This window comes from Pantoea sp. CCBC3-3-1 (genome assembly GCF_007981265.1).
Taxonomy (GTDB): Bacteria; Pseudomonadota; Gammaproteobacteria; order Enterobacterales; family Enterobacteriaceae; genus Erwinia.
In genome coordinates this window covers 920,558-978,228 of record NZ_CP034363.1, presented here as the reverse complement: position 1 = coordinate 978,228, position 57,671 = coordinate 920,558, and the positions used below count along the sequence as shown (strand labels likewise).

At 53.2% G+C, this 57,671-nt stretch carries 50 protein-coding genes, 4 tRNA genes and 4 rRNA genes (2 of these 58 running past the window's edge); 19 read left to right on the top strand and 39 right to left on the bottom strand.

The genetic code is table 11. The features are described 5' to 3' along the window. Both mltD and EHV07_RS04400 read left to right on the top strand, forming a co-directional pair. On the top strand, positions 1 to 431 hold the 3' end of the coding sequence (gene mltD, locus EHV07_RS04405) for a murein transglycosylase D (RefSeq protein ID WP_147195466.1). The gene continues 931 nt to the left of window position 1, outside the view; the window shows 431 of its 1,362 coding nt (coding positions 932-1,362); its start codon lies off the left edge, out of view; it ends in the stop codon at positions 429 to 431. A gap of 207 nt (positions 432 to 638) precedes the next feature. Further along, positions 639 to 1,340, top strand: a complete 702-nt coding sequence (locus EHV07_RS04400; RefSeq protein ID WP_147195464.1) for a cyclase family protein — start codon at positions 639 to 641, stop codon at positions 1,338 to 1,340. On the opposite strand, the gene EHV07_RS04395 is transcribed toward EHV07_RS04400, so the two are convergent. After that, positions 1,337 to 2,134 carry an endonuclease/exonuclease/phosphatase family protein gene (locus tag EHV07_RS04395; RefSeq protein WP_147195462.1) on the bottom strand — a complete coding sequence of 266 codons (798 nt, stop codon included), beginning with the start codon at positions 2,132 to 2,134 and terminating at the stop codon, positions 1,337 to 1,339. The two genes, EHV07_RS04400 and EHV07_RS04395, sit on opposite strands and share 4 nt — an antisense overlap. 210 nt (positions 2,135 to 2,344) lie before the next feature. Here EHV07_RS04395 and yafC point away from each other — a divergent pair, with 210 nt between their 5' ends. Continuing rightward, complete coding sequence (gene yafC / locus EHV07_RS04390) at positions 2,345 to 3,265, top strand: DNA-binding transcriptional regulator YafC (RefSeq protein WP_147195459.1); 921 nt, start codon at positions 2,345 to 2,347, stop codon at positions 3,263 to 3,265. Positions 3,266 to 3,435: 170 nt separating this feature from the next. On the opposite strand, the gene EHV07_RS04385 is transcribed toward yafC, so the two are convergent. The 9 genes from EHV07_RS04385 to gmhB all read right to left on the bottom strand — a co-directional run bounded on the left by EHV07_RS04385 (position 3,436) and on the right by gmhB (position 10,261). Continuing rightward, positions 3,436 to 3,512, bottom strand: a tRNA-Asp gene (locus EHV07_RS04385). A gap of 118 nt (positions 3,513 to 3,630) precedes the next feature. After that, a 5S ribosomal RNA gene (gene rrf, locus EHV07_RS04380) occupies positions 3,631 to 3,746 on the bottom strand. Between the two features lie 31 nt (positions 3,747 to 3,777). Next, positions 3,778 to 3,853 (bottom strand) — tRNA-Thr (locus tag EHV07_RS04375). 52 nt (positions 3,854 to 3,905) lie between these two features. Next, a 5S ribosomal RNA gene (rrf, locus tag EHV07_RS04370) occupies positions 3,906 to 4,021 on the bottom strand. 223 nt (positions 4,022 to 4,244) lie between these two features. Next, positions 4,245 to 7,151, bottom strand: a 23S ribosomal RNA gene (locus EHV07_RS04365). A gap of 205 nt (positions 7,152 to 7,356) precedes the next feature. Then, a tRNA-Ala gene (locus tag EHV07_RS04360) sits at positions 7,357 to 7,432 on the bottom strand. Between the two features lie 151 nt (positions 7,433 to 7,583). Further along, positions 7,584 to 7,660, bottom strand: a tRNA-Ile gene (locus tag EHV07_RS04355). Positions 7,661 to 7,734: 74 nt separating this feature from the next. After that, a 16S ribosomal RNA gene (locus EHV07_RS04350) occupies positions 7,735 to 9,277 on the bottom strand. Together the 16S, 23S and 5S rRNA genes with 4 tRNA genes alongside form the textbook arrangement of a ribosomal RNA operon. A 423-nt stretch (positions 9,278 to 9,700) precedes the next feature. Further along, positions 9,701 to 10,261 carry a D-glycero-beta-D-manno-heptose 1,7-bisphosphate 7-phosphatase gene (gmhB, locus tag EHV07_RS04345; RefSeq protein WP_147195457.1) on the bottom strand — a complete coding sequence of 187 codons (561 nt, stop codon included), beginning with the start codon at positions 10,259 to 10,261 and terminating at the stop codon, positions 9,701 to 9,703. 181 nt (positions 10,262 to 10,442) lie between these two features. On the opposite strand from gmhB, the gene metN reads away from it, so the two are divergent. From metN to proS, 6 genes are all read left to right on the top strand, one after another. Beyond that, entirely contained in the window at positions 10,443 to 11,474 is a 1,032-nt protein-coding gene (gene metN, locus EHV07_RS04340) for a methionine ABC transporter ATP-binding protein MetN (protein ID WP_147195455.1), read from the top strand. Beyond that, positions 11,467 to 12,120 (top strand): methionine ABC transporter permease MetI, encoded by a 654-nt coding sequence (locus EHV07_RS04335; RefSeq protein WP_147195452.1) that lies wholly within the window; start codon positions 11,467 to 11,469, stop codon positions 12,118 to 12,120. The genes metN and EHV07_RS04335 overlap by 8 nt, the downstream gene beginning before the upstream one ends. 30 nt (positions 12,121 to 12,150) lie before the next feature. After that, positions 12,151 to 12,966 carry a MetQ/NlpA family lipoprotein gene (locus EHV07_RS04330; RefSeq protein ID WP_147195450.1) on the top strand — a complete coding sequence of 272 codons (816 nt, stop codon included), beginning with the start codon at positions 12,151 to 12,153 and terminating at the stop codon, positions 12,964 to 12,966. A gap of 151 nt (positions 12,967 to 13,117) precedes the next feature. Continuing rightward, complete coding sequence (gene rcsF / locus EHV07_RS04325) at positions 13,118 to 13,522, top strand: Rcs stress response system protein RcsF (protein ID WP_147195448.1); 405 nt, start codon at positions 13,118 to 13,120, stop codon at positions 13,520 to 13,522. Then, positions 13,519 to 14,226 carry a tRNA (N6-threonylcarbamoyladenosine(37)-N6)-methyltransferase TrmO gene (gene tsaA / locus EHV07_RS04320; RefSeq protein WP_147195447.1) on the top strand — a complete coding sequence of 236 codons (708 nt, stop codon included), beginning with the start codon at positions 13,519 to 13,521 and terminating at the stop codon, positions 14,224 to 14,226. The genes rcsF and tsaA overlap by 4 nt, the downstream gene beginning before the upstream one ends. A 107-nt stretch (positions 14,227 to 14,333) precedes the next feature. Continuing rightward, on the top strand, positions 14,334 to 16,052 hold the full coding sequence (gene proS, locus EHV07_RS04315; RefSeq protein WP_147195445.1) for a proline--tRNA ligase: 1,719 nt from the start codon (positions 14,334 to 14,336) through the stop codon (positions 16,050 to 16,052). 121 nt (positions 16,053 to 16,173) lie between these two features. Here proS and arfB read toward each other — a convergent pair whose 3' ends face one another. Together arfB and EHV07_RS04305 are read right to left on the bottom strand one after the other, a co-directional pair. Next, the gene (gene arfB, locus EHV07_RS04310; protein WP_147195443.1) at positions 16,174 to 16,596 is read right to left on the bottom strand and encodes an alternative ribosome rescue aminoacyl-tRNA hydrolase ArfB; all 423 of its coding nucleotides are present in this window, start codon (positions 16,594 to 16,596) and stop codon (positions 16,174 to 16,176) included. Further along, entirely contained in the window at positions 16,593 to 17,147 is a 555-nt protein-coding gene (locus EHV07_RS04305; RefSeq protein ID WP_147195441.1) for a YaeQ family protein, read from the bottom strand. The genes arfB and EHV07_RS04305 overlap by 4 nt, the downstream gene beginning before the upstream one ends. Before the next feature lie 129 nt (positions 17,148 to 17,276). Here EHV07_RS04305 and EHV07_RS04300 point away from each other — a divergent pair, with 129 nt between their 5' ends. Continuing rightward, positions 17,277 to 17,474, top strand: coding sequence for a YaeP family protein (locus tag EHV07_RS04300; protein WP_147195439.1), 198 nt, complete (start codon positions 17,277 to 17,279; stop codon positions 17,472 to 17,474). Then, positions 17,461 to 17,724, top strand: a complete 264-nt coding sequence (rof, locus tag EHV07_RS04295; protein WP_147195438.1) for a Rho-binding antiterminator — start codon at positions 17,461 to 17,463, stop codon at positions 17,722 to 17,724. Before EHV07_RS04300 ends, rof begins: the two co-directional genes overlap by 14 nt. 33 nt (positions 17,725 to 17,757) lie before the next feature. Here rof and EHV07_RS04290 read toward each other — a convergent pair whose 3' ends face one another. From EHV07_RS04290 to rpsB, 22 genes are all read right to left on the bottom strand, one after another. Then, complete coding sequence (locus EHV07_RS04290) at positions 17,758 to 18,069, bottom strand: cytochrome c (protein ID WP_147195436.1); 312 nt, start codon at positions 18,067 to 18,069, stop codon at positions 17,758 to 17,760. Further along, on the bottom strand, positions 18,066 to 19,421 hold the full coding sequence (tilS, locus tag EHV07_RS04285) for a tRNA lysidine(34) synthetase TilS (RefSeq protein ID WP_147195434.1): 1,356 nt from the start codon (positions 19,419 to 19,421) through the stop codon (positions 18,066 to 18,068). The genes EHV07_RS04290 and tilS overlap by 4 nt, the downstream gene beginning before the upstream one ends. A 55-nt stretch (positions 19,422 to 19,476) precedes the next feature. Continuing rightward, positions 19,477 to 19,866 (bottom strand): VOC family protein, encoded by a 390-nt coding sequence (locus EHV07_RS04280; protein ID WP_147195432.1) that lies wholly within the window; start codon positions 19,864 to 19,866, stop codon positions 19,477 to 19,479. A gap of 72 nt (positions 19,867 to 19,938) precedes the next feature. After that, on the bottom strand, positions 19,939 to 22,074 hold the full coding sequence (locus tag EHV07_RS04275; RefSeq protein ID WP_147195430.1) for a lysine decarboxylase LdcC: 2,136 nt from the start codon (positions 22,072 to 22,074) through the stop codon (positions 19,939 to 19,941). Between the two features lie 198 nt (positions 22,075 to 22,272). Continuing rightward, positions 22,273 to 22,458 (bottom strand): YegP family protein, encoded by a 186-nt coding sequence (locus EHV07_RS04270; protein ID WP_147195428.1) that lies wholly within the window; start codon positions 22,456 to 22,458, stop codon positions 22,273 to 22,275. A gap of 220 nt (positions 22,459 to 22,678) precedes the next feature. Then, the gene (accA, locus tag EHV07_RS04265) at positions 22,679 to 23,638 is read right to left on the bottom strand and encodes an acetyl-CoA carboxylase carboxyl transferase subunit alpha (protein ID WP_147195426.1); all 960 of its coding nucleotides are present in this window, start codon (positions 23,636 to 23,638) and stop codon (positions 22,679 to 22,681) included. A 12-nt stretch (positions 23,639 to 23,650) separates the two neighbouring features. Then, a complete protein-coding gene (gene dnaE, locus EHV07_RS04260; protein ID WP_147195424.1) occupies positions 23,651 to 27,133 on the bottom strand; it encodes a DNA polymerase III subunit alpha in 3,483 nt (1,160 codons plus the stop codon). Positions 27,134 to 27,165: 32 nt separating this feature from the next. Next, positions 27,166 to 27,786, bottom strand: a complete 621-nt coding sequence (gene rnhB / locus EHV07_RS04255; protein WP_147195422.1) for a ribonuclease HII — start codon at positions 27,784 to 27,786, stop codon at positions 27,166 to 27,168. Then, on the bottom strand, positions 27,783 to 28,925 hold the full coding sequence (lpxB, locus tag EHV07_RS04250; protein WP_147195420.1) for a lipid-A-disaccharide synthase: 1,143 nt from the start codon (positions 28,923 to 28,925) through the stop codon (positions 27,783 to 27,785). Before lpxB ends, rnhB begins: the two co-directional genes overlap by 4 nt. A 3-nt stretch (positions 28,926 to 28,928) precedes the next feature. Further along, on the bottom strand, positions 28,929 to 29,717 hold the full coding sequence (gene lpxA / locus EHV07_RS04245) for an acyl-ACP--UDP-N-acetylglucosamine O-acyltransferase (RefSeq protein ID WP_147195418.1): 789 nt from the start codon (positions 29,715 to 29,717) through the stop codon (positions 28,929 to 28,931). A gap of 3 nt (positions 29,718 to 29,720) precedes the next feature. Then, the gene (fabZ, locus tag EHV07_RS04240; RefSeq protein ID WP_024965665.1) at positions 29,721 to 30,176 is read right to left on the bottom strand and encodes a 3-hydroxyacyl-ACP dehydratase FabZ; all 456 of its coding nucleotides are present in this window, start codon (positions 30,174 to 30,176) and stop codon (positions 29,721 to 29,723) included. Between the two features lie 203 nt (positions 30,177 to 30,379). Further along, the gene (lpxD, locus tag EHV07_RS04235; protein ID WP_147195416.1) at positions 30,380 to 31,402 is read right to left on the bottom strand and encodes a UDP-3-O-(3-hydroxymyristoyl)glucosamine N-acyltransferase; all 1,023 of its coding nucleotides are present in this window, start codon (positions 31,400 to 31,402) and stop codon (positions 30,380 to 30,382) included. 3 nt (positions 31,403 to 31,405) lie between these two features. Continuing rightward, positions 31,406 to 31,903 (bottom strand): molecular chaperone Skp, encoded by a 498-nt coding sequence (gene skp / locus EHV07_RS04230; protein ID WP_147195414.1) that lies wholly within the window; start codon positions 31,901 to 31,903, stop codon positions 31,406 to 31,408. 160 nt (positions 31,904 to 32,063) lie between these two features. Further along, entirely contained in the window at positions 32,064 to 34,466 is a 2,403-nt protein-coding gene (gene bamA, locus EHV07_RS04225; RefSeq protein ID WP_147195411.1) for an outer membrane protein assembly factor BamA, read from the bottom strand. A gap of 168 nt (positions 34,467 to 34,634) precedes the next feature. Further along, positions 34,635 to 35,984: a sigma E protease regulator RseP gene (gene rseP / locus EHV07_RS04220; protein WP_147195409.1), complete on the bottom strand. Its 1,350-nt coding sequence runs from the start codon at positions 35,982 to 35,984 to the stop codon at positions 34,635 to 34,637. Between the two features lie 8 nt (positions 35,985 to 35,992). Further along, entirely contained in the window at positions 35,993 to 36,850 is an 858-nt protein-coding gene (gene cdsA, locus EHV07_RS04215; RefSeq protein ID WP_147195407.1) for a phosphatidate cytidylyltransferase, read from the bottom strand. An 18-nt stretch (positions 36,851 to 36,868) separates the two neighbouring features. Beyond that, positions 36,869 to 37,621: a (2E,6E)-farnesyl-diphosphate-specific ditrans,polycis-undecaprenyl-diphosphate synthase gene (gene ispU, locus EHV07_RS04210; RefSeq protein WP_147195404.1), complete on the bottom strand. Its 753-nt coding sequence runs from the start codon at positions 37,619 to 37,621 to the stop codon at positions 36,869 to 36,871. Between the two features lie 185 nt (positions 37,622 to 37,806). Beyond that, on the bottom strand, positions 37,807 to 39,009 hold the full coding sequence (gene ispC, locus EHV07_RS04205) for a 1-deoxy-D-xylulose-5-phosphate reductoisomerase (protein ID WP_147195402.1): 1,203 nt from the start codon (positions 39,007 to 39,009) through the stop codon (positions 37,807 to 37,809). A 131-nt stretch (positions 39,010 to 39,140) separates the two neighbouring features. Continuing rightward, positions 39,141 to 39,698: a ribosome recycling factor gene (gene frr, locus EHV07_RS04200; protein WP_147195400.1), complete on the bottom strand. Its 558-nt coding sequence runs from the start codon at positions 39,696 to 39,698 to the stop codon at positions 39,141 to 39,143. Positions 39,699 to 39,833: 135 nt separating this feature from the next. Beyond that, the gene (gene pyrH, locus EHV07_RS04195; RefSeq protein WP_147195398.1) at positions 39,834 to 40,559 is read right to left on the bottom strand and encodes a UMP kinase; all 726 of its coding nucleotides are present in this window, start codon (positions 40,557 to 40,559) and stop codon (positions 39,834 to 39,836) included. A gap of 157 nt (positions 40,560 to 40,716) precedes the next feature. Beyond that, positions 40,717 to 41,568: a translation elongation factor Ts gene (tsf, locus tag EHV07_RS04190; RefSeq protein WP_147195394.1), complete on the bottom strand. Its 852-nt coding sequence runs from the start codon at positions 41,566 to 41,568 to the stop codon at positions 40,717 to 40,719. Positions 41,569 to 41,761: 193 nt separating this feature from the next. Continuing rightward, entirely contained in the window at positions 41,762 to 42,487 is a 726-nt protein-coding gene (rpsB, locus tag EHV07_RS04185) for a 30S ribosomal protein S2 (RefSeq protein WP_147195392.1), read from the bottom strand. A gap of 329 nt (positions 42,488 to 42,816) precedes the next feature. Between rpsB and map the strand changes: the two genes are divergently transcribed. The 4 genes from map (at position 42,817) to EHV07_RS04165 (ending at position 48,222) form a co-directional block, all read left to right on the top strand. Continuing rightward, the gene (gene map, locus EHV07_RS04180) at positions 42,817 to 43,611 is read left to right on the top strand and encodes a type I methionyl aminopeptidase (protein ID WP_147195390.1); all 795 of its coding nucleotides are present in this window, start codon (positions 42,817 to 42,819) and stop codon (positions 43,609 to 43,611) included. A gap of 295 nt (positions 43,612 to 43,906) precedes the next feature. Beyond that, positions 43,907 to 46,552, top strand: coding sequence for a bifunctional uridylyltransferase/uridylyl-removing protein GlnD (glnD, locus tag EHV07_RS04175; protein ID WP_371419662.1), 2,646 nt, complete (start codon positions 43,907 to 43,909; stop codon positions 46,550 to 46,552). Positions 46,553 to 46,666: 114 nt separating this feature from the next. Continuing rightward, entirely contained in the window at positions 46,667 to 47,491 is an 825-nt protein-coding gene (dapD, locus tag EHV07_RS04170) for a 2,3,4,5-tetrahydropyridine-2,6-dicarboxylate N-succinyltransferase (protein ID WP_147195386.1), read from the top strand. A gap of 338 nt (positions 47,492 to 47,829) precedes the next feature. Beyond that, positions 47,830 to 48,222: a DUF3461 family protein gene (locus tag EHV07_RS04165; protein WP_147195384.1), complete on the top strand. Its 393-nt coding sequence runs from the start codon at positions 47,830 to 47,832 to the stop codon at positions 48,220 to 48,222. Between the two features lie 106 nt (positions 48,223 to 48,328). Here the strand turns inward: EHV07_RS04165 and EHV07_RS04160 are convergent, their stop codons facing one another. The 3 genes from EHV07_RS04160 to dgt form a co-directional block, all read right to left on the bottom strand. Further along, complete coding sequence (locus tag EHV07_RS04160) at positions 48,329 to 49,486, bottom strand: CdaR family transcriptional regulator (protein ID WP_147195383.1); 1,158 nt, start codon at positions 49,484 to 49,486, stop codon at positions 48,329 to 48,331. 170 nt (positions 49,487 to 49,656) lie between these two features. Next, positions 49,657 to 51,093, bottom strand: a complete 1,437-nt coding sequence (degP, locus tag EHV07_RS04155; protein WP_147195381.1) for a serine endoprotease DegP — start codon at positions 51,091 to 51,093, stop codon at positions 49,657 to 49,659. Between the two features lie 147 nt (positions 51,094 to 51,240). Beyond that, positions 51,241 to 52,755: a dGTPase gene (dgt, locus tag EHV07_RS04150; protein ID WP_147195378.1), complete on the bottom strand. Its 1,515-nt coding sequence runs from the start codon at positions 52,753 to 52,755 to the stop codon at positions 51,241 to 51,243. Between the two features lie 100 nt (positions 52,756 to 52,855). Between dgt and mtnN the strand changes: the two genes are divergently transcribed. The 3 genes from mtnN (at position 52,856) to EHV07_RS04135 (ending at position 54,738) form a co-directional block, all read left to right on the top strand. After that, entirely contained in the window at positions 52,856 to 53,554 is a 699-nt protein-coding gene (gene mtnN / locus EHV07_RS04145; protein ID WP_147195375.1) for a 5'-methylthioadenosine/S-adenosylhomocysteine nucleosidase, read from the top strand. Then, entirely contained in the window at positions 53,547 to 54,347 is an 801-nt protein-coding gene (gene btuF / locus EHV07_RS04140) for a vitamin B12 ABC transporter substrate-binding protein BtuF (protein ID WP_147195373.1), read from the top strand. The genes mtnN and btuF overlap by 8 nt, the downstream gene beginning before the upstream one ends. Positions 54,348 to 54,483: 136 nt before the next feature. Continuing rightward, the gene (locus EHV07_RS04135; protein WP_147195370.1) at positions 54,484 to 54,738 is read left to right on the top strand and encodes a hypothetical protein; all 255 of its coding nucleotides are present in this window, start codon (positions 54,484 to 54,486) and stop codon (positions 54,736 to 54,738) included. Between the two features lie 37 nt (positions 54,739 to 54,775). Here EHV07_RS04135 and erpA read toward each other — a convergent pair whose 3' ends face one another. Both erpA and clcA read right to left on the bottom strand, forming a co-directional pair. After that, positions 54,776 to 55,120 (bottom strand): iron-sulfur cluster insertion protein ErpA, encoded by a 345-nt coding sequence (erpA, locus tag EHV07_RS04130; protein WP_147195368.1) that lies wholly within the window; start codon positions 55,118 to 55,120, stop codon positions 54,776 to 54,778. A gap of 81 nt (positions 55,121 to 55,201) precedes the next feature. Further along, on the bottom strand, positions 55,202 to 56,632 hold the full coding sequence (gene clcA, locus EHV07_RS04125; RefSeq protein ID WP_147195366.1) for a H(+)/Cl(-) exchange transporter ClcA: 1,431 nt from the start codon (positions 56,630 to 56,632) through the stop codon (positions 55,202 to 55,204). Between the two features lie 169 nt (positions 56,633 to 56,801). Between clcA and hemL the strand changes: the two genes are divergently transcribed. Then, positions 56,802 to 57,671 carry the 5' portion of a glutamate-1-semialdehyde 2,1-aminomutase gene (hemL, locus tag EHV07_RS04120; RefSeq protein ID WP_147195364.1) on the top strand. It continues 414 nt past the right edge of the window, so only the first 870 of its 1,284 coding nucleotides appear in the window; it begins with the start codon at positions 56,802 to 56,804; the stop codon falls past the right edge of the window.

Below are 57,671 nucleotides of genomic sequence, written 5' to 3'. Positions count from 1 at the left end.
CCAAGTCGAACGTAGCAAAACTGCGTAACTCGCTGGCCACTGGTGATATAGCCGCAGTACAGCCAACGGCGCTGGCCAGTACTACGACCAGTGCTTACAAGGTACGTAACGGCGATACGCTTTCAGGGATCGCAAAACGCCTGAACGTTTCGGTAAAAGAGCTGCAGCGCGCAAATAACCTGCGTGGTGCAAATATCAAACCGGGGCAGACGTTAAGCCTGGGCGGCAGCGATAGCGCTACCAAACTGGCCGATAATGGCAACAGCATCACCTATCAGGTTCGTAAAGGTGATTCTCTGGCCAGCATCGCAAAACGTCATGGCGTGAACATGAAGGACGTCCAGCGCTGGAACAACGGCGGTCTGGCAAATATACAGCCAGGCGATAAGCTGACCCTGTTTGTCACTAATCGTGTTACGCCCGACAGCTAGCCTGTTGTACTTTAAAACCAGCCGCAGTTAAGCGCTCTTTGTTTGAGATGCTTAACGGGCTGGTTTTTTATATCTGCTTTATTTTCTGTTCAACGTTCGTTTCGTCTTCTTTCCTATTCTCCCAGTCAGGCACCCCGGTTTTTCCTTTCCTGACAACGACCCGTTATGCTTTACTGCTTCTCTTCTCCGATGAATGATAAAAAGCTTATGAATAACGATCTTGTCAATCTGTTAAGCCAGCATCGTCTAATCGAGCTGAATCACCTGTATGAAGAGCAGATGCCAGTCTGGCCTGGCGACGGGCGTTTTTTTATGAGTAAAGCCGAAGATTTTAGTACGGGTGATGGTAACTACAATTGCCAGCTTAGCCTTGGCGACCACTGTGGTACGCACATTGATGCGCCTGTGCATTTCATTGAACAGGGTAAAAGCATCGACCAAACCGATGTACGCCAGCTGATGGGGCGCGGACGCTGCATGGATATGTCGCATCTGCCCGCAAACAGCGAAATAAGCCAGGCACAGCTGGAAGAATGGGAGTCATGCCATGGTGAGATTGTTGCGCACGATATTGTACTGATTCGTACCGGATACGATCGTAAATGGCAGCGTCGTCCACATCATGCAGAGTTTATGGAAAACTGGGCGGGCTTGTCTGGTGAAGGCGCTGCGTATTTACTGCGAAAGGGCGTGACGGTGTTTGGCACCGACTCCATGTCTTTGGATGCTTTTACCAGTGAAAATTATGCCGCTCACCGGGCTGTTTTAAGCGCCGGCGGGATGATTATTGAAAGCCTGGCCAATCTTTACCGCCTTCCTGCTGAATTCACTTTCATTGCCCTGCCCCTGCGCATTAAAGGCGCGTCAGCTTCTCCTGTCAGGGCAGTTGCGCTGGTGAAAGATAACTAGCGTGGGGGCGCGGGCTGAAACTCGACCAGCAACGGATTATGGTCGGAGGCTCGGGTAACCAGCACAGAAGCTTCCGCAACCTTCATACCGCGATAGAACACAAAGTCCAGCGGGCGACCAAAAGCCTTACGGCGGTGATCGTCAGTAAAACTCACCTCTGTGAGTCCCATATCCTGAGCAAAAGTGTATAAAGCATTGATGCGCTGGCGGCTCCAGGCATTAAAATCACCGGCCATAATAACCGGCCCACGATGATGAATGATTTGTTCACCGATCGGCCCCAGCTGTTTACTGTAGACGTCAATGCCCAGGCTGAAATTAACGGCATGGATATTCACCACCATCAGCATCTGGTTATCTGGGAGCGGATAAGCCGTTACCAACGCTGACTTGGCAAGACGCAGCAGGGGTTCCCGCTCCCTTAAGGGGTAGCAGTAGACCGGATGAGCTGACGCCAGCGTCATTACGCCTGAAGGATGCTGCGGCAATACGAAAGCAGGAACCTGATCGGCAGCCAGATAGTTAGTCGTCGCAAACTTCACCAGTTCAGGCGTTGTTTGCGCTTCCTGGAGCAGTACCAAATGCGCATCTTTGCCAAAATTCTGCAAAACGGACAGCCATTCTGCACGTTGCTGCTTGAAAATATTCCAGACCAGCACGCGCAATGAAGATTCAGCCGTGAGTGGCGCGCCTGGCGGTAATGCTTTCCCGACATGCAGCATCGCACCAGGCGGAAAAATCCGTTCCGCTGGCTGCCCTGCAACATATCTCATGGCATAAGTCTTTTTCCGCACGTTATCGCCTGACCTTATTAGCTGAAAATGTGTATAGCTTCCTTCAGTTATAGGGACTTTAGCGTCGGGTTTCAATCAGAGCCTGCTAATAACTGTCAGAAGCTAAGTAAAGATTTATGTTAATACGACATAGCTGGCGCTGAAGATCGGCGCATGCTTAAATAACAAAAAGAGCCACAGTGACAACACAATTTTGTCCAGGGAGCAATAATGAAAGCCCATTCAGAAGAACTGGCAATTTTTGTAGCCGTTGTTGAAGGTGGAAGCTTTAGCCGAGCAGCAGAACGGCTGAGCATGGCTAATTCTGCGGTTAGTCGGGCTGTTAAAAAGCTTGAAAATAAGCTTGGTGTTGAACTACTAACCCGAACGACCCGACAAATTAAACTGACACAAGAAGGCGAAGCTTACTTTCGTCGGGTACAGTCGATCCTGCAGGAAATGGCGGCGGCCGAAAATGAGCTGATAGAGAGCAAAAATATGCCACAAGGCTCGCTGCGAATCGATGCGGCAACGCCTGTTGTTCTGCATTTGCTAATGCCAATGATTAAACCCTTTCGTAAACGCTTTCCTGAAGTAACGCTTTCACTGGTTTCGTCAGAGACCTTTATCAATTTAATTGAGCGAAAAGTAGATATTGCTATTCGAGCTGGAAATTTATCCGATTCAAGCTTACGTGCCCGTCCGCTTTTCATCAGCCGCAGAAAAATTGTCGCCAGCCCGGCATATCTTAGTGAGTATGGCGTCCCTGAACGCGTAGAAGATCTTACTCATCATCCTTGCCTGGGATTTGTTGAACCACTTAGTCTGAATCGCTGGCCCGTTGCAAAAGCAGACGGTCAGCTGTACGACATTACTCCCGAGTGCACGTCAAATAGTGGTGAAACAATCAGGCAGCTTTGTCTGACGGGTAATGGCATTGCCTGCCTGTCCGATTTTATGATCGATAAAGACCTTGCTGAAGGGAAGCTTGTTGAGCTGATGGCGGATAAACTGTTGCCGGTTGAGATGCCTTTCAACGCGGTTTATTACAGCGACCGTGCGGTTAGCACGCGTATCCGCTCGTTTATCGATTTTATCGGAGAATGGCTTGCAGGGCAGTCACAAGGCAAAGCAATCGGCCAGGGAAAGTAAACCAGAGCCCTAACCTGCCCTGTTCCTTTAGGGCATCGCTTTATTGCAATTCAGCTCGCTGTTGATCATTGAAGCCTGCATGAAACACGAAGTCTTGCATAGTGCCCTGGGCGCCGTTGGGCTATAAACAAAAAAGCCCTGAGTCAGATGACTCAGGGCCTTATGTAAAGTGGCGGAACGGACGGGGCTCGAACCCGCGACCCCCTGCGTGACAGGCAGGTATTCTAACCAACTGAACTACCGCTCCACCGATTCTGTACTGAACTCAGAATGTTGCTTCTGATATCAGGTGTTTCGCCCTTTCCGTGTCAAGGGAGAGGTCTGAGCGCAAACGGTTAACTCACGTTTACTGCTACTTAATTGATGCCTGGCAGTTCCCTACTCTCGCATGGGGAGACCCCACACTACCATCGGCGCTACGGCGTTTCACTTCTGAGTTCGGCATGGGGTCAGGTGGGACCACCGCGCTAAAGCCGCCAGGCAAATTCTTTTCCGAACTCATGCCATATTACTGGTGCTGATACCCAGAGTCGAACTGGGGACCTCACCCTTACCAAGGGTGCGCTCTACCAACTGAGCCATATCAGCACGCTTATTACTTACAGTAAGCGGAAAACACACGCTTAATGCTTAATTTGATGCCTGGCAGTTCCCTACTCTCGCATGGGGAGACCCCACACTACCATCGGCGCTACGGCGTTTCACTTCTGAGTTCGGCATGGGGTCAGGTGGGACCACCGCGCTAAAGCCGCCAGGCAAATTCTGTGCTCTGTCCTGTGTCTTCCGCTCCGTGGCCGCGTTGGCTGCGCTTGTAAAGTCAGTCACATACTTCAGTATGCTCCTTCCTTCACGGCTCTTGCCGCCTTGCCACAAAGCAAAATCCCACGGACCGTGGTCCGCAGAACAGATAAATCTTTATCCGGTTAACAAGCTGAAAATCTTTGCGTCTCTCAACGCTACAGAACGCTTCTGGCGTTGTAAGGTTAAGCCTCACGGGTCATTAGTACCGGTTAGCTCAACGCATCGCTGCGCTTACACACCCGGCCTATCAACGTCGTAGTCTTCAACGTCCCTTCAGGTGGCTTAAAGCCACAGGGAGAACTCATCTCGAGGCAAGTTTCGCGCTTAGATGCTTTCAGCGCTTATCTTTTCCGCACTTAGCTACCGGGCAGTGCCATTGGCATGACAACCCGAACACCAGCGGTGCGTTCACTCCGGTCCTCTCGTACTAGGAGCAACCCCTCTCAATTCTCCAGCGCCCACGGCAGATAGGGACCGAACTGTCTCACGACGTTCTAAACCCAGCTCGCGTACCACTTTAAACGGCGAACAGCCGTACCCTTGGGACCTACTTCAGCCCCAGGATGTGATGAGCCGACATCGAGGTGCCAAACACCGCCGTCGATATGAACTCTTGGGCGGTATCAGCCTGTTATCCCCGGAGTACCTTTTATCCGTTGAGCGATGGCCCTTCCATTCAGAACCACCGGATCACTATGACCTGCTTTCGCACCTGCTCGAGCCGTCACTCTCGCAGTCAAGCCAGCTTATGCCATTGCACTAACCTCACGATGTCCGACCGTGATTAGCTGACCTTCGTGCTCCTCCGTTACTCTTTGGGAGGAGACCGCCCCAGTCAAACTACCCACCAGACACTGTCCCCACGCCAGATTATGGCGCCAGGTTAGAACATCAAACGTTAAAGGGTGGTATTTCAAGGTTGGCTCCACGCAGACTGGCGTCCACGCTTCAAAGCCTCCCACCTATCCTACACATCAAGGCTCAATGTTCAGTGTCAAGCTGTAGTAAAGGTTCACGGGGTCTTTCCGTCTTGCCGCGGGTACACTGCATCTTCACAGCGAGTTCAATTTCACTGAGTCTCGGGTGGAGACAGCCTGGCCATCATTACGCCATTCGTGCAGGTCGGAACTTACCCGACAAGGAATTTCGCTACCTTAGGACCGTTATAGTTACGGCCGCCGTTTACCGGGGCTTCGATCAAGAGCTTCTCCTTGCGGATAACCCCATCAATTAACCTTCCGGCACCGGGCAGGCGTCACACCGTATACGTCCACTTTCGTGTTTGCACAGTGCTGTGTTTTTAATAAACAGTTGCAGCCAGCTGGTATCTTCGACTGGCTTCAGCTCCGGGAGCAAGTCCCTTCACCTACGCGCCAGCGTGCCTTCTCCCGAAGTTACGGCACCATTTTGCCTAGTTCCTTCACCCGAGTTCTCTCAAGCGCCTTGGTATTCTCTACCTGACCACCTGTGTCGGTTTGGGGTACGATTCTGTGTTACCTGATGCTTAGAGGCTTTTCCTGGAAGCAGGGCATTTGTTACTTCAGCACCGTAGTGCCTCGTCATCACGCCTCAGCCTTAAAGAGTTCCGGATTTGCCTGGAACTCAAGCCTACACGCTTAAACCGGGACAACCGTCGCCCGGCCAACATAGCCTTCTCCGTCCCCCCTTCGCAGTAACACCGAGTACAGGAATATTAACCTGTTTCCCATCGACTACGCCTTTCGGCCTCGCCTTAGGGGTCGACTCACCCTGCCCCGATTAACGTTGGACAGGAACCCTTGGTCTTCCGGCGAGCGGGCTTTTCACCCGCTTTATCGTTACTTATGTCAGCATTCGCACTTCTGATACCTCCAGCAGACCTCACAGTCCACCTTCGACGGCTTACAGAACGCTCCCCTACCCAACAACGCATAAGCGTCGCTGCCGCAGCTTCGGTGCATGGTTTAGCCCCGTTACATCTTCCGCGCAGGCCGACTCGACCAGTGAGCTATTACGCTTTCTTTAAATGATGGCTGCTTCTAAGCCAACATCCTGGCTGTCTGTGCCTTCCCACATCGTTTCCCACTTAACCATGACTTTGGGACCTTAGCTGGCGGTCTGGGTTGTTTCCCTCTTCACGACGGACGTTAGCACCCGCCGTGTGTCTCCCGTGATAACATTCTTCGGTATTCGCAGTTTGCATCGGGTTGGTAAGCCGGGATGGCCCCCTAGCCGAAACAGTGCTCTACCCCCGAAGATGAGTTCACGAGGCGCTACCTAAATAGCTTTCGGGGAGAACCAGCTATCTCCCGGTTTGATTGGCCTTTCACCCCCAGCCACAAGTCATCCGCTAATTTTTCAACATTAGTCGGTTCGGTCCTCCAGTTAGTGTTACCCAACCTTCAACCTGCCCATGGCTAGATCACCGGGTTTCGGGTCTATACCCTGCAACTTAACGCCCAGTTAAGACTCGGTTTCCCTGCGGCTCCCCTATACGGTTAACCTTGCTACAGAATATAAGTCGCTGACCCATTATACAAAAGGTACGCAGTCACCCAACAAGTAGGCTCCCACTGCTTGTACGTACACGGTTTCAGGTTCTGTTTCACTCCCCTCGCCGGGGTTCTTTTCGCCTTTCCCTCACGGTACTGGTTCACTATCGGTCAGTCAGGAGTATTTAGCCTTGGAGGATGGTCCCCCCATATTCAGACAGGATATCACGTGTCCCGCCCTACTCATCGAACTCACAGTAAGTGCATTTTTGTGTACGGGAGTATCACCCTGTACCCTGCGACTTTCCAGACGCTTCCACTAATGCACAAACTGATTCAGGTTCTGGGCTGTTCCCCGTTCGCTCGCCGCTACTGGGGGAATCTCGGTTGATTTCTTTTCCTCTGGGTACTTAGATGTTTCAGTTCCCCAGGTTCGCCTCGCAACACTATGTATTCATGTTGCGATGATGCACCGTAGTGCACCGGGTTTCCCCATTCGGGTATCGTCGGTTGTTGCGGTTCATATCACCTTACCGACGCTTATCGCAGATTAGCACGCCCTTCATCGCCTCTGACTGCCAGGGCATCCACCGTGTACGCTTAGTCACTTAACCTCACAACCCACAAGCGTCCCGAAAGACACTGCTGTTGTAAGCATTTGAGAGACTCGAACACATCGTTTTGTTTATCCTTATTACGGAGGATAAACACGACGTGTCGTTTCAATTTTCAGCTTGTTCCGGATTGTTAAAGAGCAAATATCTCAAACGTGACTCACCTTACGGTAAAATCAGTTTTGAGATAGTTCAGTAAACTGCATGGTGGAGCTAAGCGGGATCGAACCGCTGACCTCCTGCGTGCAAGGCAGGCGCTCTCCCAGCTGAGCTATAGCCCCATACAGTTACTGCAGAGACCATCTACTACCACTCACCAGGAGTCACATTTCCACTTTCGTGAACATGTTAATTTCTTCTCAGGCAAGGCATGTGAGAGGGAAGTTTATGCTTATAAACGACCGAACACATAACGCAGCATGAGATGAAATTTGGTAGGCCTGAGTGGACTTGAACCACCGACCTCACCCTTATCAGGGGTGCGCTCTAACCACCTGAGCTACAAGCCTGTAGAGGTTTTTTCTGCTCGTTACTTTTCTATCAGACAATCTGTGTGAGCACTACGCGGGAAAGTATCTTCAGGTAAGGAGGTGATCCAACCGCAGGTTCCCCTACGGTTACCTTGTTACGACTTCACCCCAGTCATGAATCACAAAGTGGTAAGCGCCCTCCCGAAGGTTAAGCTACCTACTTCTTTTGCAACCCACTCCCATGGTGTGACGGGCGGTGTGTACAAGGCCCGGGAACGTATTCACCGTGGCATTCTGATCCACGATTACTAGCGATTCCGACTTCACGGAGTCGAGTTGCAGACTCCGATCCGGACTACGACGCACTTTATGAGGTCCGCTTGCTCTCGCGAGGTCGCTTCTCTTTGTATGCGCCATTGTAGCACGTGTGTAGCCCTACTCGTAAGGGCCATGATGACTTGACGTCATCCCCACCTTCCTCCGGTTTATCACCGGCAGTCTCCTTTGAGTTCCCACCATTACGTGCTGGCAACAAAGGATAAGGGTTGCGCTCGTTGCGGGACTTAACCCAACATTTCACAACACGAGCTGACGACAGCCATGCAGCACCTGTCTCACGGTTCCCGAAGGCACTAAGGCATCTCTGCCAAATTCCGTGGATGTCAAGAGTAGGTAAGGTTCTTCGCGTTGCATCGAATTAAACCACATGCTCCACCGCTTGTGCGGGCCCCCGTCAATTCATTTGAGTTTTAACCTTGCGGCCGTACTCCCCAGGCGGTCGACTTAACGCGTTAGCTCCGGAAGCCACTCCTCAAGGGAACAACCTCCAAGTCGACATCGTTTACGGCGTGGACTACCAGGGTATCTAATCCTGTTTGCTCCCCACGCTTTCGCACCTGAGCGTCAGTCTTTGTCCAGGGGGCCGCCTTCGCCACCGGTATTCCTCCAGATCTCTACGCATTTCACCGCTACACCTGGAATTCTACCCCCCTCTACAAGACTCTAGCCTGCCAGTTTCAAATGCAGTTCCCAGGTTAAGCCCGGGGATTTCACATCTGACTTGACAGACCGCCTGCGTGCGCTTTACGCCCAGTAATTCCGATTAACGCTTGCACCCTCCGTATTACCGCGGCTGCTGGCACGGAGTTAGCCGGTGCTTCTTCTGCGGGTAACGTCAATTGCTGAGGTTATTAACCTCAACACCTTCCTCCCCGCTGAAAGTACTTTACAACCCGAAGGCCTTCTTCATACACGCGGCATGGCTGCATCAGGCTTGCGCCCATTGTGCAATATTCCCCACTGCTGCCTCCCGTAGGAGTCTGGACCGTGTCTCAGTTCCAGTGTGGCTGGTCATCCTCTCAGACCAGCTAGGGATCGTCGCCTAGGTGAGCCATTACCCCACCTACTAGCTAATCCCATCTGGGTTCATCTGACAGCGAGAGGCCCGAAGGTCCCCCTCTTTGCTCTTGCGAGGTTATGCGGTATTAGCTACCGTTTCCAGTAGTTATCCCCCTCTGTCAGGCAGATCCCCAGACATTACTCACCCGTCCGCCACTCGTCACCCAAGGAGCAAGCTCCTCTGTGCTACCGTTCGACTTGCATGTGTTAGGCCTGCCGCCAGCGTTCAATCTGAGCCATGATCAAACTCTTCAATTAAAAGTTCGATTTGCTGCAACAAGTGCAGCGATGCTCAAGTGTAAAACGTCATAATGAATTTTCATTATGTGTTCACTCTTAAGACTTGATATTTTTTGACACCCGAAGGTGTCTTGATATCAATCCTGCGAGTGCCCACACAGATTGTCTGATAAATTGTTAAAGAGCGTTGCGAACAGTGCCTTAGCTTCCTGTCGCGAGGTGGCGTATATTACGCTTTCCTCCTTCAGAGTCAACTTCTTTTTGAGAAGCTTTTCTCCGGCGATTCAGCTTCCTGAACCTCCTGAACCGGCGGGCTGTAAGCCGTTGTGCCGTCTCAGTGGTTGCGCATTATAGGGAGTTCTCGCCGGCTGACAACCCCTAATTTGCACAAAAGTGAACTTTTCTTCTCGTTCGCTTTAAAAATGCACGCAACGCTGCTTTTTAGCGCTGTTTAATACGTGAAGGCAGGTCAGCAAGGCTATCTATCACCCAATCTGCTGCATTTTCACCCTCTTCCGTTACCGGCTTACCGCTACGTACTAATACCTTTATACCTACACCAGCCGCTTTACCTGCCAGCATGTCATCAATTTTGTCGCCTACCATATAAGAAGCCGCCATATCGATGTTCAGTTCTTTCTGCGCCGACAGTAACATGCCAGGCTGAGGCTTACGGCAATCACACTCCTGTCGATACTCTTCTACTATTGCTTCTGGATGATGCGGACAGTAATAGATGCCGTCCAGATCGATCTCCCGATCGGCCAGCGACCAGTCCATCCACTCGGTAAGGTGCATAAAGGTATCCTCAGTAAAGATACCGCGAGCAATGCCGGACTGGTTGGTGACCATCACTAATGCATAGCCCATCTTCTTCAGTTCGCGCATTGCGTCGATGACGCCATCGATAAACTGAAAGTTGTCGCTCTCATGCACATAGCCATGATCAACGTTAATCGTGCCATCACGATCGAGAAATATTGCTGGGATTTTGTCTGTCACGTAGAAACTCCTGCTACTCATGTTGCTTCAGAGTATCGCATGATTGCGCCATGAGAGAGAATGGCAGATTGAACGTCTTTGATTGATTCAGACGTCTGGATGCCTTACCATCCACTCGCATCCGGCCCGGGTCGGGATGCACTAAAATTTACGCCACGGATAACCCCATCACGATAATAAAATGATAAAACTTACAAACATCACCAAAGTGTTCCAGCAGGGCACTCGCACTATTACAGCGCTGTCAGACGTCAGCCTGCATGTGCCAGCCGGACAAATTTATGGCGTCATCGGTTCATCGGGTGCGGGTAAAAGTACGCTTATCCGCTGCGTTAACCTTCTTGAGCGCCCGACTTCCGGCAGCGTGCTGGTTGATAATCAGGATTTGACCACGCTTTCTGAGAGCGAGCTCACTCAGGCTCGCCGCCAAATCGGCATGATTTTCCAACATTTTAACTTGTTAAATTCCCGTACCGTTGCGGGCAACGTCGCCCTGCCTCTTGAGCTGGGCAAGCTGTCGCGCGCTGAGATCAATACGCGCGTAAACGAGCTGTTGGAACTGGTTGGGCTGGCTGATAAGCACGACGCCTGGCCTGCCAACCTTTCTGGCGGTCAAAAACAGCGTGTGGCTATCGCCCGTGCGCTTGCAACCAACCCTAAAGTGCTGCTTTGTGATGAAGCCACCAGCGCGCTCGATCCTGCGACTACCCGGGCTATCCTTGAGCTGTTGAAAGATATCAACCGTCGCCTGGGCATTACTATTCTGCTTATCACCCATGAGATGGATGTGGTGAAACGCATCTGCGATCAGGTCGCGGTAATCAGCAATGGTCAGTTAATAGAGAAGGATACGGTGAGTGAAGTCTTCTCCCACCCTAAAACCCCTCTGGCTCAGCAGTTTATTCAGTCCACTCTGCATCTGGATATTCCCGATGACTATGCTGAACGTTTGTCGGCGGTGGCCAAAGCGGATAGCGTTCCTTTATTAAGGCTGGAATTTACCGGGCAGTCGGTAGACGCGCCGCTTCTCTCTGAAGCAGCCCGTCGTTTCGACGTGAATAACAATATTATCAGCGCTCAGATGGATTATGCCGGTGGCGTGAAGTTCGGCATTATGCTGACTGAGATGCACGGCGCAGACGCGGATACACAAGCAGCAATCGATTTTCTGCAAGAGCATCATGTAAAGGTAGAGGTGTTAGGTTATGTCTGAGGCAATGATTCTTCTACTCTGCCGTGGCGTATGGGAAACGCTGGTGATGACGTTCGTCTCTGGCTTTTTCGGTTTTGTTATTGGCCTGCCCCTTGGCGTCCTTTTATATGTCACCCGCCCGGGGCAGATCATTGAAAACCGTGCGCTGTATCGCTTTTTATCGGCCGTCGTCAATATCTTCCGCGCCATTCCGTTTATCATTTTACTGGTGTGGATGATTCCATTCACCCGCATGATTGTAGGAACGTCAATTGGCTTGCAGGCCGCTATCGTGCCGCTGACCATCGGAGCCGCGCCCTTTATTGCCCGTATGGTAGAAAACACGCTGCTGGAACTGCCCGCAGGATTGATTGAAGCTTCACGAGCAATGGGCGCGACGCCTTTGCAGATCGTTAAGAAAGTGCTGCTGCCTGAAGCGCTTCCTGGCCTGATTAACGCAGCGACGATTACGCTCATCACGCTGGTCGGCTATTCAGCAATGGGCGGCGCCGTCGGTGCTGGCGGTCTGGGTCAGATTGGTATTCAGTATGGCTACATTGGTTATAACGCAACGGTCATGAATACGGTGTTGGTCCTGTTAGTCGTTTTAGTCTATTTGATTCAGTTCTGTGGCGACCGCATTGTCCGTGCGGTCACACATAAATAAACGTTCGTTCGAACAGATTAAGGAAGGGATATGTCTTTTAATTTTAAAACGTTTGCCGCTGTGGGCGCGCTGATTGGTACTTTGGCGCTGGTTGGTTGCGATCAAAAAGCGAAAGATCCAAACCATATTAAAGTGGGCGTCATTGTCGGTGCCGAGCAGCAGGTTGCTGAAGTGGCTAAGCAAGTTGCTAAAGACAAATACGGTCTGGACGTTGAGCTGGTAACCTTTAACGATTACGTGCTGCCTAACGAAGCGTTAAGCAAGGGCGATATTGATGTTAACGCTTTCCAGCACAAGCCTTACCTGGATCAACAGATCAAGGATCGCGGTTACAAACTGGTTTCCGTAGGCAATACCTTTGTCTATCCGATTGCCGGTTATTCAAAGAAAATCAAATCACTGGATGAGTTACAAAACGGTGCTCAGGTCGCGATTCCAAACGACCCAACCAACCTGGGGCGCTCACTGCTGCTGCTGCAAAAAGTCGGTCTGATCAAGCTGAAAGATGGCGTTGGTCTGCTGCCAACCTCGCTGGATGTGGTAGAGAATCCGAAAAACATCAAGCTGGTTGAGCTGGAAGCACCACAGCTGCCACGTTCTCTGGACGATGAAAAAATTGCGCTGGCGGTGATCAACACCACCTATGCGAGCCAGATCAACCTGACGCCAGCGAAAGATGGCATCTTTGTGGAAGATAAAGATTCACCTTACGTGAATATGCTTGTGGCGCGTGAAGACAACAAAGATGCTGAAAACGTGAAGAAATTCGTTCAGGCGTATCAGTCCGATGAAGTCAGTAATGCCGCAAACAAGATTTTCAACGGCGGTGCAGTTAAGGGGTGGTAATCCACCTGCGGTAGCGCCTTATCGGCCGATACCGTTGCTAACTTCCTCAACAAAGCAGGCATTTGCCTGCTTTGTTCATTTCTAAGCGCTTGTTATTTATCCCCGGGCTTGCTTCAATAACGCCACTTTTACCGATCATAAGGACGTTCCCATGCGTGTTGTACCGCTCTGTTTGTTAGCCCTTTCGCTGACAGGGTGTTCGTTGCTGCATAAACCGTATAAGCCCGTTGAGCCTTTCAAGCCGGCAGCGCAAACTGAACCCGTGCGAGCCAAGCCTGCACCACGCCCTGCTCCGGTAAAACTTTATACTGATACCAACGATCTGCTAAGCAAACCCTTCCGCGATCTTGGCGAAGTGTATGGCGAAGATTGCCAGGTGGGCAGACAAAGCTCACCGCCAAATATCAATACTGCGCGCAAGAGAATGCAGATCCGTGCCGCAAATATGAAGGCTAACGCGGTGTTACTGCATCAGTGCGAAATTGTCAGTAACTCGCAGGGCTGTTATCGCCAGGCCGTCTGTCAGGGTTCCGCGCTGAAAGTGACCGGCCAATGAGTTCCTTTTCCTTCCAGCAAATCGGCACTATCCGTTCCCCCTGGAAGGAGAAGTTTGCCGTTCCACGCCAGCCAGGCCTGATTCAGGATGGCGGCGGCGAACTGCATCTTCAGCCTCCTTATAATCAACCGGAAGCCGTTCGGGGCCTGGAAGCGTTCAGCCATTTATGGCTGATGTTTGTCTTTCATCAAACGATGGACGGCGGCTGGCGTCCAACCGTGCGGCCCCCGCGACTCGGCGGCAACACGCGCATGGGTGTTTTCGCAACCCGGTCGACCTTCCGCCCGAACCCTGTCGGCATGTCCCTGGTTGAGCTGACCGGCATCCGCACTGAAAAAGGGGGCGTTATACTGGAGCTGGGGAGTCTGGATCTGGTTGATGGCACGCCCGTTATCGATATTAAACCCTATCTGCCCTTTGCCGAAGCCATACCGGATGCGCGAGCAGGCTTTGCTCAGCAGGCTCCCGACGCGCTGATGCCGGTCACTTTTTCGCCGCTGGCACTGCAGCAGATGGCGCAGCATCAACAGCAGTATCCGCATCTGGCCCGGTTTATTACTCAGGTTCTTGCGCAGGATCCGCGTCCGGCCTACCGCAAAGGCGAAGAACCCGAGCGTGAATATGCTGCCTGGCTACTGGATTTCAACGTGCGCTGGTGCGTGAATGCCAGCGGAACGCTGGTGACGGCAATCGACAATCGTTAATTTCTGTCCCGGCATCTTTTGAGACTCTGAACACGCTGGTACACTAGCCGCCAGCAATTTTTTGCCTGGCTTAATGTAAGCGTTTTGCTTAACTGGAATCGTAACTCATGCGTACTACTCAATATCTGCTCTCCACTCAGAAGGAGACGCCTGCCGACGCCGAAGTCATCAGCCACCAGCTGATGCTGCGCGCCGGGATGATCCGTAAACTGGCCTCCGGTCTGTACACCTGGCTACCCACTGGCCTGCGCGTACTGAAAAAAGTTGAAAACATCGTGCGTGAAGAGATGACCAACGCCGGTGCTATCGAGATTTCCATGCCGGTAGTGCAGCCTGCCGATCTGTGGCAGGAAAGCGGACGCTGGGAGCAGTATGGCCCTGAACTGCTGCGTATTACCGATCGCGGCGACCGTCCTTTTGTGTTAGGTCCCACGCACGAAGAAGTGGTCACCGACCTGATCCGTAACGAGCTGAGTTCTTACAAGCAGCTGCCGCTGAACGTTTTCCAGATCCAGACGAAATTCCGTGACGAAGTTCGCCCTCGCTTTGGCGTTATGCGTTCACGTGAGTTCATCATGAAGGACGCCTACTCGTTCCATACCTCGCAGGAATCTCTGCAGGCGACTTATGATGATATGTACCGCGCCTACAGCCAGTGCTTTAACCGTATGGGCCTGGATTTCCGTGCTGTTCAGGCCGATACCGGCTCAATCGGCGGCAGCGCATCTCATGAGTTCCAGGTGCTGGCACAGAGCGGTGAAGATGACATCATCTTCTCTACCGAATCTGACTACGCGGCCAATATGGAGCTGGCAGAAGCGGTTGCACCAGCGGGCGTGCGTGCCGATGCGACTCAGCCAATGAGCGAAATCGATACGCCGAACGCCAAAACCATCGCGGCGCTGGTCGAGCAGTTCAAACTGCCGATTGAAAAAACCGTTAAAACGCTGCTGGTTAAAGCGACCGAAGAGAGCGGCCATTCACTGGTTGCCCTGGTGGTTCGTGGCGATCACGCGTTGAACGAAGTGAAAGCTGAAAAAATCGATATCGTTGCTGCGCCACTGACTTTTGCGACCGAAGAAGAGATCCGTGCCGCACTGGGCGCGGGTCCTGGCTCTCTGGGCCCGGTTGGTCTGACGCTGCCCGTGGTGGTTGATCGTACCGTTGCCGCCATGAGCGATTTCTGCGCGGGCGCGAACAAAGACGACAAGCATCTCATCAACATCAACTGGCAGCGCGATCTGCCGCTACCGCGCGTGGCCGATATTCGCAACGTTGTGGAAGGCGACGCCAGCCCGGATGGTAAAGGTACGCTGCTGATCAAACGCGGTATCGAAGTGGGACATATCTTCCAGCTCGGCACCAAGTATTCCGAAGCGATGAAAGCCTCGGTTCAGGGTGAAGATGGCCGCAATCAGACGCTGACGATGGGCTGCTACGGAATTGGTATCACCCGTATCGTGGCCGCAGCAATCGAGCAGAACCATGACGACCGCGGTATTATCTGGCCTGACGCGCTGGCACCGTTCCAGGTTGCCATCCTGCCGATGAATATGCACAAATCTTTCCGCGTGAAAGAGCTGGCAGAAGCGCTGTATGAACAGCTCCGTGCTAAAGGGATTGAGGTCATTCTGGACGATCGTAAAGAGCGCCCAGGCGTGATGTTTGCCGATATGGAATTGATTGGCGTGCCGCACACCATCGTAATCGGCGATCGTAACCTCGACAGCGAAGAGATTGAGTACAAATCTCGTCGCGCAGGTGAAAAACGCATGATTAAAACCGGTGAAATCCTCGATTTCCTGGTAAGCGAAATCAAAGGTTAACGCCAGGGCGGCGGACGAAGTCCGCCGCTGCTTTAACGTTCTGATGTGGCGAGTCACATCCGCTGGTTCAGCATGAGCCTTCCCTGCCTGTTTCCTTACACCCGAACCGACCGCCAGCAGATTAGTCCTGCACGCCCCGCATTTTCCCCCGCATCGCCTTGGTCGATGCCTTGCGCGCTTTCCCTTCCAGACGCCGTTTTTTCGAGGCCAGCGTTGGCCGTGTGGCCCGTCGGGTTTTCTCCACCACCGTCAGTTCCTGAATCAGATTTTCCAGCCGCTTTAGCGCCGCTTCGCGATTCATTTCCTGACTACGGTATTCCTGCGCTTTGATAATCACTATCCCTTCCGGGGTGATTAAATGATGGCTGGCGGCGAGCAAACGCTCTTTGTAAAATTCCGGCAGGCTTGAGGCACGGATATCAAACCTGAGATGGATCGCCGTAGAGCTTTTGTTAACGTTTTGACCGCCATTTCCCTGCGCTCTGATCGCCGTAATGTCCAGCTCGCTGTCCTGAATGGTGGCATTGCGTGACAGCACAATCATGCCAGCTTGCCGTTAATCAGCCAGTCGGTAAAGCGCAGCTCAATATGGTTCTGCTCATCAGAGAGCCAGAGCGTACCGTCCTGCATGGTTGCCTGTAGATTCATCGAGCGCGAAGCCAGCTGCGTCAATGCTTTCAGCTGCTCGTCATCAATGAAACGTACGGTCAGGTTATCCTGCTGGGCCAGTTTATTTTGATTCTGCTGCCACCAGATTTGCGCGGCACGCGCGTTATAACAGTAGAGATAAACGCTGGCGGAGCGGTTACAGGCTTTTTTGACCCGACGTTCGTCCGGCAGGCCAAGCTCCACCCAGACTTCAATACCGTTATGGTCGTTCATCAGCCAGATTTCCGGCTCGTCTTCCGCGCTTAAGCCACGAGTGAAGACCAGACGTTCATGCGCATTAACCAGCCACGCCACCAGCCGCAGCATCAGCCGCTCTTCCGTTTCGGAAGGATGACGAGCCAGCGTCAGATTGCTGTCGATAAACACATTTCTGTCCATATCGGCAACGTTCACCGTTGCTTTATAGATGGTCGCTTTGAGTGCCATAGAGATCCTTAAAATTATCGGCGGTCATTGTAACCTGTTGACACAGCAAATCACCCTTCGACAAGCTGATTTCACGCAAAATCCTGTGTTATAGTCGTTAAATCGCCAAAGAAAACGCTTGAGGTGCATGTGGATTACTGTGAATTAGTTCGCCGCAAGTATGCCGAAATCGGCAGCGGTGACCTGGGATACGTGCCGGACGCAATAGCCTGCGTTTTGAAAGTATTGAACGAGGTAGCCGCAAATCCTGAGCTACACTCTTCAATCAGGGAACAGGCAGCTTACGCTGCTGCAAACTTATTGGTGAGCGATTATGTTGACGAATGAAGCCTACAAACCGATCAACTGCGATGATTACGACAACCTGGAACTCGCCTGTCAAAAACAGTGGACGCTGGCGCTGGCACTGAAAAACGGCGAGCAGCTGAAAGCACGGGCGCTGGATATGGTGTCACGCAAAAACGTGGAGTATCTGGCTGTCGATCTGTCCGGTGAAACGCGCGAACTCCGCCTGGACCATATAGCCAGCTTCACCCATCCTGAGTTGGGTACTGTCGTTGTCAGCGAATCTGATTAACCGTCATGGGCGGAAGCAATTCCGCCCCTTATCTCACTTCAGGCTGGCATAGTAAGCCGACAAATCCGCCATATCTTCATCGCTTAATCCTGCTACAAAGGCATTCATTACGGCCGCCTGACCCGCGCTGCGCTCCCCTTTTTTATAAGCATGTAATGCCTGTTCCAGATAGGCAGCATTCTGCCCGGCCAGATTGGGATAAAGGCCAACCGATGCTTTACCCTCCTTACCATGACATCCCTGACAGCTTGCGGCTTTCTGTTGGCCAGCCTGCACATTGCCCTCTGCCAGTACCGGCAGACTTATTACCGCCAGCAGTAGCAGCGGCCCTGTTATATATTTCATGACGCTTGCTCGTTATGTTGCCAGCAAACTTGCCAGCAAGGTTGTTCAGAAGGATCGCCTTCACGGGTAACGAAGACGCCCAGTGCGGCGATCAGGCGATCGCCATAAAAAATAAGTGGCGTACGCTCACGCAGCCATGGCGGAACACCCAGTTCCTGCCAGAGTTTTTTGAGCGGCCGGCTGCCGACACGGCCAACAATATGCAATTTTCCCTGCGCCTGAAAGCGGATACTGACGGTTTCTCCGGCAACAGGTGCTCGAATCGTATCTGTACAGACAGGCTCATTACGCGTTGTTGTCCGATCGCCAGCGCTTTTATCCCAACGAACCAGCTTGCCCATCTGCGCAGGCAACGCCAGCGAGGTTTCCGACAAAGGCCAGTCGATGATTTTATCGCGCACCGGCTCGGTTATTGCCAGCCAGTAGAGCCGCTGGCGAAAACGACGCACCTCAACGTTGCCAAGCTGCAAACGCGGCTCCGCATCTTCACGGCTACAGGCAACTTCCCGCCATATCCGCGAGAGCGCATCTTTTGCTGGCATCAGCCCCTGATGGTGCCTGACCCAGCGGCGCAGCAGTGCGCCTCGCCTCGCTTCACTCATCTTTTCCAGCGGCGCAATGGCCAGCGCGCCCCGATCGTCCAGCAGCTCGGCCAGCGACTCGGCCAGCAGCTCATCCAGCAGTTGCTCCTGCTCGCCACACAGCGCGGCGCTACGGGAAACCGCCTGGGAGAAGTGCGGCCAGCGCAGGCTCAGCTGTGGAATAATTGTCTGGCGCAGGAAATTACGGTCGTAACGCGTGTCCTGATTGCTGTCGTCCTCGATCCACCGCAAAGCGTATTCCGCGGCCCAGCTTTCCAGCTGGTGCCGGGTTTGCGAAAGCAAGGGCCGCAGATGCTGATATGTTCCCGACCGGGCGACCGACGGCATGCCCGCCAGGCCCGCCGGACCGCTTCCCCTTTTTAACGCCAGCAGCAGAGTTTCGCACTGATCGTCCAGATGCTGGGCAGTCACCAGGCTTTCGCCATCCTGCAAATGGCAGCGAAATGCCTGGTAGCGAGCCTCTCTGGCTGCCGCTTCGATACCTTTTTTGCGTCCGTCCACGCTGACTCTGAGCACGGTAAGAGGAACCTGCCATTCGGCGCACTGTTGCTGACAGTGGGCAACCCAACTCTCCGCCAGCGGATTCAGGCCATGGTGGATATGAATTGCCCGCAGATGCAGGCGCGGATCGGACTGGCGCAAGCAGACCAGCTGATGCAGCAATACGCTGGAGTCCAGCCCGCCGCTGTAGGCTACCAGCAGGCGTTTCTGCCCGACAAGATGCTGTTGAAGATGAAGCAGTGACATGATCGTTCCGCGGCTGAGGCGATCCGGCCATCATCGGCCGGATCGATAAGGCGCTATTTTACGCCTGATAGAGCTCCAGCGGCAAACCATCCGGATCAAAGAAGAAGGTAAAGCGCTTGTCCGTTACCGGATCGACGCGAATGGCTTCGCAAACCACACCTTTCTCTTCCAGATGCGCTTTAGCGGCATCAATATCGGCGACGCTAAACGCCAGATGACGCAGGCCACAGGCTTCAGGATTGTTTGTCCGGGCGGGCGGAAACGGAAAGGAAAACAGCTCAATGGTGTACTGGCCGTTCAGTGCCAGATCGCCTTTCCATGAATCCCGCTGTTCCCGATACACTTCGCCCATCAGCGTAAAGCCCAGAACGTCGCAGTAAAACGCCTTACTGGTCTCATAGCGGCTGGCAATAATAGCGATGTGGTGAACCTGCTTAATACCTAACATGGTGATTCCTCAATGATTGCTTCCCTGCGCTACCTTACGCAGAGTCGCCGTCGCCGACAATAGCAGAAGGAACTACGCTTTTAGAACGCGCACCAGATATTGCCCTTCTTCGGTCAGTTTCGCGCCGTGGATATCGGTTTCAAAGCCGGGATAATGTCGGCCAATGGTGCAGAGCATCAGCAGGAAATCCAATACCGCGCGGCTCTCTTCGGTAATCATCTCACCAGGCATGACCACCGGAACACCCGGCGGATAAGGCAGGATCATATTGGCTGAAACCCGCCCAACCAGCTCGCTGATATCGACCGTTTCCACATTGCCTTTCACCTGCTGCTGGAACATCTGGTGCGGCGTCATTTTCATTTCAGGCAGGGTGTCGAAAGCCTGTAACATCAGTCGTGGCAGATCGTGTTGACGGATCAGCGTATGAATCCCCTGCGCCAGCGTCTGAATACGCATGTTGCGATAAAAATCGGGATCTTCCGCGTAGAGATCCGGCAGCATGTTTTTTACCCGCAGATTCAGATCGTAAGAACGCTTAAACTCAGTCAGCCCGCGCAGCACGCTCATTGCTTTCGTTTTATCGATGCCGATACTAAACAGAAAAAGCAGGTTATAAGGCCCGGTCTTTTCGACCACGATGCCGCGTTCATCCAGATATTTCGCCACCAGCGCAGCCGGAATTCCCTCTTCGCTCATCATCCCCTGCTCGCTCATACCCGGCGTCAGAATGGTGACTTTAATGGGATCCAGATACATATGATCGGCATCGGCATCGGCGAACCCATGCCACTCCTCGCCAGGCTGGATCGGCCAGCATTCAGGATCTTCAACACCTTCCGGCTGCCAGATATCAAAGAACCACCCTTCCGACTCTTCCCGCAGACGCTGAACTTCCCGGCGGAAATGCAGTGCGCGTTCTACAGAACGATTTATCAGGCGTTTGCCCGGATTCCCCCGCAGCATCGCCGCCGCCGTTTCAATCGACGCCACGATGGAGTAGTTGGGCGAAGTTGTCGTATGCATCATGTAGGCCTCATTAAAGGTTTGCTCGTCATAATCGCCTTTAATGTGGATCAGTGAAGCCTGGGAGAAGGCAGCCAAAAGTTTGTGCGTTGACTGCGTTTCGTAGATGACTTTACCCGGCGTGCGCTCACCGCTCATGCCGCTGAGGCCGTTATAAATTGGGTGAAAATTGGTATACGGCACCCAGGCTGAATCAAAATGGATTGAGGGAACGGGCAGCGTCTCTTTGATGTACTGCGTGTTATAGAGCAAGCCATCGTAAGTCGAGTTGGTGATCACCGCATGCACCGGCCAGCTGGCGCGTTCGGTTTGGGCAACCTTGAGCGAGATACTCTCTTCTGTGAATTCCCGCTTCGGGATACCACCGAGTATGCCAAGCGCGTTACGGGTCGGCTTAAGCCAAATCGGGATGATATCGCTCATCATCAGTAAGTGCGTGAGTGACTTATGACAGTTGCGGTCGATCAGTACCGTGCTTCCCGCCGCTGCGGCATACATTCCCACAATTTTATTCGAAGTGGACGTGCCGTTTGTGACCATGTAGCTCTGTTCCGCGCCAAAGGTGCGCGCCACATACTCTTCAGCTTCAAGATGCGGGCCGGTGTGATCCAGTAGCGAACCCAGCTCCGTTACGGAGATGGAAACGTCTGCTTTAAGCGTATTCGCCCCATAAAAGTCGTAAAACAGGCTGCCCACCGGGCTTTTCTGAAAGGCGGTGCCGGCCATATGTCCTGGCGTACAGAAGGTGTATTTACCCTCTTTGACATAGCTGAACAACGCTTTAGTCAGCGGCGGCGTAATGGTATCGATGTATTCATCGGTGTACTGACGGATGCGCTGGGCGATATCATCGGCGGCCGCCAGAGCATATTCAAAGAACCAGATTGCCATGCGCATCTCGTTGATGCTGACATCCATGGTGGAATGGGTGTTAATAAAGGCGTAGAGCGGCAGGTACTCGTTCAGCTGATTAATTTCGCTGCACAGATCCAGGCTGTATTCATCCCAGTCAAAAACGACGCCGCAAATGCGAGGGTTATGCTCAATTAACTTCAGCAGATCGTTGGCATCTTTTGGGTAGATGGTCTGGAATCCCTGGCTGCGGAGCGCGCCATCCAGTTCACGGATGGGTTCATCCTTATAGAAAGCGTTCTGCGGCCCCATGATCGCGATAATATTCAATACTGACTCCTGGTAAAATTACGGCAAGGAGTAAGCATAGCGAATAATGCCGCTTCGCCGGGAAAAATTCGGGATCGGTGGCTGTACGGCCAGGTCAAAACCTGCCCTGAAGGTCGTCACCGGTAAAGTGGATCTCATTCGGAGCGCCGTGGATCCTTACCGGGGAGCAAGAGGCGGAGGTACCCCGCCTCGCTTTACTTAGGTCTTATCTCTTACGTCTTGTGAAGGCGCATTGGAACGAACCGATTTTATTCCGTTCTCCGCGCCTTGTTTGCTGGCATACATCTCGCTGGTGGCGATGATTTCGTGATTACTCGCTACCAGCACAAAATACCAGGGCTGATCCGTTAGCTTCGTTGATTTCCGTATTTCGTAATGTCCCATACCTGTTCCTTTTAACAAAAGCGTACCCCATCCGGGCACGCTGTTATCAAAAACGGCATCGGCATGTTGAGCAAGAAAAAATATCCGAAAATTTGATCTGCCTGGCTTTTTACAGATCGACAGGCAATAAAAAAGGCGGATTTCGCCAGGTCATTCACCAGTGGACTTACATCCTGTAGCGAAACACCCAACAAAATCCGCCTTACGGCGTACGAGAAACTTAAGCGTAGCCGTAGCTCATCAGACGCTGATAACGACGATCCAGCAGCTCTTCTTTGGTCAGCACATCCAGCTCGGCCAGATCGGCCAGCAGCTGCGCTTTCATCGATTCACCAATTGCCAGCGGGTTGCGATGCGCGCCGCCCAGTGGCTCAGGGATCACCGTATCGATCAGTTTCAGCTCTTTCAGACGAGGAGCAATGATGCCCATTGCTTCGGCAGCCAGCGGTGCTTTATCAGCGCTTTTCCACAGAATCGACGCACAGCCTTCCGGTGAAATCACCGAGTAGGTGCTGTACTGCAGCATGTTCACTTTATCGCCCACGCCGATAGCCAGCGCGCCGCCGGAGCCGCCTTCACCGATAACGGTACAGATGACCGGCACGGTCAGGCCAGACATCTCACGCAGATTGCGTGCGATAGCCTCGCTTTGTCCGCGCTCTTCCGCGCCCACGCCTGGATAAGCACCCGGCGTATCGATAAAGGTGATGATTGGCATGTTAAAACGCTCGGCCATTTCCATCAGACGCAGTGCCTTACGGTAGCCTTCTGGTGCTGGCATACCGAAGTTACGACGAATTTTTTCTTTGGTTTCGCGACCCTTCTGATGACCAATGATCATCACCGGGCGACCTTCCAGACGAGCGATACCGCCAACAATGGCTTTATCATCTGCATAGGCGCGATCGCCTGCCAGCTCGTCAAAATCGGTAAACACGTTGCGGACATAGTCCAGCGTATAGGGACGCAAAGGATGACGCGCCAGCTGGGCGATCTGCCATGCACCTAAATCGGCGAAGATCTTCCGCGTCAGCTCTACGCTTTTTTCGCGCAGACGCTGAATCTCTTCATCCAGATTAATATCCAGTTTTTCATCCTGACGGCCAACCGACTTCAGCGAATCAATTTTCGCTTCAAGTTCTGCGATTGGCTGTTCGAAATCCAGGTAATTAAGACTCATAATATTCCTGTTTTAGTCAAACTCCAGTTCCACCTGCTCCGACCCTATCAGCGATCGCAATTCATTTAATAAACGATCGCTGGGTGATACGCGCCACGCTGCACCGAAGCGCAACTTCGCCCGCGCATCTTCTCTCTGATAATAGAGATGTACCGGAATAGTCCCCGAACGATAAGGTTCCAGGGATTGACGGAGACGGTTTAAAAGCTGGTCATCAATTTGCCTGTCCGTCAGCGAGATAGCAAGCCCGCGTGCATATTTTTCGCGAGCTTCATCAATGTCCATCACATCGCGAGCGGTCATTTTAAGGCCGCCGCTGAAGTCATCGAAGCTGACCTGTCCGCTGACGATCAGGATACGGTCTTTTTCCAGCAAATGCTGGAACTTGTCTAATGCATCTGTGAATAACATGACTTCCAGACGACCGGAACGGTCGTCCAGCGTACAGATACCAATCCGGTTACCGCGTTTTGTTACCATCACGCGGGCCGCCACCACCAGACCAACAGCCATGGTCATTTTGCCACGTTCGGTCGGGTGCATGTCTTTCAGGCGCATTCCTCCAACATAGCGCTCGATCTCTTTCAGATACTGATTGATCGGGTGCCCGGTTAAGTAAAGCCCTAATGTTTCTCTTTCGCCATCAAGCTGGATTTGTTCCGGCCAGCGGGGTACGTCAGCGTAAGATTGTTCAATCTGCTCAGGCGCTTCCGCCAGCACGCCGAACATATCGGCCTGCCCGATCGCTTCCGCTTTGGCATGCTGATCGGCCGCTTTCAACGCATCGTTTAGCGCACTCATTAACGCAGCGCGATGAGGCCCCAGCCGGTCAAAGGCGCCCGACATAATCAGCTTTTCCAGCACGCGACGGTTAAGCTTTTTGGTCTCGGTGCGGGCACAGAGATCGAACAGCTCGCGGAAATAGCCGTCTTTATTACGTGCCTCCAGGATGGCCTCGATCGGACCTTCGCCCACGCCTTTGATTGCGCCAATACCGTAAACGATTTCGCCATCATCATTGACGTGGAACGGATAAAGGCCCGAGTTAATATCTGGCGGCAGTACTTTCAGTCCCATCCGCCAGCATTCATCAACCAGCCCCACCACTTTTTCGGTGTTATCCATATCGGCCGTCATTACTGCCGCCATGAATTCGGCCGGATAGTGCGCTTTCAGCCACAGCGTCTGGTAAGAAACCAGCGCATAAGCGGCCGAGTGCGATTTGTTAAAGCCGTAACCGGCGAATTTCTCCACCAGGTCGAAGATTTTGATCGCCAGCTCGCCGTCAACGCCGCGCGATTTCGCCCCGTCTTCAAAGCCGCCGCGCTGCTTGGCCATCTCAACCGGATTCTTTTTACCCATAGCACGACGCAGCATATCCGCGCCGCCCAGGCTGTAACCCGCCAGCACCTGGGCTATCTGCATAACCTGTTCCTGATACAGGATGATGCCATAGGTCGGTTCCAGCACCGGCTTCAGGGACTCGTGCTGCCACTGAATATCCGGATAAGAGATCGCTTCACGGCCGTGCTTACGGTCAATGAAGTTATCTACCATGCCCGACTGCAATGGCCCCGGACGGAACAATGCCACCAGTGCGATCATATCTTCAAAGCAGTCCGGCTTCAGACGCTTAATCAGATCCTTCATGCCGCGCGATTCAAGCTGGAATACCGCCGTCGTTTCGGAGCGCTGTAGCATATCGAAACTTTTTTTATCGTCCAGCGGAATCGCAGCAATATCGATTGGCGCTTCGCCCTGCCTTTTGCGGCGGGCGTTAATCATTTCCAGCGCCCAGTCGATGATGGTCAGCGTACGCAGGCCGAGGAAGTCGAACTTCACCAGTCCGGCGTATTCCACGTCGTTCTTGTCGAACTGGGTTACCGGATGGTTGCCGTTTTCGTCACAATAGAGCGGGGCAAAATCGGTGATCTGCGTTGGCGCGATAACCACGCCGCCAGCGTGCTTGCCGGCGTTACGCGTGACGCCTTCCAGCTTGCGCGCCATATCGATCAGCGCTTTAACTTCTTCGTCCGCTTCGTAAATTTCAGGCAGCTGCGGCTCAGCGGCGAAGGCTTTTTCCAGCGTCATGCCGGGATCGGGCGGAACCAGCTTGGAGATGCGATCGACAAAACCATACGGATGACCCAGCACTCGGCCTACGTCGCGGATAACCGCTTTCGCCGCCATCGTACCGAAGGTGATAATCTGCGAAACCGCTTTTCGGCCATACATCTCGGCCACGTGTTCAATCACCAGGTCGCGCTTTTCCATACAGAAATCGACGTCGAAGTCGGGCATGGATACACGTTCCGGGTTAAGGAAACGTTCGAACAGCAGGTCAAACTCCAGCGGATCGAGGTCGGTGATTTTCAGCGCGTAGGCCACCAGCGAACCGGCACCTGAGCCACGTCCTGGCCCCACCGGCACGTCGTTATCCTTCGACCACTGGATGAACTCCATCACGATCAGGAAGTAGCCAGGGAAGCCCATCTGGTTGATAACATTAAGTTCGATATCCAGACGTTCATCATACTCAGGCCGCTTTTGCAGGCGGACTTCTGGATCGGGAAACAAAAATTCGAGACGCTCTTCCAGCCCTTCCTTCGATTTCATCACCAGGAAGTCTTCCGTGGTCATTTCCCCGGTTGGGAACTGCGGCAGGAAGTATTCGCCAAGACGAATGGTCACGTTACAGCGCTTAGCAATCTCTACGCTGTTAGCCAGCGCTTCGGGGATGTCTGAGAACAGCTCACACATCTCTTCCTCGGTGCGCAGATATTGCTGAGGACTGTAAAGGCGCGGACGTTTTGGATCGTCCAGCGTAAAGCCATCGTGAATGGCTACGCGGATTTCGTGCGCGTCGAAGTCGCTCTCTTCAAGGAAGCAAACCTCATTGGTCGCCACGACCGGAATGCCTTGAGCGACAGCCAGCTCAACGGCAGCATGCAGCCAGCTCTCTTCATCCGGCCGCCCGGTGCGGATAAGTTCCAGATAGTAGCGATCCGGGAAATACTGCTGGTAAAAGCCCAGGCACTCCGCTACCTGCGCATGGTTGCCGCGCAGCTGCATCTGGCCGACATCACCCCGGCGCCCACCGGAAAGCAGGATCAAACCTTCATTCAGCTCAATCAGCCAGTCTCTGTCGATAACCGGGCCAGCCGGGCCGTAACCACGCTGGTAAGAGCGGGAAATCAGCAGAGTCAGATTCTGATAGCCCGTATTGTCGGCTGCGAGAATGGTGAGCTGCGACAGCTCATCGCCCATTGCCTCACTGGCAACGTTGAAATCAGCGCCGATAATCGGCTTAACGCCCTGCCCATGTGCCGCACCATAAAACTTCACCAGCCCGCAAAGATTGGTGAAGTCGGTAATGGCAATCGCAGGCATTCCCAGCGACGCCGCTTTTTTCACCAACGGAGCAGTTTTGGCTAGTCCATCTACCATGGAGTAGTCGCTGTGTACGCGTAAATGAATAAAACGAGGCTCGGCCATCTCTGATTCCGCTTAAGGCTGAAGGATAAAAACTAAGGTTGGGTTGCTGCCGCCGCGATGACGTCAGCATCCAGTAGCGCATTGCGTACGGGCGCAAAGCTGCGGCGATGATGCACCGTCGCACCATGCTTCGCCAGCTTCTCCATATGCAGCGCGGTTGGATAACCTTTATGCTGCGCGAAACCGTACTCCGGGAACAACAGATCCAGCTCGGCCATTTCGCGATCGCGTGTCACTTTCGCAATAATTGAGGCGGCGCTGATCTCAGCTACCAGGCTATCGCCTTTAACTACCGCCTGTGAAGGCATTGGCAGAGCCGGACAGCGATTACCATCAATTAATACGAAGTCGGGCGTAAGCGCCAGGCCGGCCACCGCACGCTGCATTGCCAGCATGGTGGCATGCAGGATGTTTAGCCGATCGATCTCTTCCGGCTCGGCACGCCCCAGGCTCCAGCTCAGGGCTTTCTCTTTGATTTCATCAAATAACGCCAGGCGGCGCTTTTCTGACAATTTTTTAGAGTCTGCCAGCCCGATAATCGGCCTTGCCGGATCGAGGATCACCGCAGCAGTCACTACGGCACCCACCAGCGGGCCGCGACCCACTTCGTCCACGCCTGCTATAAGGGTAGCCTGAGGATAGATAAAACTCATTCACACAACTCCAGTACGGCGACAGCGGCCTGCTCATCCGCGTTCCAGCGGATTTGATGATGTAATTCAGTGAAGGTCGCCAGCAGCCGATCGCGGGGTTCCCCTTGCGCCAGCAAAGGTTCCAGCGCCGCCGCCAGTAACGCCGGCTGACACTCATCCTGCAACAGCTCTTTAACCAGTTCGCGGCCGGCCAGCAAATTCGGTAGCGAAACGTAATCGGTTTTCACCAGCCGCTTCGCCAGCCAGAAAGTAAACGGCTTCATGCGATAGCCGACCACCATCGGGCATTTTGCCAGCATACACTCCAGCGCTGCCGTGCCTGAGGCCAGCAGCGCTGCATCGCTGGCAATCATCGCGGCGCGGCCTTTGCCATCCAGCAGGTGCATCGGCAAATCAGGCGCGACTTCCGCTTTAATCTTCTCGAACTGCTCACGACGACGTGGATTAACCAGCGGCACGACGATCTCAAGATCGGGCCACTTTGTCCGCAACAGCGCTGCCGTTCGCAGAAAATCACCGCTCAGCATTTCCACTTCCGCACTGCGGCTGCCGGGCAATAACGCCAGGCACGGAATGCCGTCGGCGATACCCAGCTCCTGACGCGCGGCACGCTTGTCGGGCTCAATGGGCATGCTGTCCGCCATGGTATGGCCGATAAAGCGACAGGGAACGTTAAAACGATCGTAAAACGCTTTTTCAAACGGCAGGAATGCCAGCACCAGATCGGTAGCACGACCAATTTTGAATACGCGCTTCTGGCGCCACGCCCAGACGGAAGGACTGACATAGTGAATGGTACGGATACCACGCTGCTTCAGTCTTCCCTCAAGGGTAATATTGAAATCGGGGGCATCGATGCCGACAAACACATCCGGCTTCAGCTCGCTGAACCGACGTGTCAAATCGCGACGGATTTTTAACAGGCGCGGCAGACGCTCCAACACTTCCACCACGCCCATGACCGCCAGCTCTTCCATCTCATACCAGGCTTCGCAGCCTTCTGCCTGCATCAGCGGTCCCGCGACGCCAACAAAACGCGTGTCGGGATGCTTTTCCCTGAGCGCACGAATAAGACCGGCACCAAGAATATCGCCGGAGGTTTCTCCGGCGACCAGGGCTATCGTTAATGGCTGCGGCATGAGTTAACGAATCAAACCCCGCGTCGAGCGGGCAAAGAAATCGAAGAACGGCTGGACTTCAGGATGCTCACGCGCAATGTCGGCAATTTCCGGCTTCGCTTCGTCCAGCGTTTTACCGCTGCGGTAGAGCACTTTATAAGCGTTACGAATTGCATGCAGCGCTTCTTTGCTGAAGCCGCGACGCTGCAGGCCAACCAGGTTGATGCCAAATGGCGTCGCGTGGTTACCCTGAGCGATGACAAACGGTGGTACGTCCTGCGCAACACCGGAGCAGCCGCCAATCATTACGTGCGCGCCGATAATGCAGAACTGATGAACTGCTGTCATGCCGCCGATAATGGCAAAATCATCCACCGTAACGTGGCCGCCCAACGTGGCGTTGTTGGCAAGGATACAGCGGTCGCCGATCACGCAGTCATGCGCAATATGAGCGTTCACCATCAGCAAGTTATCGCTGCCGACTTTCGTCAGTCCGTCAGCCTGTGACGTGCCACGGTGGATGGTCACGCTTTCACGGATGCTGTTGCGGTCGCCAACTTCAACGCGAGTCGGTTCACCGGCATACTTCAGATCCTGGTTCGCTTCACCAATGGTGGCGAACTGGTAAATGGTATTGTCTTTACCAATCCGGGTATGACCATTAACCACCACGTGAGATTTGAGGACGGTGCCTTCACCAATCTCAACGTTAGCGCCAATGAAACAGAAAGGTCCGATATGAACGCGAGCGCCAATTACGGCGCCCTCTTCAATCACGGAACTGGGGTGGATAACAGCAGTTTCATCAATCACGAATTACGCCTCCCGGCTGCGGGCACACATCATGGTTGCTTCGCAGACAATTTTACCGTCAACGGTTGCCACGCCTTTAAAGCGGGTCAGACCACGGCGGGTTTTCTCGAAGGTGACTTCCATAATCATTTGATCGCCAGGTACGACCGGACGTTTGAAGCGGGCTTCATCAATACCAGCAAAGTAGTACAGTTCGCCTGGCTCAAGTTTCCCTACGCTTTTAAACGCCAGAATACCGGTCGCCTGTGCCATTGCTTCCAAAATCAGCACGCCTGGGAAAATCGGTTTACCAGGGAAATGGCCCTGGAAAAACGGTTCGTTGACCGATACGTTCTTCACTGCACGCAGAAATTTGTGTTCTTCAAATTCGAGTACGCGATCGACCAGCAGAAACGGATAGCGGTGCGGCAGCAGTTCAATAATCTCTTCAATTTTCAGAGTATGAGTTTCAGTAGTCAAAATACTCTTCCTGTCCTAAAAAATTCTGATGGCATCAATAACACGGCCTGCAAAGATCAACGATCGTCCGCAGGCCGCAAATCTGTTTCCGTGCGCCAGGCTTTCCATGCTTAGCATTCTTTTTATATTCCCCCTGCCAGACCCGCTAAGTTCGCGTCAGGCAAGCTGAATAGTGAAAGCTGGTCAACGTACTGGTAAGTCGCTTAATCGGTACCGACCTTGCGCTCGATGGCTTTTAAGCGCTTGCTCATCTCATCGATATTCATTACCAGTGCGGCCGTTTTGCGCCAGGTTTTGTTGGGTTGCAGCGGAATCCCGGAGGAGTATACCCCAGGTTGAGTGATTGGTCTCATGACCATTCCCATTCCTGTCACCGTAACTTTGTCACAAATTTCCATATGGCCATTAATGACGCTGGCACCGCCGATCATGCAGTAGCGGCCGATTTTCAGGCTGCCTGCCATGATAACGCCGCCGGCAACTGCGGTATTGTCGCCAATCACCACGTTATGTGCAATCTGGCACTGGTTATCAATGATAACACCATTCCCGATCTGAGTGTTATCCAACGCGCCGCGATCGATCGTGGTGCAGGCACCAATTTCAACGCGATCGCCGATAATCACCGTGCCCAACTGCGGGATTTTCACCCAGTTACCACGATCGTTGGCATAGCCAAAGCCATCTGCACCAATGACGGTACCGGACTGGATCAGGCATTGCTCACCAATTTGTACTTCGTGATATACAGAGACGTTTGCCCATAAACGAGAACCAGCACCGATACGGGTATGTTTACCCACGAAGCAACCAGCGCCAATCACCACGTTATCGCCCAGGACAACGTCCGATTCGATAACGGCGTTTGCGCCTACGGAAACGTTATTACCCAGTTTCGCACTGGCATCAATTACCGCACTGGGTGCGATTTTGCTGGCAGGTTGCGGCGTGGTATCAAGAATTTGCGCCATACGCGCGTAGGTCAGATAAGGGTCTTTCACTACCAAAGCGGCGCCCTGGAAGCAGTCCAGATCCGCGCCCGTCAGCACCACGGCTGAAGCCTTACAGGCTGCGAGCTGCTCACGGTAACGGCTGTTAGAGAGAAAAGTGATTTGACCGGATTGGGCGGAGTGCATAGAAGCAATGCCGGAGATGACGATATCGCCATCTCCGTGCAAATCTGCATCCAACTGCTGGGCTAAATCAGCCAGTCGAATTGAAGACATTGATTATTTAACCTGTTTCAGAACATCAGCAGTGATGTCTTTGGATTTAGCGGCATAAGCAACAGCGTTAGCATCGACAACGACGTCGTAACCTTCATCATCCGCAACTTTCTGCACAGCATCCTGAATACGGCTCAGGATTTTGTTACGTTCTTCAGCCTGACGACGGCGGTTATCCTGCTCGAAAGCCTGGGCTTTGGTCTGGAAGGTTTCACGCTGAGCCATCACGTCTTTTTCCATACGGCTGCGTTCGCTAGCCTTCATGGTAGAGCCGTCACGCTGCAGACGCTGCATTTTAGTTTGCAGATCGCGCTCCATACCCTGCAGTTCAGTCGCACGGCCTTTAAACTCATTTTCAAGCTGTTTCGCAACTGTCGCACGCGCTGGTAACTGTTGGAAAATGCTGGAAACGTTCACCACTGCAATTTTATCAGCAGCCTGGGCACCAGCGGAAACCGCCAGAGCGATAGAGAGGCCTGCGGCACACAACAACTTTTTCACTATAAACTCCTTACCATCAACGTTTGTGTCTTTGACACAGGTGTTGCGCGTTCAGGCAGCCATAAGCTGCCAGTCAACGGCGCGAGACTTGCGGTAAATAACCGCAAGCGTTGGGAAGCGCCAGTATGACGCTGTCCCAATGCTTCCTTGCCAGGCCGGCTTACCAGGTTTTACCAATGTTAAACTGGAACTGCTCGGCCTTATCTCCATCATACTTTTTGAACGGCTGTGCGTAGGAGAACACCAGTGGACCCAGGGGTGACATCCACTGTAACGCCAGACCGGCGGACATACGGATATTACCCGGCTCGCTGTAATCCGGAATGCCTGCTGCTCGCGTATCGGCCGTATTTTCCCATTTGGTATCCCAAACGGTACCGGCATCCACGAACAGTGAGGTACGCACAGAGTTCGCATATTTCTCGCTCAGGAACGGCGTCGGCGTGATCAACTCAGCGCTTGCCGTTGCCATTGCGTTACCGCCAACCGCATCGTTGGAATCACAATAAACGCCCGTAGAACAGGTGCTTGAGCCATTATTGTAATACGCCGCTTTAGGGCCGATGGTGTTGGAACGGAAACCACGTACGGTGCTGGAGCCACCGGCGTAGAAGTTTTCATAGAACGGCAGCTCTTTGCCATTCAGACCGTCTCCATAGCCTACTTTACCGCGACCCAACAGCACCCAGGTGCGGTCCTGGTTTAACGGCAGATACTGTTGCGTATCCAGCGTGGCTTTATAGAAGGCGTTATCGGAGCCTGGAATCGTCACTTTACCGTTCAGGTTGGTACGGTTACCCGACGTTGGGAAGAACCCGCGGTCAAGGGTGTTATACGTCCAGCCATAGTTAAACGTGAAGTCATCAGCAGCATAGTCAGCATCTTTGGCGGTGCTTGGATCCTGGCCTACCGATTGCAGATAACGGAACATCGCAATCTGCGGCTGCATATTGGACAGGTCATTGTGTACGTAACCCAGACCGACACGCAGCGTGTTGTCTTCGTTCACCGGGAAGCCAAGCGTACCGTCTACACCATAACTTTTGTTGGTATAGTCGGACAGATCGGCGTCATCGGCTTTAAAGTCGTTATAGAACACACGACCGCCCAGACTGACACCATCGACCGTAAAGTACGGGTCAGTCAGGGAGAATTCAGCATAGGTCTGGTAATCGTTTTTCGTTCCGCTAATACCAACGGTATTACCTGTACCCAGCCAGTTTTCCTGAGTCACGCCGACCTGGAAACTGACGCCGCTTTCCGTACCGTAACCTACGCCGAAGTTAAAGGTACCGGTGTTGCGCTCTTTCACTTTGTAAACCACATCCACCTGGTCAGGCGAACCCGGTACGCGCTGCGTATCGGTATCAACGGTTTCGAAGTAGCCCGTACGGTTCAGACGCTCTTTACCCTGCTCAACCAGGTCGCTGCCCAGCCATGCGCCTTCCATCTGACGCATTTCGCGGCGCAGAACGGAATCTTTAGAGGTGTCGTTACCTTCGAAGCGCACTTTACGCACGTAGTAACGGTTACCCGCATCAACGTTGACGTGCAGCTTCACGGTTTTATCCGCATCGTTAATTTCAGGCTGAGTCATTACGCGTGGATAGGCATAGCCATAGCGACCGAGCATCTTCTTGATGTCGTCTTCCATGCGAGTGACTTTCGCGCCGTTATACAGCTCGCCCGGCTCGATTTTGGTCAGCGCTTCGACTTCAGCGGAGTGACCGGCCATGCTGCCATTAACCACCACACCCGACAGCTTGTACTGATCGCCTTCGGTGATGTTGATAGTAATGTAGATGCCTTTTTTATCCGGCGTCAGGCTAACCTGCGTCGAGTCGATGTTGAAACGAGCATAGCCGCGATCGAGATAGAAGCTGCGCAGGGTTTCAAGGTCGCCCGCCAGTTTTTGCTTCTGATATTTACGATCGCCAACCACGTTCCACCATGGCACTTCATCACGCAGCTGGAAACGCGAAATCAGTTCGTCGGAGCTGAACGCTTTATTGCCGACTACGTTGATTTGCTGGATCTTGGCGGAGACACCTTCGGTGAATACCAGCTTAAGATCGACACGGTTACGCGGTAGCGGCGTAACCACAGCTTTTACGCTGGCGCTGTATTTACCGACGCTGTAGTAGAAATCCTCAAGGCCCTTCTCAATGGATGAGATGGTTGTGCGGTCAAGGGCTTCCCCCACGCGCACGCCTGATGCCTCCAGATTTTGCTTCAGCATGTCATCCTTCACCGCTTTGTTACCGGAGAAGGTGATGCTGGCAATCGTCGGCCGCTCTTTTACCTGAACGATCAGCGTATTGCCATCGCGCAGGACCTGAACATCCTCGAAGTTCCCGGTCGCAAAGAGAGAACGGATCGTATTACTGATATCATCATCGGAGACGGTATCTCCCACGCGGACAGGCATACTCAGCAATGCCGCCCCGACGGCGACTCGCTGCAGCCCTTCGAAATGAATATCCTTCACTACGAAGCCGTCTGCCGCGTATACGGTGGCGCTGCTAAACAGCAGCGACGCTATGAGCAACTTTTTCATCGCCATCGTTGTTATGCATTCTTCCTAACTGGTTCTCGTCACCTAGAAGAGAAATTGCTGCGCGTCGACCATCCCGCGTTGAAATTTTGCTCAAAATGCTCATTTACCCTGGTAAACTGCGCTTTCTCGCAAACTTCCGCCTTGTCTGGCCTTAGCTCGCTAATTTCTGAACCTCTATAACCGCGAGAAATCATTGAATAGTGCAAGCCCCATTAACAGCACCAGCAAAACAGAGCCAATGCGATAACTGAAGTCCTGAACTCGCTTAGACACCGGCCCACCTTTGATCTTTTCGATCGCCAGAAACAGCAAATGCCCACCATCTAATACCGGCAAGGGGAACAGATTGATAATTCCGAGGTTCACGCTGATTAACGCGAGGAACATCAGATAATAAATCAAGCCATATTCCGCCGACATCCCAGCACCCTGGGCGATCGAAATCGGCCCGCTGAGATTGTTCAACTTCACTTCGCCAACAATCAGTTTGCCCAGCATGTTTACCGTCAGCTTCATCAGCTGCCAGGTTTTGCCGCTGGCCTCACCTATTGCCGCAAACGGTCCAAACTGACGAACCGTTTTAAATTCATCCGGCAGAGGAACAATGCGCGGGATCACCCCGGCAAATCCTTCTGCTTTACTGCCTGGCTTCACGTCTGGCGTCAGTGTCACGGTGAGCGGACTGCCCTGTCGCTCAACGTCTACCGCCAGCGCTTTACCCGGATTATCGCGAACCAGAGTGACGAAATGCTGCCACTGGTCCAACGGCTGACCATCGACTTTAACGATCCTGTCGCCTGCTTGCAAACCCGCCTTGCTTGCCGCCGAGTTAGCCTGAACTTCTGCCAACACGGTTTCAACCTGCGGTCCACGTGGGCGCATGCCCAGTGAAGCAACCGGATCCTGCTTGTCGGGTTCGAAATGCCAGTTACGCAGATCCAGCCGTTTTTCACTGACTTGATCGGTGCCGAAAGGCGCCACGCTGAACGTGACATCTGCGTCACCGATTTTTGATACCAGCGCCATGCGCACAGCATCCCAGTCACGCGTTTCGATACCGTCAACGGCTTTAAGTTCCATCCCAGGGGCAATTTGCGCCTCTGCCGCCTGCGAACCGCTCACTATTTCACCAACAACCGGCCGAACGCCAGGCACGCCGATGATAAACACCAGCCAGTAAGCGAAGATAGCGAACAGGAAGTTTGCGATGGGTCCGGCGCTGATAATAGCCGCGCGCTGTAAGACGGTTTTATTGTTGAAGGAGCGGTGACGTAATTCAGGCGGAACGCTCTCTACGCGCTCGTCGAGCATCTTTACATAGCCGCCGAGCGGGATTAGCGCGATGACATACTCGGTTCCCTGGCGATCGCGGCGACGCCAGAGTGTCTTACCGAAGCCGACAGAAAAACGCTCAACCTGGACACCGCAACGACGGGCCACCCAAAAGTGGCCAAATTCATGGACGGTAATCAGTACGCCCAGCGCAACGATAAATGCCCCAAGGCTCCAGAGAATGCTCAGCATAGCGTCCCTTATAGCGTCCTGAAGACCAGCAACAGCAGGCAGGCAAACACCGGCACAGCAGCGGTCAGGCTGTCAATACGGTCCAGAATGCCACCGTGGCCTGGGATGAGGTTGCCACTATCTTTGATGCCCGCTTCACGCTTAAACATGCTTTCAGTGAGATCGCCCAGCACGGAGGCCAACGCGGCAACAATAGAACAGGTCAGTAATGTGACGGGTTCGATGCTCAGCGGCGCCCAAAGCCCAAACAGCCAGGCAATCAGGGCTGACGTCAGCAGGCCGCCGAAAAAGCCTTCCCAGGTTTTGCCCGGAGAGACTTTCGGTGCCAGCTTGTGCTTACCGAAAAGACGACCAAACATGTAGGCACCGGAATCCGCTCCCCACACCAGAAACATCACATACAGCAGCCACCATGCACCTGCGTAGCGATCGGCCTCATAATGATACTGACGCAGTGCAATCATTCCCCAGAAGAAAGGAACAATGGTCAGCACGCCAAAGGCCAGGCGCAATACGCGGGAAGATCGCCACACAGAAGCGGAGCCGGGATAGAAAAGCACCAGCAATAGCGCCACTATCCACCAGCCCAGAGCGGCCCAAAGCGAGCCGGCAATCTGTATCAGATGGACAGAATGATGATAGGCAGGAAGAGTGAACGTCATGAAGGCCAGCAGCAGCCCGCATAGCACCGCCAGCCAGACACGTTGAGTGCGCGAGGCGAGGCCGGCGAACTGTCCCCATTCCCAGGCCGCCAGCATACAAACGGCCAGAGTGACAATGGCAAATCCGGGAGGCGGCAGCAAAAACAGCGCTGCAATCACGATCGGGATAAGTATAAATGCGGTAATCAGGCGAGACTTCAGCAAGGATTACCCCCAGAGCGCTTAAGCGCCGCCGGGTGCTGCACCGCCAAAGCGGCGCTCTCGTTGTGCAAACGCATTCAGTGCACCTTCAAAAACTTGTTCATCAAAATCAGGCCAGAGAACATCGGAGAAAAAGAACTCTGCATAGGCGACCTGCCACAGCAAGAAGTTACTGATTCGATGCTCTCCCCCTGTCCTTATTACCAGATCCACCGGAGCCAGTTCATTGAGGCAGAGATGCGGGGCGAGGGTTTCTTCCTCGATTTGGTCTGGTCGAATCAGACCTTCCTGCACCTGTTCTGCAATTTTCCTGACACCATGAATAATATCCCAACGTCCGCCATAATTTGCGGCAATGTTCAGGGTGAGTCCATTATTTTGTTGAGTAAGTTCTTCAGCGCGACGGATGCGCTCCTGCAGACGGGAATTAAAACGGCTTGTATCACCAATGATCCGCAGACGAACGTTATGCTTGTGGAGGCTTTTTACTTCGCTGTCGAGCGCCCAGACAAACAGCTCCATCAGCGCCAGCACTTCCTGCGGCGGACGGTTCCAGTTTTCACTGCTGAAAGCATAGAGAGTCAGCGCATCCAGATTACGGCTTACGGCAAAACTCACCGCGCGACGTACGGATTTCACCCCTGCCCGGTGGCCGGTAATACGCAGCTTCCCCTGGTTTTTGGCCCAGCGACCATTGCCATCCATAATGATGGCCACATGGCGGGGATTCAGCCCCGACAGGTCATCGGTTTTTATTTGATTTTCGGACGACATAACGCGTAATAATTCCTTTAATCAGAAATGCAACGGTTTCTGAAATACCTTACCCGCTCGACGTAAAAAAGCCGTGTTTCACACGGCCTGCAACACCGCAAATCGCAACGGTATGGTGAAGCGGCGGCCGAAGACTATACCATCTCCGACCTTCTCCCACAAACGACGACGGCTAATCGGCTTATTTACCGGACAACGCTAAAGCGTGACAGGCAGGCTAACGCGGTTTCACGTGCCTGGCGGTCGATTTCCAGTACGGCTTCCACGCTTGTCGGTTCCGTAGCGGAAAGCTTTTCCAGAACGGCCATGTTCACGCTCGCAATATCGGTGAAACGAATTTGCTTATCCAAAAACGCGGCCACGGCAATTTCATTAGCGGCATTCAGCGTCGTTGTCGCCGCCTGCCCTTTTTCGCAGGCATCAATCGCCAGCTTGAGGCAGGGATAGCGTGCGTAATCCGGCTCGGCGAACGTCATTGCCCCCATCCGGGTAAAATCCAGTGGCGCGGCGCCCGACTGCACACGATCGGGCCAGGCCATGACGTGAGCAATCGGCGTACGCATATCTGGCGAGCCTAGCTGCGCCAGAACGCTGCCATCACGATAGCGGACCATAGAATGGATTACCGACTGCGGATGCAGGATAACTTCCATCTGGGCATCGGTTGCGTTAAACAGCCAGCGGGCTTCGATATATTCCAAACCTTTATTCATCATGGTGGCTGAATCAACGGAAATCTTACGACCCATTGACCAGTTCGGATGCGCACAGGCCTGGTCCGGCGTCATCTGCGCCAGATCCGCCAGCGGCGTTTCGCGAAAAGGACCACCCGATCCCGTAAGGATAATGCTATCAATGCCATTATCTTGCAGAGAAGCGTAACCTAACTGGCGCTGGAGGGAAGCGGGCAAACTCTGAAAAATGGCGTTATGCTCGCTGTCGACCGGAAGAAGCTGGGCACCGGCGTTGCTTACCGCCTCCAGAAACAGCTGGCCGCAGGTTACCAGCGACTCTTTGTTGGCCAGCAAAACGGTTTTGCCCGCCCGAATCGCCGCCAGCGTGGGCAACAGCCCTGCTGCACCGACAATCGCGGCCATTACCTGATCCACGTCGTCCAGGGCCGCAAGTTCGCAGGCCGCCTGTTCACCGCTCAGCACTTCCGTAGCCACGTTCAGGCTTTGCAGACGCAGCCGCAGCGCTTTTGCTGCAACCTCATTCGCCATGGCGGCATAAGCAGGACGGAAAGCCTGGCACTGCTCGGCCATCAGCTCAACGTTATGCCCGGCGACCAACGCCTTAACGGCAAACAGATGAGGATTCGCCCTGACCACTGCCAGCGTGCTGGTGCCGATAGAACCGGTCGAACCAAGGATCGTCAATTGTTTCATGAGGTTGCTCTGTGTAATGACTGAGGAACCGCCCGGACGGCTCATCAGAAAGAAAACCAATGCAAAACGCCGTAAGATCGCTCGCCTGAATAAGCGAGGATCTGTACGGCGTTTTATGCGGCATAATGAACTTAGAAGTCCATCAGCTCCGCTTCTTTTTCTGCCAGCGCTGCATCAACTTTCTTGATGAAAACGTCGGTCATTTTCTGAATATCATCAGCTGAACGGCGTTCTTCGTCTTCGCTGATTTCTTTATCTTTCAGCAAGGCTTTCACCTTGTCGTTTGCATCACGGCGCACGTTACGCACGGACACGCGACCCTGCTCTGCTTCACCGCGCACCACTTTGATCAGGTCTTTACGACGCTCTTCAGTCAGTGCTGGCAACGGAACACGAATGTCAGCGCCTGCTGAACTTGGGTTTAAACCCAAGTCGGAGGTCATGATCGCCTTTTCAACGGCCGCGCTGATTGAGCGGTCGAACACGTTGATTTTCAGCGTGCGGGAATCTTCAACGGTGACGCTTGCCAACTGACGCAGCGGCGTAGAAGCGCCGTAATAATCGACCATGATGCCGTCGAGGATACCTGGCGACGCACGGCCGGTACGAATTTTGCTGATGTGGTTTTTAAAGGCTTCCACACACTTTTCCATGCGCGTTTCAGCATCTTTTCTGATTTCGTTAATCACGTTGTAACCCTTGGATTCTGGTTAACCTGCGAGACTCTGCAGCCAGAGCCCGTGTCAAAATAGTTGTCGTTACTGATTGTAGCGCGCTACGCGCCACAAAGGCAGAATATACCTTATTTTACGCGTCGACTGATATTATTGCGTAATCAGCGTGCCTTCTTTTTCGCCCATGACCACGCGGCGCAGTGCGCCAGGTTTATTCATGTTGAAAACGCGAATTGGCAATTTGTGGTCACGAGCCAGCGTAAACGCGGCCAGATCCATCACTTTCAGCTCACGATCCAGCACGTCGGTGTAGCTCAGCTGATCGTACAGCGTAGCGTCCGGGTTTTTCATTGGATCGTCGGAGTAAACGCCATCCACTTTCGTGGCTTTCAGCACGACGTCAGCTTCGATTTCGATGCCGCGCAGGCAAGCCGCAGAGTCAGTAGTGAAGAATGGGTTGCCGGTACCGGCGGAGAAAATCACGACGCGGTTATTACGCAGCAGGCTAATGGCTTCTGCCCAGCTGTAGTTATCACAAACACCATTCAGCGGAATGGCTGACATCAGACGTGCGTTAACATAGGCACGATGCAGCGCATCACGCATCGCCAGACCATTCATCACGGTCGCCAGCATGCCCATATGATCGCCAACGACGCGATTCATTCCAGCCTGTTGCAGGCTTGCGCCACGGAACAGGTTACCCCCACCGATAACCACACCCACCTGAATGCCCAACTCTACCAGCTCTTTGATTTCCTGAGCCATACGATCCAGCACGCTGGCATCGATACCGAAGCCTTCGGCACCTTGCAGAGCTTCGCCGCTCAGTTTCAGCAGGATACGTTGATAAACAGGTTTTGCATTGGTCGCCATGGTATTTTTTCCTGGAAGATATCTAGTCGATGTGAGGAGTTAAATCTTTGCTATCATCGCGTTTGCTGCGATGAATTACTATTGGGATGAGACTGAAAATGCATTCTGATAACGCAGATAAAAAAGAACCGCCGGATGGCGGTTCTTATCAATCTTATTAAGACTGCTTGGACATCGCCGCAACTTCTGCTGCGAAATCGGTCTCAGCTTTCTCAATACCTTCACCCACTTCGAAGCGGATAAAGTTGATCACGTCAGCGTTCTTCTCTTTCAGAACCTGACCCACAGTTTTGCTTGGGTCGATAACGAAAGGCTGACCAGTCAGAGAAACTTCGCCGGTGAATTTCTTCATGCGGCCTTCAACCATTTTCTCTGCGATTTCTTTTGGCTTACCAGACTGCATAGCGATGTCCAGCTGTACCTGGTATTCTTTCTCAACCACGTCAGCAGACACGTCTTCTGGCTTAACGAATTCTGGCTTGCTGGCTGCAACGTGCATTGCGATCTGCTTAACCAGCTCTTCGTCCGCAGCTTTAGCGGAGATCAGAACACCGATACGTGCGCCGTGCAGGTAGCTGCCCAGCACATCGCCTTCCAGGGATGCAACACGACGGATGTTGATGTTCTCACCGATTTTAGCAACCAGTGCAACGCGCTCTTCTTCGAACTGCGCTTTCAGCACTTCAACGTCAGTGATTTTGCCTGCAACCGCAGCATCCAGCACTTTGTCAGCAAACGCCTGGAAACCACCGTCTTTAGCAACGAAGTCGGTCTGGCAGTTAACTTCCAGGATCACGCCGTAGTTACCGTCGATTTTGGTTTTGATCACGCCGTCAGCAGCAACGTTGCCTGCTTTCTTAGCTGCTTTGATCGCGCCAGATTTACGCATGTTCTCGATTGCCAGCTCGATGTCGCCGTTGGCTTCGGTCAGCGCTTTCTTACAATCCATCATGCCAGCGCCAGTGCGCTCGCGCAGTTCTTTTACCAGAGCAGCAGTAATATCAGCCATTCTCTAATCCTCGGTTAGCTCGCATCTGCCTGCGGCGCCGTGAGGGCGTTCGCAACAAATGCCTGGTCTCGGGAGAAACATTCTGCCCCGCTGGGTATCCAGCAAAGCGAAGTCAAAAAAATAAAGGGGCCAATACAGGCCCCTTACAGATTAACATCTGATTGATAAGGGCTCTTTAGCAGAGCAAACCTTATTACTCAGCTTCAGCGAAGCTTTCTTCAGCCTGCTGAGCCAGGTCCTGAGAGCGACCTTCACGCACGGTGGTAGCCACTGCGGTCAGGTACAGGCTTACAGCACGGATTGCATCGTCATTACCTGGGATAATGTAGTCAACGCCGTCTGGATCAGAGTTGGTATCAACGATAGCGAACACTGGGATACCCAGGTTGTTTGCTTCTTTGATAGCGATGTGTTCGTGGTCTGCATCAACAACAAACAGTGCGTCCGGCAGGCCGCCCATGTCTTTGATACCGCCCAGGCTGTTTTCCAGCTTGGCCAGCTCACGATCGCGCATCAGAGCTTCTTTTTTGGTCAGTTTATCGAAGGTACCGTCCTGAGACTGGGTTTCCAGATCTTTCAGACGTTTGATGGACTGACGAACGGTTTTCCAGTTAGTCAGCATGCCACCCAACCAGCGATGGTTTACGAAGAACTGATCGCAGCTCAGAGCGTGCTCTTTTACCGCTTCGCTTGCAGCGCGCTTAGTACCAACAAACAGGATCTTACCTTTACGGGAAGAGATCTTGCTCAGCTCAGCCAGGGCTTCGTTGAACATTGGTACGGTTTTTTCAAGGTTGATGATGTGAACTTTGTTACGAGCGCCGAAGATGAATGGCTTCATTTTCGGGTTCCAGTAACGGGTCTGGTGACCGAAGTGTACACCGGCCTTGAGCATGTCGCGCATGGAAACAGTTGCCATGATTACCTCTATAGAATGATTTGGGGTTAAGCCTCCATGTATCCCATACGACCGACCTCTCAGGCTGCATAGCAGCGCTAAAGGCACCCCGGCGTATGTGTCGATACATGTGTGTTATTTACACATAGTGAGATTTATGCGTTTCCCTGTAAACGTGCTCACAGAGAATCGTCGGCGCGCTTTATACCATAAAGCGCCCTGTGAAGCCAATGATTGTTCGCTACTCACCCCTTGCCACAAACTGCATTTGGCAGCATGGAGGTGGGCTGATAACATTGCTGCACTTCCTTTATTATCGTCGAAAATAGCGACAGCTGCGGACTAAATTAATGGCAATTACAATCAAGACCCCTGAAGAAATCGAAAAAATGCGCGTTGCCGGACGCCTGGCGGCTGAGGTGCTCGAAATGATTGCAGAGCATGTCAAACCCGGTATCAGCACTGGTGAGTTGGATCGCCTGTGTGACGATTACATCGTAAACACGCAGAAAGCGGTTTCCGCCTGCCTGGGCTATCACGGTTTTCCAAAATCCGTCTGCATTTCGATTAACGAAGTGGTATGCCACGGTATCCCCAGCGATGACCGCATCCTGAAAGACGGCGATATTGTGAATATCGACGTAACGGTAATTAAGGATGAGTATCACGGTGATACCTCAGCGATGTTTATCGTCGGCAAGCCAACCATTCTGGGTGAGCGTCTGTGCCGCGTGACGCAGGAAAGCCTGTATCTCGCCTTACGTATGGTGAAGCCGGGCATTCGTCTGCGTACCATCGGTCGTGAGATCCAGAAATTCGTCGAAGCGCAGGATTTCTCCGTGGTGCGCGAATATTGCGGTCACGGCATCGGTAAAGGCTTCCATGAAGAGCCGCAGGTACTGCATTACGATGCGGATGACGGCGGCGTGGTGCTGCAAGCGGGTATGGCTTTCACTATCGAACCGATGGTTAACGCCGGTGATTACCGCATTCGCAGCATGAAAGATGGCTGGACGGTGAAAACCAAAGATCGCAGTCTGTCCGCGCAATATGAGCACACGATTGTGGTGACGGAAAACGGCTGTGAGATCATGACGCTGCGTAAAGATGACACCATTGAAGCGGTGCTGACGCACGAGATGTAATCCCCTCGGGTGCATAGAGAAACCGGCACTGGCCGGTTTTTTTATGCGGCTAATTCTCTGCTGGCGGGGGGCATGAACCGTTCAGAAAGACGCAAAAAGCGGCAGCCATGCCAGCTCGACACGGGCCGTCCATGACCCGTGGCGCTTTCTTACCGGTCCATGCCCCTCCCGCTTTGACTTTGTGCATCGTCTGAAAAACCGATCGATGCCGGTTTTTTTTGATTTCAACCGCCCTGTAAGGCTATTGTCCCAGCAGTGAACTTATTGACTGGCGAGAACATGCAGGAGCATTGCCGTGAGCAAAACCTTTAACGATGACGGACTGGCTGATTCCCCTGCAGACTGGCAGGACGCCGAACTGACCCGGGATTCGCTCAAGCAGCACCTGGAGCATTTCCAACAGCGGCTGGCCGAAGCTTTTGACGCCGGCGAAGACGTAGAACGGCTCATTGATACCCGCACGCTATTTATCGATCGGTTACTGCGCCGCCTGTGGCGTTTTTACGGTTTTCCTGACCAGCTGGATATTGCGCTGGTCGCCGTCGGTGGTTATGGCCGTGGGGAGCTGCATCCCCTTTCCGATATCGATATCCTGATCCTCAGCCGCCAGCCTCTTTCCGAAGCTGACGCACAGCGCACCAGCGAATTACTGACGCTAATGTGGGATTTGAAACTGGAAGTGGGCCACAGCGTCAGAACGCTGGAAGAGTGCCTGCTGGAAGGTTTATCTGATTTGACGGTGGCCACCAATTTAATCGAGTCCCGCCTGCTGACTGGTGACGTGGCGCTGTTTCTTGAATTGCAGAAAAACGTCTTCAGCGACGGCTTCTGGCCTTCCGACCGTTTTTTTGCCGCCAAGATTGAAGAACAGCAGGAACGGCATCAGCGTTATCACGGCACCAGTTATAACCTCGAACCGGATATTAAAAGCAGCCCGGGTGGCCTGCGTGACATCCATACGCTGTTATGGGTTGCGCGACGCCATTTTGGCGCAACGTCTATGGATGAAATGCTCGGTTTCGGCTTTTTAACCGAAGCAGAACGTAATGAGCTGAACGAGTGCCAGGCCTTCCTCTGGCGCATCCGCTTTGCTCTGCATCTGACGCTGCCGCGCTACGATAACCGCCTGCTGTTCGACCGCCAGCTGAACGTCGCTCAGCGCCTGAACTATCAGGGCGAAGGCAACGAGCCGGTTGAACGCATGATGAAGGATTTTTATCGCGTTACCGCGCGGATCGGCGAACTAAACCAGATGCTGCTTCAGCTGTTTGAAGAGGCAATTCTTGCGCTGGGCGAGGATGAAAAACCGCGAGCTATCGATTGCGAATTTCAGCTGCGCGGCACGCTGATCGACTTAATCGATGAGACGCTGTTTGCCCGCGATCCGGTCGCCATCATGCGCATGTTTTATACCATGGTACGCGCGCAGAACATTACCGGCATTTACTCCACCACGGTGCGCCAGCTGCGTCGCGCGCGTCGTCATCTGAAGCAGCCTCTCTGTACTATTCCTGAAGCCCGCCAGCTGTTCCTCGCCATTTTGCGTCATCCGGGCGCCGTTAGCCGTGCGCTGGTTCCTATGCACCGACACAGCGTATTGTGGGCCTATATGCCCCAGTGGGGAAACATCGTCGGGCAGATGCAGTTTGACCTTTTCCACGCCTATACCGTGGATGAGCACACCATCCGCGTGCTGCAAAAGCTGGAAAGTTTTGCCGATGAAACAACGCGCCCCCGTCATCCTCTGTGCGTTGAAATCTGGCCGCGCCTGCCGCAGCCCGAGCTGCTGCTGATGGCGGCGCTGTTTCATGATATCGCCAAAGGCCGTGGCGGCGATCACTCAATATTGGGTGCCGAAGACGTGTTGGCATTTGCCGAACTGCACGGGTTGAACTCACGTGAAGCACAATTGGTCTCCTGGCTGGTGCGCCATCACCTGCTGATGTCGGTGACTGCCCAACGCCGGGATATTCAGGATCCGACGGAGATCCAGCAGTTCGCGGAAGTGATGCACAATGAAAACCAGCTGCGCTATCTGGTCTGTCTGACGGTAGCGGACATTTGTGCCACTAACGAAACCTTGTGGAACAGCTGGAAGCAGAGCCTGCTGCGCGAACTTTTCTTTGCAACCGAAAAACAGCTGCGTCGCGGTATGGAAAACAGCCCGGATTTACGCGAGCGCGTGCGCCATCACCGCCTTCAGGCGCTGGCGCTGCTGCGTATGGATAACATTGATGAACAGGGGCTGCGTAATATCTGGGCACGCTGCCGTGCCGATTATTTCCTGCGCCACACCCCCAACCAGCTGGCCTGGCATGCTCGCCATCTGATGGAGCACGATCTGAACAAACCGCTGGTGCTGGTCAGCCCTCAGGCGACTCGCGGCGGCACAGAGATTTTTATCTGGAGCCCGGATCGGCCGTATCTGTTTGCAGCCGTAGCCGGCGAGCTGGACAGACGTAATCTCAGCGTGCACGACGCTCAAATTTTTACCAGCCGCGACGGCATGGCAATGGATACTTTTATCGTACTGGAACCGGACGGCAGCCCGTTGGCGGGCGATCGTCATGAGATGATCCGCCAGGCGCTGGAGCAGGCTATCGGCCAGACCAGCTGGCAACCCCCCAGAATGCGTCGACAGTCGGCGCGGCTAAAGCATTTCAGCGTGGATACCGAGGTAAAATTCCTTCCAGCCCACACCGACAGGCGTACCTATCTGGAACTGATCGCACTGGATCAGCCAGGTCTGCTGGCTCGGGTAGGTGAAGTTTTTGCCGATTTAGGGGTTTCGCTCCATGGCGCACGAATCAGTACCATTGGCGAACGGGTCGAAGATTTATTTATTCTGGCAGATAACGATCGCCGCGCTTTAAGTCGCCAATTGCGTCAAGAGTTGCGACAACGGTTGACAGAGGCCCTAAATCCAAACGATAAAGTGTGACCCAGATTTAATTTTTTATCACGCCTCCGGGCGTAGCCTGTTGCAGTTCGTTGAGCGGTATAACGAGCGGTGAAGGCTGTCCCGGACAAGAATTTGACACAGGAATCTGAATTAATGCAACAATTACAGAATGTTATTGAAAGCGCCTTTGAGCGTCGCGCCGAGATCACCCCTGCTAACGCCGATACGGTAACCCGTGAAGCGGTTAATCAGGTTATTGGCCTGTTGGACAGCGGCGCACTGCGCGTTGCTGAAAAAATCGACGGTCAGTGGGTGACGCATCAGTGGCTGAAAAAAGCCGTGCTGCTCTCTTTCCGCATCAATGACAATCAGGTGATTGACGGAGCTGAAAGCCGTTACTTCGACAAAGTTCCGATGAAATTCGCCGACTACGATGATGCGCGCTTTAAGAAAGAAGGCTTCCGCGTTGTGCCACCAGCCGCCGTTCGTCAGGGCGCATTTATCGCACGTAACACCGTACTCATGCCTTCTTACGTCAACATCGGCGCTTACGTTGATGAAGGCTCAATGGTAGATACCTGGGCAACTGTCGGTTCCTGTGCGCAGATCGGTAAAAATGTTCACCTGTCCGGCGGCGTGGGCATCGGTGGCGTTCTGGAGCCGCTTCAGGCTAACCCAACCATCATTGAAGATAACTGCTTCATCGGCGCACGCTCTGAAATCGTTGAAGGCGTAATCGTTGAAGAAGGTGCGGTTATCTCCATGGGCGTTTATATCGGCCAGAGCACCAAGATTTACGACCGTGAAACCGGCGAAGTGCACTACGGCCGCGTACCGGCTGGCTCCGTAGTCGTTTCCGGCAACCTGCCTTCTAAAGACGGCAGCTACAGCCTGTACTGTGCCGTTATCGTGAAGAAAGTGGATGCGAAAACCCGCGGCAAAGTGGGCATCAACGAACTGCTGCGCACCATCGACTAAGTCCCATCGCTGTTCAACGGGCCGCGTAACGTGGCCCGTCATCTTTTCTTTACACTCCCGCCTGAAAAACCTGTTTTACATCGCGAAATAAGTAATGCTATTGCACAATAATCAGGCGATAATCCGCGCCATCAGCGCACAGCCTCCCCGCCCGATTTTCAGATTTCACATATACTCTGCTGAGTACGGTACGGGACGAGCGAGTAAAGCAAAAACAAGGCGTACAGCGCGCAGCCACCACAGCGTACACACAGTACGTGAGGAGGGTGAGCACTACACCACGCCGTGTTTGTGAAGCGCAGCCGGAACGACAACCTCCCGCATAGGAAAACAAAATTATGTACGAGAATTTGAAAGGTTTGGGTATTGCTACGCCTGATGACATCGACCGCTACAGCCTGCGTCAGGAAGCCAGCAATGATATTCTGAAGATCTATTTCCGCAAAGATAAAGGCGAATTCTTCGCCAAAAGCGTGAAATTTAAATATCCTCGCCAGCGTAAAACCGTGGTCGCTGATAACGTCAACCAGGGCTACAAAGAGATTCAGGAGATCAGCCCTAACCTGCGTTACGTCATTGATGAACTCGATCAGATTTGCCAGCGCGATCGGGTGGAAGTGGATCTGAAACGTAAAATCCTGGACGACCTGCGTCATCTGGAAAGTGTTGTGACGAACAAGATTTCTGAAATTGAAGCCGATCTCGAAAAGCTGACCCGTAACGGGCGGTAATAGCCTGACTGGCCAGAAAACCGGTTTTACACGTGTGAAATCATGGTGAGATAAAACCGGTTTTCCTTTATTCAGAGAGCCTGCCCCTCCCCTAACGATTATTTCCTCACGGCTCATCATCCAGCTGTAAAGCAACATACAGCAGCAGTCTGTCATCAAAGTTACTCAGATTCAGCCCCGTCAGTTCTGAAATGCGATTCAGACGATATTCCAACGTATTGCGATGAATATAAAGCGCTTTTGCCGTTGCAGAAGGCTGAACGTTATTACTGAACCAGGCAATCAGCGTTCGTCGCAGCAGTCCGTTGTTATCCATCGTCTTCAGCTTTGCCAGCGGTCTTGAAAGCTCGTTGGCCTGCCAGCCGCCACGCAAGCTGTCTAACAGCACGGGCAAGACTAAGTCCTGATAAAAATAGCTGCGCTGCTCGGGCATACGCTGCTTACCGACCAACATCGTGGTATGCGCCGTGCGGTAAGAACGGGCAATACTGCCAGGCCCGGTAAAAAAGTTACCCAGCGCAATACGCATTCGCAAATGACCGCTTTCTTTCATCCTTGATTGCAAAAGCGCGACCCGCTTGCGGTGATCTTCCGCATCAAAACGGCCATGCGCATTAAAAGCCGGTTTCAGTACCACCATCTCAGTTAGCGAGACTATGGCAATCAGGTTATCGCGTTCGGGCGTGGTTAATAACGTTTGCAGCTGCTGGAGTTCTGACATCGCGCTGTCCACGCCAAGCTGACCGCTGTCAACCTCAACCACAGCAACCACGCGCGGTTGATTAAGATCGATACGTAAACGCTGCGCCCACTCAATAAGCGCCGGTGAAAGCGTGTCGCTGCGGATCAGATTCAATACCAGTTCTTCACGCAGGCGACTGTCCTGCGCCAGCATGTGCAGGAGTCGGGCCTGCTCCAGCATCATTTCGGCCGTCATGCAAACCAGCTCGCCATAATGGCGCAGCGACTCAGGCTCGCCGGTCAGCCCAATCACGCCCACAATCTCACCATCAATACGCATCGGCAGATTGACGCCAGGCCGCACACCGTGAAGATGCTTCGCCACTGCCTCATCAATATCTACTACACGTGCCTGAGAGAGCGCCAGCAGCGCTCCTTCGTGCAATTCTCCAATCCGCTCCCGGTCGCCGCTGCCGATTATCCGGCCGCGTGCATCCATCACGTTGACATTGCTGTCGATGATTTGCATGGTGCGGGCAACAATTTCCTGCGCCAGGCGGGCATCAAGATGATAGCTGGACATCCAAAACTCCTGAAGAACATCGTTCTGCCAGCATAACCGCAGGCGGGCAGCCCGGCATTGTGCAGGTGCACTAAGCGTGATCCAGCCTGTAAAAATGAGGGGGCTTAAGAGGATTGAGTGAAGCGGGAGAAAGGAAAGCGGTGCCGGAGCGCTGCTCCGGCACCAAACACTTACTGCATCAACAGGTAGATCGTGCTGTCGCCACGTTTAATATTTAATGCCAGCACCGAAGGTTTGGTGTCGAGAATTTTACGCAGTTCGCCCAGATTAGTGATCGCCTGCTGATTGACACCGAGGATCACGTCATCTTTCTTCAGGCCAATACGCGCAGCCGCTGAGCCCGCTTTCACGCTGTCGACCTTCACGCCTTTCACGTTCTGCGCGTCGAAATTGCTCAGATCGGCTCCTTCAATTCCCGTATAGATGTTTCCGGAGTCGACCTTAACCTGCGCGCTTTGTTGCAGTTCGACGCTGACCGTTACCGGCTTACCGTCACGAATAAGGCCCAGCACCATTTTACTGCCGACAGGCAGAGAGCCGACCTGAGCACGCAGCGCCGCGAAGCTTGAGATCGCTTTACCGTTAAGCGTTGTCACTACGTCGCCCGCTTTTATGCCAGCTTTTGCCGCAGAGGAGTTTGGCAACACCTGGCTGACAAAAGCACCGCGCTGGGCATCAACCTTCATCGCCTTCGCCAGTTCGGAGTTCAACTCGGTGCCCATAATACCCAGTTCACCGCGTTTAACCTGGCCATATTCCACCATCTGAGCCGTCAGGTTCTTCACCATATCGCTTGGAATAGCGAAACCGATACCGATATTGCCGCCGTCCGGTGCCAGAATTGCCGTATTGATGCCGATCAGTTCACCATTGAGATTCACCAGCGCGCCGCCGGAATTCCCCCGGTTGATGGCTGCATCGGTCTGGATGAAGTTTTCATAGTTTTCAACGTTCAGTCCGCTACGTCCCAGTGCTGAAACGATGCCGGAGGTTACCGTTTCACCCAGGCCGTAAGGGTTACCGATCGCGACCGTGTAGTCGCCGACGCGCAGGTCGTCAGAGTCAGCAATTTTTATTGCCGTCAGGTTTTTTGCTTCGTTTAACTGGATCAGGGCAATATCGGAGCGCGGATCTTTCCCGATCACTTTCGCATCATATTTACGCCCATCGCTGAGCTGGACCTGAATTTTGGTTGCGTTATCAACCACATGATTATTGGTTACGACGTAGCCTTTAGCCGCATCGATGACTACCCCTGAACCCAGCGCACGGAATTTTTCCTGCTGGGTATCGGCGCCGCCCTGATCTTGCCCTTGCCCGCCGCCCTGACACATTGGCGAACTTTGGAAAGGTGACCCGTCCTGACAGAAAGGCGAGTTACCGCCGAAAAATTGCTGGAACTGCTGGGGCAAACGAGGTGTGCGTACCGTTGTGCTTCCTTCAACGTTGATACTCACTACTGAAGGCATCACTTTTTCTAACATCGGCGCCAGGCTGGGCAGCTGCTGGCTGGAAGAAGAAGCAGTTTCTGCTGCAGTGGCGATAAGCGGGTTCATCGCCATTCCCAGGCTCAGAGCCAACGCGCTAGCTAAAAGTGTTTTTTTCATGCGTCTGTTTCTCTTAATGATCCAATTATGCAACACTAATATGGTTGTGATAATGAGAGTCAATTTTTAACGCTTAGTTCATGTAAAAGTTTCAGCTAAAAGTAAAAATTTATTCTCTCTCTTTACAAAAGACCGCCACGGAATACCTTATTCCACCGCCATCAGACGACGATATTCATCCCACGCATAAAGATCGGTCATGCCACTCACATAATCCTGTAGAAGACGGGCACGATAATACCGCTCCCAGAGCAGCCGTTCAAATCGATGTTCAATATTCAGATTACGCATATGGACCGAATACGCTTTCCGGTGCTTTCCAGATAATTTATGGAATAAGCGTGTTTCAATTGGGTAATCTTTATGGAAATCTTCATTAATCAAAATGTTAAAATCAGCATAAGACATCGCCAGTAGCGGCTGATATATATTCAACAATCCTTTGATAACCTGATAACCCTGAAGCTCAAGCTGCTCAACTTCCGCATGGTTGAATACGTGCTTTCTGGCAACCGTTTTGAATAAATTAAGCAGCTGATTCTGATCGCCTTCATCTTCCAACAGAGAATAATTAAAGCTGCCCTGATAAATATGCTCGATATTATCGACGAAACGTCTGACCGCATGTTCGACCAGCACCGACTGGACTTTTACCCGCAGCTTCATAAAAAAGGTGTCGCTGCGACTGCGATAGCGCTCTTTGCTCTGCGCCTCATTGTAAGCTGACTCGACTATCTTTACAAAAAGGTCATCAGACTCAACCTTCTTTTTCTTTTTAAGAGATGCCCATTCATCTTTCAGGAATCCATACAGCTGATCCACGCTAAAGATTGCTTTTTCAACGGCGTCATCCAGGTCGGCAATACAATAGGAGATATCGTCCGCGGCTTCCATAATATAGGTTAACGGAAAGCGATGGTACTGTGCCGTATTTGTCGCCTGCAATAATTCCGCAACATATTTCTCTTCTGATAAATAGTATCCGGGCTTTTTCATCAGCGTACTAAACTGCTCGGGTTTTTCTCCCTGAAACCAGGCCGGAGCAGTATATTTTAATATACAGGCAACCTGCACATAGGAAAGATTGAGTTGTAACAGCGTATGGACCAGCCGAATAGCCTGCGCATTCCCTTCAAAATGACAAAGATCCTGACGAAGGCGGCCATTCATAGCGAGGAATTTTTCGCTCAGCTCGTTATTATCCACCCCCGCATTTTGCGGCTCAATCAACAGGCCAGGAAGATTAACTCTGAACCAGTCGTTTATTGCCGCTTCGCCGAAATGGCCAAAAGGGGGATTCCCCACATCGTGGAGCAGGCACGCCATTTCAATAAGGCTTTCAAATGCACCGGTCAGATCGGTCAGGCCATATTGCGCCAGGCCTCCGGGCTTCTCTTTTAAAGCCTGAACGATCTCTTTGGCGATATAGCGGCCGGTTTGCTGAACCTCAAGCGAATGCGTCAGGCGCGATCGGACGGCGGCATTTCTTTCCAGCGGAAAGACCTGCGTTTTTTGCTGGAGTCGCCGGATAGCAGCAGAATTAATAATCCGCCCGCGATCGCTTTCAAAATGGCGAGTGATGAAATATTCCCCTTCCGGCCGCTCGCGGTTATTAAAGGGCCGCTCAAAGCTAAATTTCGTCCTGAAATCGATTGCAGACATAGTTGCCCTCCTCTGACTGGCTTCCGCCAGGTTGCAATTAATCATGGTAAACTATGCACTACATTTGACGAGTTGTTCTACAACAATAGCGAGTATCCCTATGAAAGCAGGCATTATTGGTGCAATGGAGCAGGAAGTAACCCTGCTGCGTGACAAAATTGAAAACCGTCAGACCCTCTCGCTGGCAGGATGTGAAATTTATACCGGCACGCTGAACGGCGTAGAAGTGGCGCTACTGAAATCGGGTATCGGAAAAGTGTCGGCGGCAATGGGCACCACGCTGCTGCTGGAGCTTTGCAAACCGGATTTCATTATTAACACCGGTTCTGCTGGCGGTCTGGCTTCCACGCTGAAAGTAGGCGATATCGTCGTCTCCGACGAAGTGCGTTATCACGACGCGGACGTCACTGCCTTCGGTTACGAAGCGGGCCAGATGGCAGGTTGCCCGGCAGCCTTTACTGCTGATGCCAAACTGATTGCCGCCGCAGAAACCTGCATCGCACAGTTGGGATTGCATGCGGTGCGCGGTCTGGTTGTCAGCGGCGATGCCTTTATTAACGGTGCCGAACCGTTGGCCCGCATTCGTTCGACCTTCCCTGCGGCCGTTGGTGTTGAGATGGAAGCCACTGCAATTGCCCACGTCTGCCATCAGTTTGCCGTACCGTTTGTCGTGGTTCGTGCCATTTCTGACGTGGCTGACCAGGAATCCCATCTGAGCTTTGATGAGTTCCTGGTCGTGGCCGCCAAACAGTCTTCGCTGCTGGTGGAAACGCTACTGACCCATTTGTCCCGTGGCTAAATTTTTTGCCGCCCTGCTGCTGCTGTGCTGCTTTAGCACGGCGGCGGCAATTCCTCCACGCGTTATCACGCTCGCGCCTAATCTGACCGAACTGGCTTTTGCAGCAGGCATCACGCCTGTTGGCGTCAGCGCCTGTTCAGATTATCCGCCCGCGGCCAAATCGATTGAGCAGGTTGCCAACTGGCAGGGGATCAACGTCGAACGCATCATCGGACTAAAGCCGGACGTGGTACTGGCCTGGCGCGAAGGGAATCCGCAGCGACAGGTTGATCAGCTGACAGCATTCGGCATCAAAGTGATCTGGATGGCACCCACCTCGGTCAGTGAAATGATCGACAGCATCCGACAGCTGCAATCCTTTAGCCCGCAGCCTCAGCAGGCCCGACAGGAAGCGTTGCATCTTCAGCAGCAGTGGGATGCGTTGCAACAGCGCTACAAAGGTGTCAGCAAACAGCCGGTCTTTTTACAGTTTGGTCAGCAGCCACTGTTTACGGCTTCGCGCAATACGCTACAAAACGAAGTTCTCACGGTCTGCGGTGGCGAAAACATCTTTGCCGACAGCCGCGTAGCATGGCCGCAGGTCAGTCGCGAACAGGTGTTGATGCGTCATCCGGCGGTGATAGTGACTGGCGGAGAAGCCGATCGGGTCATGGCGATAAAAGCGTTTTGGCAACCGCAGCTAAACGTTCCGGTTATAGCTTTACATGACGACTGGATTAGCCGACCAGGACCACGTATTATTCTTGCTGCTCAACAATTATGCAGCCAACTGCAAAGCGCGCGAAATCGCTGAAACGGATCAGCCTGTACTAAAGGACGGCTAAAGTTTCGGCAAAAAGTGTCGTTAATAGAGTAACGAGGCGGCGAGGTTTTTATAATTGCTGCCCGGATTCAGGGCTTACGTCCTTTACACCAGGATCTCTAAAAAAATGAAAGCCGTTTACCTGGCCCTTGGCCTGATGATGGCTGGTCATGCCTGTGCTGCCTCAATTACCGGCAGCATTGGGGTCAAACTGACCATTTACTCGCAATGTCACATTGACGGGCAAAGCACTACACCAGCAGCTTCGCCAGCGATAGACTGCGGGCAGCAGGTTGCAGCGCAACCTAAAGTTACGCAAACGATGGTTTCACGCAGTAGTGAAACAGGTCGGGTCTCGAAACTGGTAACAATAGAGTGGTAAGCAAAACCCCGATGGCGCAAGCTTCGGGGTTTTTTATTTAGATGCTGAAGGAAGAACCACAGCCGCAGGTCGTTTTCGCATTCGGGTTAGTCACCACAAAGCGGGAGCCTTCCAGCCCTTCGGTATAATCTACCGAACCGCCAACCAAATATTGCAGGCTCATTGGGTCGACAACCAGCGCCACACCCGCTTTTTCAATCGTCATATCGCCGTCGTTCACTTTGTCGTCAAAGGTAAAGCCGTACTGGAAGCCGCTACAGCCGCCACCGGTGATATAAACGCGCAGTTTCAGATCGGGGTTTTCCTCGTCTGAAATCAGATTCTTGACTTTACTGGCCGCTGCTTCGGTAAATTGCAGGGGCAGAGCTATTTCGTCACTCATTTAACACTCCAGTATGCCTACGGGCGAGAGGTCATAAATCGACCATCAATCGCACCATTATCTTATACACCAGTATAGCAATCAAGTATCGGCCCGTTTGGCTGCCGGATACGTGGCACTCTGTGCTGCCGCATCATCGACCTGTTGCTGCCGCGCCAGCGTTCGGGCCAGTAGCGAGGAGTAAAGCGGTTTCCCACCTAAAAACTGTGCCAGCAATGTTGCCCCAAGGCAGGTAATAATCATCGGCAGAATAAGCTGGTAATTATCAGTCATTTCCAGCACCAGTACGATGCCGGTTAGCGGCGCTCTGACCGAGGCGGCAAACAGCGCGCCCATCCCGGCGATGGCAAAAGTACCCGGTTCGAGATGATAAGCCGGGAACAGCGCCGCGCCCGCCATACCAAACGCCGTTCCCAGCAGCGTTCCCAAAGCCAGCATGGGAGCAAAAATACCGCCCGGCGCGCCGGATCCGAAGCAAAGCAGCGTGGTTGCCATACGCGCAATAAAAATAAACAGCAGCATGCCAACGCTATAGCTGCCTGCCGCCGCAACGGGGATCAGGTTGAAACCACCACCGGCTGCCTCAGGCTGGATGACCCCAAGCACGCCACAAATACCGCCGAGCACCGCGCCAATTATCAGCACCTTTTTTAAATTGCCGCCGTGCAGGCGCTGAAACATATCCTGCGTCTTGAAAATCAACGCATTAAACGCCACGCCCACCACGCCAAAAATCATGCCCAATACCAGATAGAGCCACAGCGTGTTAACCGGCGAATTTGCCAGTTTTCCGACGGCGATCACCGCGTGTTCCCCGTTGAAAATGCGGAATACCACGCTCGACATGATAACGCCAATAAACACCGCTTTAATCGAGATTACGCTGTAGCGAAACTGTAAACGCATCTCTTCGATGATAAACAGAATGCCCGCCAGCGGCGCGTTAAAGGCTGCCGAAAGCCCGGCTGCCGCGCCGGTAGCCAGAAGAGAATGGCGGGCTTCGGCACTTTTCATGCGGAAAATATCCAGCACCATTCGACCAATATTACCGCCAAGCTGCACGGTTGGGCCTTCGCGCCCCAGAACCATACCGGCACCCAGCGTGCCCATCCCGCCGATAAATTTTACCGGGATCACCCGCCACCAGCGAACCGGCCGTAGCTCCTCAAGCGCCCCTTCAATTTCCGGGATGCCGGAACCGCCAGCTTCAGGCGCGAAGCGCCGCACAAGGTAATAACCCACCACGGCCAGTAGCGCCGACAGGATAAAAGCCAGCGGAAACAGCAGGATCCAATGCGTTTCTACATGGGCAAGCACACTTAGCCGCCAGTGACTGACAGCATTAACCGCTTTCTCAAACCCGACGCCCACCAGGCCTGCCAGCGTGCCGACGACACCGGCCATAATCAGTACCATCACCGGCGTCTTGTCTCGCCGTAATAACAGGCGCAGGAAGTCGCCACGTCGTGCAGGAACTACGCTTAACTGGTCAGAAGAGGGAGCCGGATTCATATTTAGTCAGTATCAGGTAAGGGGAGCCTGATATTTTACTTACCTGACTCCCGATGTCGCGGAAAAAAGTTGTCCTTCTGTGTCAAAAACGCGACTGGCCTTTTAACCCGGCCGCATGTTCCCTTAGAATGGCGGAGTTTTTTTATAATGCATCCTCAGGAGCGGAACCATGAGTAAGTCTGAAAATCTGTATGCTCAGGCACAGCAACTAATTCCCGGCGGCGTCAATTCCCCGGTACGCGCCTTTACCGGCGTTGGCGGTGTACCGCTCTTTATCGATCGCGCTGACGGTGCTTATCTGTATGACGCGGACGGCAAAGCCTATGTGGATTATGTCGGTTCGTGGGGGCCAATGGTGCTGGGCCATAATCACCCGTCCATCCGCAACGCGGTGATTGAAGCGGTTCAGCGTGGTCTGAGCTTCGGTGCGCCTACCGAAATGGAAGTGAAAATGGCGCAGCTGGTCACCGACCTGGTACCAACCATGGATATGGTGCGCATGGTAAATTCCGGCACCGAAGCCACCATGAGCGCGATTCGCCTGGCGCGTGGCTTTACCCATCGCGACAAAATCATCAAATTCGAGGGCTGCTATCACGGTCACGCCGATCATCTGCTGGTTAAAGCAGGCTCCGGCGCACTGACGCTGGGCCAGCCGAACTCACCGGGCGTCCCCGCTGACTTCGCTAAGCACACCCTGACCTGCACCTATAACGATCTGGATTCCGTACGCGCCGCGTTCGAGCAGTATCCGCATGAAATCGCCTGTATCATCGTTGAGCCAGTCGCGGGCAACATGAACTGCATTCCACCACAGCCGGACTTCCTGCCAGGCCTGCGCGCGCTGTGTGACGAGTTTGGCGCATTGCTGATTATTGATGAAGTAATGACAGGCTTCCGTGTCGCGCTGGCTGGCGCACAGGCGCATTATGGCGTGGTACCCGACCTGACCTGCCTCGGCAAAATCATCGGCGGCGGCATGCCGGTTGGCGCATTCGGCGGGCGTCGTGAAGTGATGGAAGCGCTGGCGCCGACCGGC

What these genes read in the sequence shown, in the direction of transcription:
- EHV07_RS04400 (WP_147195464.1), top strand. Translation starts at nt 639, where the DNA reads ATGAATAACGATCTTGTCAATCTGTTAAGCCAGCATCGTCTAATCGAG.
- yafC (WP_147195459.1), top strand. Translation starts at nt 2,345, where the DNA reads ATGAAAGCCCATTCAGAAGAACTGGCAATTTTTGTAGCCGTTGTTGAA.
- metN (WP_147195455.1), top strand. Translation starts at nt 10,443, where the DNA reads ATGATAAAACTTACAAACATCACCAAAGTGTTCCAGCAGGGCACTCGC.
- EHV07_RS04335 (WP_147195452.1), top strand. Translation starts at nt 11,467, where the DNA reads ATGTCTGAGGCAATGATTCTTCTACTCTGCCGTGGCGTATGGGAAACG.
- EHV07_RS04330 (WP_147195450.1), top strand. Translation starts at nt 12,151, where the DNA reads ATGTCTTTTAATTTTAAAACGTTTGCCGCTGTGGGCGCGCTGATTGGT.
- rcsF (WP_147195448.1), top strand. Translation starts at nt 13,118, where the DNA reads ATGCGTGTTGTACCGCTCTGTTTGTTAGCCCTTTCGCTGACAGGGTGT.
- tsaA (WP_147195447.1), top strand. Translation starts at nt 13,519, where the DNA reads ATGAGTTCCTTTTCCTTCCAGCAAATCGGCACTATCCGTTCCCCCTGG.
- proS (WP_147195445.1), top strand. Translation starts at nt 14,334, where the DNA reads ATGCGTACTACTCAATATCTGCTCTCCACTCAGAAGGAGACGCCTGCC.
- arfB (WP_147195443.1), bottom strand. Translation starts at nt 16,596, where the DNA reads ATGATTGTGCTGTCACGCAATGCCACCATTCAGGACAGCGAGCTGGAC.
- EHV07_RS04305 (WP_147195441.1), bottom strand. Translation starts at nt 17,147, where the DNA reads ATGGCACTCAAAGCGACCATCTATAAAGCAACGGTGAACGTTGCCGAT.
- rof (WP_147195438.1), top strand. Translation starts at nt 17,461, where the DNA reads ATGTTGACGAATGAAGCCTACAAACCGATCAACTGCGATGATTACGAC.
- EHV07_RS04290 (WP_147195436.1), bottom strand. Translation starts at nt 18,069, where the DNA reads ATGAAATATATAACAGGGCCGCTGCTACTGCTGGCGGTAATAAGTCTG.
- EHV07_RS04280 (WP_147195432.1), bottom strand. Translation starts at nt 19,866, where the DNA reads ATGTTAGGTATTAAGCAGGTTCACCACATCGCTATTATTGCCAGCCGC.
- EHV07_RS04270 (WP_147195428.1), bottom strand. Translation starts at nt 22,458, where the DNA reads ATGGGACATTACGAAATACGGAAATCAACGAAGCTAACGGATCAGCCC.
- accA (WP_147195426.1), bottom strand. Translation starts at nt 23,638, where the DNA reads ATGAGTCTTAATTACCTGGATTTCGAACAGCCAATCGCAGAACTTGAA.
- dnaE (WP_147195424.1), bottom strand. Translation starts at nt 27,133, where the DNA reads ATGGCCGAGCCTCGTTTTATTCATTTACGCGTACACAGCGACTACTCC.
- rnhB (WP_147195422.1), bottom strand. Translation starts at nt 27,786, where the DNA reads ATGAGTTTTATCTATCCTCAGGCTACCCTTATAGCAGGCGTGGACGAA.
- lpxB (WP_147195420.1), bottom strand. Translation starts at nt 28,925, where the DNA reads ATGCCGCAGCCATTAACGATAGCCCTGGTCGCCGGAGAAACCTCCGGC.
- lpxD (WP_147195416.1), bottom strand. Translation starts at nt 31,402, where the DNA reads ATGTCTTCAATTCGACTGGCTGATTTAGCCCAGCAGTTGGATGCAGAT.
- bamA (WP_147195411.1), bottom strand. Translation starts at nt 34,466, where the DNA reads ATGGCGATGAAAAAGTTGCTCATAGCGTCGCTGCTGTTTAGCAGCGCC.
- rseP (WP_147195409.1), bottom strand. Translation starts at nt 35,984, where the DNA reads ATGCTGAGCATTCTCTGGAGCCTTGGGGCATTTATCGTTGCGCTGGGC.
- ispU (WP_147195404.1), bottom strand. Translation starts at nt 37,621, where the DNA reads ATGTCGTCCGAAAATCAAATAAAAACCGATGACCTGTCGGGGCTGAAT.
- ispC (WP_147195402.1), bottom strand. Translation starts at nt 39,009, where the DNA reads ATGAAACAATTGACGATCCTTGGTTCGACCGGTTCTATCGGCACCAGC.
- pyrH (WP_147195398.1), bottom strand. Translation starts at nt 40,559, where the DNA reads ATGGCGACCAATGCAAAACCTGTTTATCAACGTATCCTGCTGAAACTG.
- tsf (WP_147195394.1), bottom strand. Translation starts at nt 41,568, where the DNA reads ATGGCTGATATTACTGCTGCTCTGGTAAAAGAACTGCGCGAGCGCACT.
- rpsB (WP_147195392.1), bottom strand. Translation starts at nt 42,487, where the DNA reads ATGGCAACTGTTTCCATGCGCGACATGCTCAAGGCCGGTGTACACTTC.
- map (WP_147195390.1), top strand. Translation starts at nt 42,817, where the DNA reads ATGGCAATTACAATCAAGACCCCTGAAGAAATCGAAAAAATGCGCGTT.
- dapD (WP_147195386.1), top strand. Translation starts at nt 46,667, where the DNA reads ATGCAACAATTACAGAATGTTATTGAAAGCGCCTTTGAGCGTCGCGCC.
- EHV07_RS04165 (WP_147195384.1), top strand. Translation starts at nt 47,830, where the DNA reads ATGTACGAGAATTTGAAAGGTTTGGGTATTGCTACGCCTGATGACATC.
- EHV07_RS04160 (WP_147195383.1), bottom strand. Translation starts at nt 49,486, where the DNA reads ATGTCCAGCTATCATCTTGATGCCCGCCTGGCGCAGGAAATTGTTGCC.
- degP (WP_147195381.1), bottom strand. Translation starts at nt 51,093, where the DNA reads ATGAAAAAAACACTTTTAGCTAGCGCGTTGGCTCTGAGCCTGGGAATG.
- dgt (WP_147195378.1), bottom strand. Translation starts at nt 52,755, where the DNA reads ATGTCTGCAATCGATTTCAGGACGAAATTTAGCTTTGAGCGGCCCTTT.
- mtnN (WP_147195375.1), top strand. Translation starts at nt 52,856, where the DNA reads ATGAAAGCAGGCATTATTGGTGCAATGGAGCAGGAAGTAACCCTGCTG.
- EHV07_RS04135 (WP_147195370.1), top strand. Translation starts at nt 54,484, where the DNA reads ATGAAAGCCGTTTACCTGGCCCTTGGCCTGATGATGGCTGGTCATGCC.
- erpA (WP_147195368.1), bottom strand. Translation starts at nt 55,120, where the DNA reads ATGAGTGACGAAATAGCTCTGCCCCTGCAATTTACCGAAGCAGCGGCC.
- clcA (WP_147195366.1), bottom strand. Translation starts at nt 56,632, where the DNA reads ATGAATCCGGCTCCCTCTTCTGACCAGTTAAGCGTAGTTCCTGCACGA.